Below are 57671 nucleotides of genomic sequence, written 5' to 3'. Positions count from 1 at the left end.
TATCAAGAGCTTTAGAAGCCGCTACTACTAATTCTTGTGCGTTTTCAGCATTATTTGCAAGAGCTTGTTCAGCTTTTTTCACTGTAGTACGCATAGCAGATTTTGCTTGAGAGTTAGCAGCGTTTGCTTTTTCAGCAACTTTAACACGTTTAATTGCAGATTTAATGTTTGGCATATCTTTCACCTCCTAAGTAAGGTACGAGATGAGTTATCTTCTCACTATTTTCTTGTCAATACAACAAAAATCATTCTACCAAACGACAACAATAATTGCAATAGTTAAATGCAAAGAATATTTACTTGACAGTTTGTCTAACATATTTATGAGGTGATAATTGATGATAGAAGTGAATTGGAGTAGAACCGATTTAATCGATGAATCCCAAGAGGTAGTCGAACATCAAACCAGACAACAGAAGGAAAAATTAGAAGAATCCAATGGTGTCTCCATTGAAGAGTTTAAAGATGGTAGAGTAAAGGTAACAAAAGTTGAAGTAGATAAATTAGGACAAGAACAAATCGGAAAAAAAGAAGGGAAGTATATTACCCTCTCTGTTCCAACTTTAACGATTGAAGATAACAATGGTTTTGAACAACTAGAAAGAGCGTTTACAAAATATCTCGATGAAATTCATAAAGATATCGAAATTAAAAAAGATAGTAAAGTACTCGTTGTAGGTTTAGGAAATAAAACAATTACTCCCGATGCTATTGGTCCTTTTGCGATTGATGCCATGCAAACGGAACAATCCGAAAATCCAAGTGACCATTTTATTCTTTATGCTCCTGGCGTAACAGGTCAAACAGGTTTCGAAACAAGTGATTTTATCCATGCACTTACTGAAAAAATACAACCTTCTCTCGTTCTAGTAATCGATGCACTTGCTACAAGAGGAAGTTCAAGGTTATGTAAAACCATTCAAATTACCGATACTGGAATTCATCCAGGGTCCGGTGTGGGCAATACTCGTACTGAAGTTTCAAAAGAAGTGATGGGGGTTCCGGTTACGGCAATTGGGGTTCCAACCGTTGTAGATGCTACAGTGATTATCGCGGACGCGATCGATAACGTATTTCGTTCGATTGCGGCGAAAATTGAAGAACGAGGCAAGCCGTCTAGTAAACTGTCTGTTACGTCGTGGACACCAGATTCTGATGCGAGAGTCGATTTAAATTTAATTAAGCCGATTTTTGGTGAATGGTCAACGTGGTCAACAAATGATCGACTTCAATTATTTGAAGAAGCCTTTGCCCACCATCCTGAACGTTTAATTGTCACACCTAAGGAAGTCGATGTTTGGATAACAAAATATTCACTTCTGATTAGTAGAGCTTTATTTAATTGGCTCGATCAAAAGGTAAAAAAAGAAAAGCAATAGGTTGTTTTTGGAGTTTGAACAATATCTAGCTTCTCGAGCGTTTCGACTCCTCCTGTAAAAGCAAAAAGCGCCTTCGCAGGAGGAGTCTCCAACGCTTGTCGGAGCTTGCGCGAACCTCTTCCGCTTTTCTTAAAAATAGTTCTAAAAATCCTCTTCTCTCCATAATGTAGTGGAAGGAGAGGATGTCATGTTAAAAAAAGTTCAAGTTATAGCAGTTTTTTTATTCTTCTTTTTTATGTTACCGATCATTGCAGGACTATTGCCTTTTCCGAACAACGAGAAATATAAGCCTCCTATTGTGGAAGAAGAAAAGCAAGTAGTCTTTGCATCCACAGAAGTTACAACACAAGAAACACCTACACCAGATGCTCCGCCAATAGAAGAAATCGTTACAGATGTAACACCGCCAGTTGACTCTTTTGATGTATTATTTGTTTTTACTCATTCCCACGAAACATACAAACCTTTTGTTGAAAGTGAAAAGGGAACAGTTGCAGTTTACGATGACCAATCCAACCTTCTTACAATGTCACAAGTGATGGAAGACTACTTCAAATTGAATGGTTTAAACGCGAAAACTTTGGATGTAGATGTTATGTCTGTGATGAAGCAAAAGGGCCTTACTATGTCTTCTGCTTATAAAACAGTCCGTCCTTATATTAGTAAGGAATTGCAACAAAACAGTTATGATTTAGTTTTAGATATTCACCGTGATGCGACAAAAGCAGATAAGTCAACAGTTTCACATAATAATGTCAAGTATGCGAAAGTGGCCTTTGTTATTGGCGCTGAAAATCCAAATTACAAACAAAATTTATCCTATGCGAATCCATTAAGTCAGACAATGAACCAAATTATTCCAAACATCTCTAGAGGAATTATTGAGAAAAAAGGTGCAGGGGTAGATGGAGTTTATAACCAAGATTTATCAAAAGGATTATTGTTAATCGAAATTGGTGGTATCGATAATACGGAAGATGAAGTTTATCGAACGGTTGCTGTGTTAGCACAAGCAATTTCAAAAACATTTATGAACCAACAACTTGTAAAAAATGCTGAAGCAACTAAACCTAATACAAATGATAGCAATGAGTTGTAAGAAATAGATTTTTCTCACTCTAACATTGCGTAAGGTATTGTCTCACTGCTATAATTCAAATAAGTTTAGCCTGAGAACTTTCACCTGTTATGAAAGTTAATATAATTTATTAGTATTTCCATACTAATAAAGGTTAAAGCCTCCAGCGTATGCCTATGATAAATTCAAAGGGCATAATTTCTACAACGACGTAGAATAAGCGCGGGAGGCGTATTTGATTAGGAGTGGACAAGAACATGAATCGAGAAGAACGTTTAAAACGACAAGAAAATATTCGAAATTTTTCTATCATTGCACATATCGATCACGGTAAATCAACATTAGCAGACCGTATTTTAGAAAAAACAAAATCCATTACAACACGCGAAATGAAAGCGCAATTGTTAGATTCTATGGATCTTGAGCGTGAACGAGGCATTACGATCAAATTAAATGCGGTTCAGCTAAAATATGTAGCAAAAAATGGTGAAACTTATACATTCCATTTGATCGACACACCAGGTCACGTCGATTTTACATATGAAGTTTCACGAAGCTTAGCGGCATGTGAAGGGGCAATTTTAGTTGTAGATGCCGCGCAAGGAATTGAGGCGCAAACACTTGCCAATGTTTATTTAGCCCTTGATAACGATTTAGAAATTTTACCAGTTATTAACAAAATTGATTTGCCAGCAGCAGATCCAGAACGTGTACGTCAAGAAGTAGAGGATGTAATCGGGCTAGATGCATCTGAAGCGGTACTAGCATCTGCAAAAGCGGGCATTGGTATTGAAGAAATTTTAGAACAAATTGTTGAAAAAGTACCAGCACCAACAGGGGATCCTGAGGCACCTCTGCAAGCATTAATTTTTGATTCAGTTTACGATGCCTATAAAGGGGTTATTATTTCCATTCGTATTGTAAATGGAACTGTTAAACCTGGCGATAAAATCCGTATGATGGCAACAGGTGCTGAGTTTGAGGTAATTGAAGTTGGAGTACATACGCCAAAATCAGTACCGCAAGCAGAACTTACTGTAGGTGATGTAGGCTATTTAACAGCATCGATTAAAAATGTAGGAGATACTCGAGTTGGGGATACAGTTACCTTTGCCAATCGTCCAGCAGAAGCACCACTTGAAGGATATCGAAAATTAAACCCAATGGTATATTGCGGTCTTTATCCAATTGATACAGCAAGATATAACGACTTACGAGAAGCATTAGAGAAGTTAGAACTAAATGATTCTGCTCTTCAATACGAACCAGAAACTTCTCAAGCGTTAGGTTTTGGTTTCCGTTGTGGGTTCTTAGGACTGCTTCATATGGAGATTATTCAAGAACGTATTGAACGTGAATTTAATATTGACTTAATTACAACTGCACCATCTGTAATTTATGATGTACATTTAACAGATGGGGAAGTAATCAAAGTCGACAACCCTTCAATGATGCCAGATCCACAAAAAATTGATCGCATTGAAGAACCTTATGTAAAAGCAACAATTATGGTGCCAAATGACTATGTTGGAGCTGTAATGGAGCTTTGCCAAATGAAACGTGGAAACTTTATGACGATGGATTACATTGATACAAGCCGTGTGAGTATTATTTATGAAATGCCATTATCTGAAATTGTTTATGATTTCTTTGATTACTTAAAATCAAATACAAAAGGTTATGCATCATTTGACTATGAGTTAATCGGTTACAAACCATCAAAGCTTGTGAAAATGGACATTTTATTAAATAGTGAGCAAGTGGACGCACTAAGCTTTATCGTTCACCGTGACTTTGCATACGAACGTGGTAAAGTAATCGTGGAGAAATTAAAGGAATTAATCCCACGTCAACAATTCGAAGTACCAATTCAAGCAGCGATTGGTCAAAAAATTGTTGCCCGTTCGACAATTAAAGCAATGCGTAAAAACGTTCTTGCAAAATGTTACGGTGGTGACATTTCGCGTAAACGAAAACTTCTTGATAAGCAAAAAGAAGGTAAAAAACGTATGAAGCAAGTCGGATCTGTAGAAGTTCCGCAAGAAGCGTTTATGGCTGTATTAAAAATGGATGATAGTAATAAAAAATCATAATTTGAAAATTGTCTCATCAACTTGGTGAGGCAATTTTTTATTACCCATTTTTTAGGTGACATGTAAAACAGTAATTTCCTATGAATGAAGGATGCAGGCTCTGTATAATAAGAATCTAAATTTCTGACAGGAGATTAATAGTTACCGACAAGAGATTGACGGTGACCGACAGAAATTTGACGGTTGAAATGTCGGTGATGAGAAGGCTAGTATAAAAGTAATAGGAGTGTAAGTGTACTATAGCTCAACACAAAAACCTGTTTCTAAGAATGTACTGTGTGCTAAAGACTATATGAAATAAACTATCTCATCATTTTAGTGAGACCATTTTATCCCGCATTAACGGGCAGTAAAGACTCCCACCTCAAGACTTAAGTAAAACAAAAAGGATAGGTGGGAGATCAACTGCTGGCATGCGCCCGATTGGTTCAACTAACAATCCGTGGGGGATGAAGAAACCCCCCACGGATTGAAGTTTCACTTTATAAATGTCTAAACAAATATATTAAGTACATCTTCTACTTAATACAGGAATATAGTAAAATAGTAATTGTAAAACCAAGTGAATAACTTAGCTTTACATAAAATGGTTTAAACAGTACTTCTTAAGAAAAAACAATAAAGGAGATGATAAAATGAGCAAAGGAAGAGTAAATATTCCCGAATGGTTTGAACTTGATGAACTGAGTGTAATAAATACAATAGTTTCTAAAGAAAATGAGACATATGGGACATTAATAGCTAGTGATAATTTTGAGCAAAATAAACCGTACAAACCTACTGTTAGACTGTATCTTATTCGACTCAATAATAATTTATTTGAAATTGAAAAAGAAATCGGTTCTTTTTCTTTTGAAACAAAAATTGAAGCAACTGAATTTTCAACAAACTTTCCACACTATTCAGCAGTGGATTTAGTTCATAATATACATAATAAGCAAGTTAAAATGGCATTATAATTTTATTTCAGAGGCATCCTTTTAAGATGTCTCTTTTTCTTTTATGGGGCAAAAATTGAAATTTTAAAATGAAGGAGTACAATAGAATAATGAAAAACTAAGGAGAAAGAAGGGAAAGTCGTGGCGCGAGGTGTCTATATACATATTCCTTTCTGTCATCAAATTTGTAATTACTGTGATTTTAACAAGGTGTTTTTTAAAAATCAGCCAGTTGATGAATATATTGAAGCAGTAGGAAAAGAAATCGAAATGGTTGTTCATGCGATGCCAGAACAATTTCAAAATATCGAAACAGTATTTTTAGGTGGAGGTACACCAACAGCTCTTTCTGCTAAGCAAATTTCAAGATTATTGTCTTTAATTCATCAATACCTCCCGACAACAAACTTAGTCGAATTTAGCTCAGAAGCAAATCCGGATGAGTTAACAACTAGCAAACTAGAGGCATTATATAATGGTGGAGTAAATCGATTAAGTATGGGAGTGCAATCCTTTGACCAAGACCTATTAAAAAAAATAGGCAGAACCCATACAAATGAACATGTGTATGAAACGATTGAAAAAGCAAAACAAGTAGGATTCAACAATATAAGTATCGATTTAATGTATGGTTTACCCGGTCAAACGATGGAACAATGGGAACAGACATTAGACAAAGCGATTCAGTTAAACCTGCCACATTATTCCGCATACTCATTAATAGTTGAACCGAAAACTATTTTTTATATTCAATATGCAAAAGGGAAGCTTAATTTACCGACGGAAGACCACGAGGCAGATATGTATGATCTCCTCATGAAGAGAATGGGAAAAAGCGGTTTACAACAGTATGAAATTAGTAATTTTGCGTTAGAAGGGTATCAATCAACACATAATAAAATTTATTGGGACAATGATGAATATGCTGGATTTGGAGCAGGGGCCCATGGTTATTTAAAAGGAGAAAGATATTCAAATTATGCACCAATCAAGAAATACATTGAGTCTTTAACCAACGCACAACGACCAATCCTTCAAACCCATAAAGTAACGTCTGAAGAGAAGCAGGAAGAACAAATGTTTTTAGGATTACGGAAAAACGAGGGTGTTTCTTTTGAAGAATTCAATAAAAAATTCGGGATTTCAATGCTGGATTTATACAGTGACACCATTGAACAGTTAGTTAACAATGGTTTGCTTAGTAAGGATGAACATGGCATTCGCTTAAGCAGAAAGGGAAGGTTTGTTGGCAATGACGTGTTTCAACAATTTTTAATGGGAGATTAGGGCGTTAGCGTTGACATAATATGAGAGATTTGATAATTTAAATTATAGTATTAGCACTCCTTAATGATGAGTGCTAACAGAGGTGATGACAATGCTTACAAATCGACAATTACAAATTTTGCAAGTAATCGTTGATGATTTTGTTATTTCAGCTCAACCAGTAGGGTCACGTCAAATTTCAAAAAAGGACAGCATTACATTTAGTCCTGCAACAATCCGAAACGAGATGGCCGATTTAGAGGAGTTGGGCTATTTAGAAAAAACCCATACTTCATCTGGTCGAATTCCATCTGAAAAAGGATATCGTTTTTATGTTGACCACTTGTTACAACCGAAAACAATGTCTTTAAAAGATGTTGGGTTAATTCAATCCATTTTTCAAAATCAGATTGTAGAAATGGAACAAGTAATTCGTGAATCTGCTAGCATTTTGTCTGATTTAACTTCTTATACAACGATATTACTTGGACCGAATGTAGGGAAACACCGCATAAAAAGATTTCAAATTGTCCCATTAACCGCACAAACTGCCGTTGCAATTATTGTCACGGATAATGGTCATGTTGAAAATCGTACATTTACATTACCAGATGGCTTTGATCCATCAGATATTGAAAAAACGGTTAATATATTGAATGAACGCTTAATAGGTGTTCCATTACTCGAGCTTCAAAGTAAATTAGAATTAGAAGCATTTAATGTATTAAGACAACACGTGCATACTGCTGATTCCATTTTACAATCATTGAAAAATGTAACATCAGTTCAAAATGAAGGTAAAATTTACTTCGGCGGTAAAACAAACATGTTGAATCAACCAGAGTTTCACGATTTAAATAAAGTCCGTGCCCTTTTAGAACTAATGGAAAAGGAAAGCCAAGTGATCTCACTGTTCCAACCAAGTGATACCGGTATCCATATTAGAATTGGATCGGAAAATAATCATTTAGCGATGGAAGACTTAAGTGTAATTACAGCAACCTATGCGATTGGCAAAGAACAAGAAGGATCGATTGCCATTATTGGACCAACCCGTATGGACTATCAAAGGGTCATTTCATTACTTGATATTATGAGTAGCGGGCTAACTCGTGTACTTTCAAATAAACAAAATGGTGGGCTATAAGGAGGATTCAAAGTGTCTGAAACGACAGAGAATAAAGAACAACTAGATAAAGTAACAGAGTCAACAAATGAAGAAGTAGTTGAAAATACATCCAACGAAGGTAATGTAGAATTATCAATGGAAGAGCAATTACAAGCTGAAATCACCGAATTAAAATCAAAATTAGAAGAAGAAGAAAATCGCTTCTTACGTCTAAGAGCAGATTACGATAATTTACGACGCAGAACACAACTAGATCGTGAAGCGGCGGAAAAGTACCGTGCACAAAAACTGCTTACAGATTTACTACCGGTACTGGATAATTTTGAACGTGCTCTACAAGTAGAAGTCACTTCAGAAGATGCTATTTCCTTACATAAAGGTATCGAAATGGTTTATAAAACATTAATTGATGCAACAAATGTTGAAGGATTAGAAGTCATTCCTGCAGAGGGTCAAAGCTTTGATCCAACTGTGCATCAAGCTGTAATGCAAGAATCAGACTCTGAAAAAGAATCTGGGATTGTTTTACGTGAACTTCAAAAAGGTTATAAATTAAAAGATCGTGTACTAAGACCTTCAATGGTTTCAGTAAACGAATAATATTTCATGTAAATAACACAATTTAAAGTGTTTTCAATAATAGGAGGCAAAATTTAACTATGAGTAAAATTATTGGTATTGACTTAGGAACAACAAACTCTTGTGTAGCTGTATTAGAAGGTGGGGAACCAAAAGTAATCCCAAATCCAGAAGGCAACCGCACAACTCCATCTGCAGTATCCTTTAAAAATGGTGAACGTCAAGTTGGGGAAGTAGCAAAACGCCAATCAATCACAAACCCTAATACGATTTTGTCTATTAAATCTAAAATTGGTACATCAGAAAAAGTACAAATTGAAGATAAAGAATATACTCCTCAAGAAGTATCAGCGATGATTTTACAATATTTAAAAGGCTATGCTGAAGATTATTTAGGTGAAAAAGTAACGAAAGCAGTTATTACTGTACCTGCATACTTCAACGATGCACAACGCCAAGCAACAAAAGACGCTGGTAAAATTGCAGGTCTTGAAGTTGAACGTATTATTAACGAACCAACTGCAGCAGCACTTGCTTATGGTTTAGATAAACAAGACGTTGATCAAAAAATCTTAGTATTCGACCTTGGTGGAGGTACATTCGACGTTTCCATCTTAGAACTTGGTGATGGTGTATTTGAAGTACTTGCAACTGCTGGGGATAACAAACTAGGTGGAGATGACTTTGACCAAAAAGTAATCGACTACTTAGTAGAAGAATTCAAAAAAGAAAATGCCATTGATTTATCAAAAGATAAAATGGCAATGCAACGTTTAAAAGATGCAGCTGAAAAAGCGAAGAAAGATTTATCAGGTGTAACATCTACTCAAATTTCATTACCATTCATTACTGCGGGTGCAGATGGCCCACTTCACTTAGAAGTAAACTTATCACGTGCGAAATTTGATGAGATTACACGTGATTTAGTAGAACGTACAATTATCCCAACTCGTCAAGCTCTATCAGATGCAGGACTTTCTGCTTCAGATCTTGATAAAGTGATTTTAGTAGGTGGTTCTACTCGTATTCCTGCAGTACAAGAAGCAGTGAAAAAAGAAACAAACCAAGAACCACACAGAGGCGTAAACCCTGACGAAGTAGTTGCAATGGGTGCAGCTGTTCAAGGTGGCGTATTAACTGGTGACGTTAAAGATATCGTATTACTTGACGTAACTCCACTTTCCCTTGGTATTGAAACAATGGGTGGCGTATTCACAAAATTAATCGAACGTAATACAACAATCCCAACGTCAAAATCGCAAGTATTCTCAACTGCAGCTGATAACCAACCAGCAGTAGATATTCACGTGCTTCAAGGTGAACGTCCAATGGCAGCAGATAACAAAACTTTAGGTCGCTTCCAACTTGCGGACATTCCACCAGCACCACGTGGAATCCCACAAATCGAAGTAACATTTGATATCGATAAAAACGGTATTGTGTCTGTAAAAGCAAAAGATTTAGGTACGCAAAAAGAACAAACAATCGTTATTCAATCGGATTCAGGTTTATCAGACGAAGAAATCGAACGTATGGTAAAAGATGCAGAAGCAAACGCTGAAGCAGATGCAAAACGCAAAGAAGAAGCAGAACTTCGTAACGAAGCAGACCAATTAGTGTTCCAAGTAGACAAAACAATTGCGGACCTAGGCGAGCAAATTACAGAAGATGAGAAAAAATCAGTAGAAGATGCAAAAGAAGAATTGAAAAAAGCATTAGAAGCTGGTGAAATTGAAGGAATTAAGTCTTCTAAAGAAAAACTAGAAGGTGTACTACAACCGTTAGTGATGAAAGTATACGAGCAAGCTGCAGCTGCTGCACAAGCAGCCCAAGGCGGAGCTGACGCAGGTCAAACAGCAGATAAAAAAGATGACGGCGTTGTAGATGCAGACTTTGAAGAAGTAAAAGACGATAAGTAATAAGAAAAGCGAAAGCGGTTCGTCCAGCTCTTAAGAAACTGGTCGACAAAAACGCCACATCGTGCTCCTGCGATTACTCGTCGCAAAGTTCCTTTGTGGCATTGTCGACACTCGTACATCCATGTGCATCGGAAACTTTCGACAAGCATGCTTGCATGCGCAGGAGGAAGTTGAAGTTTCGCAAAGAGCTAGCCGCTGTAGCTAGACAATAAGAAAAAGTCAAAGACCGTTTTTCGTCTTTGACTTTTTCATTGCACAGACTTAAGAAAAACTATGTTACAATATACGTTATGTATACAAGAGCGGAGTGTGAGTTATGAGTAAACGCGATTATTATGAGGTGCTTGGAGTTAGTAAATCTGCAGGCAAAGATGAAATAAAAAAGGCTTATCGTAAACTTTCCAAACAATACCATCCAGATTTAAATAAAGAACCTGGAGCCGATGAAAAATTTAAAGAAATAGCTGAAGCCTATGAAGTGTTGAGTGATGATAGTAAGCGTGCAAGTTACGATCAATTCGGTCATGAAGGGCCGAGTCAAGGTGGCTTTGGTGGAGCAGGTGGTTTCGGTGGCTTCGAAGACATTTTCAGCTCCTTCTTTGGTGGCGGTGGTCGTCGCTCCGATCCAAATGCACCACGAAAAGGTGATGACCTTCAATATCGTATGAACATTTCCTTTGAAGATGCCGTATTTGGAAAACAAACCGAAATTGAAATTCCAAAAGATGAAACATGTGATACTTGTCATGGCTCTGGTGCAAAACCAGGAACAAGTCCAAAAACATGTTCAACATGTAGTGGATCTGGTCAAATAAATCAAGCGGTTGACACACCATTTGGCCGCATGGTAAATCGTCGTACATGTAATACTTGTCGTGGTACTGGAAAGATCATTCCAGAGAAATGTTCAACTTGTCACGGTTCAGGTACTGTTCAAAAACGTAAGAAAATTAAAGTGACGATTCCAGCTGGGGTTGATGATGGCCAACAACTAAGAGTGTCTGGTCAAGGCGAACCAGGTATAAATGGTGGGCCAGCAGGGGACTTGTATATTGTCTTTAACGTTCGAGACCATGAATATTTTGAACGAGATGGCGACGATATCTACTACGAATTAAAATTAACATTCCCACAAGCAGCTTTAGGTGATGAAATCGAAGTACCTACAATTCATGGAAAAGTAAAATTGAAAATTCCAGCAGGTACTCAATCCGGTGCACAATTCCGCATTAAAGATAAAGGTGTAAAAAACGTACACGGCTATGGCACAGGACATCAATATGTCATTGTAAAAGTCGTAACACCATCAAAACTGACAGAGAAGCAAAAACAATTATTACGTGATTTTGCTGAAATAAGTGGCGATATTCCAGAAGAACAAAGTAGTTCATTATTCGATAAAATCAAAAAAACATTAAAAGGTGAATAGTTTTTCTTCATTCATTAAACTTCCGTATAAACGTGGGGAAAAAATGGGGTAAAATTAATCTCAAAATTAAGAGGAGCTGATTGCAAGTGAAATGGACGGAATTGTCAATTTTAACAACAAATGAAGCAGTTGAAGCAATTTCAAATATTTTACATGAAGCTGGAGCAAGTGGCGTTGTAATTGAAGATTCAACTGAAATAAATAAAGAAAGAATAGATCAATTTGGTGAAATCTATGCTTTAGATCCAAATGATTTTCCAACTAGTGGTGTTGTTGTAAAAGCTTATTTACCTGCTTCTAGCTTTTTAGCTGAAACTGTTGAAGAAATAAAGCTTGCAATTGCAAATCTAAGTAATTTTGATATTAATCTAGGTGAAAATCTCTTCACTACTTCTGAAGTCAATGAGGAAGATTGGGCGACTGCTTGGAAGCAATATTATCATCCAGTAAAAATATCTGAGCGTTTTACAATTGTACCAACATGGGAAGAATATACACCAGTAAGTACAGATGAATTAATTATTGAACTCGATCCAGGAATGGCCTTTGGTACAGGAACCCATCCAACAACTGTTATGTGTTTACAAGCATTAGAGAAGGTTGTAGGTGCAGGTGATACTGTTGTAGACGTTGGAACGGGTTCAGGTGTTTTATCCATTGCTGCAGCGATGTTAGGTGCTAAAAGTGTTCATGCATTAGATTTAGATATAGTGGCAGTAAACGCAGCAAAAGAAAATATCGAACATAATAAAGTACAGCATATTGCGGAAGTGTTTCATGGCAATTTATTAGATACAGTGAAGGAACCTGCTGATATTGTCGTAGCGAACATTCTTGCTGAAATTATTATGACGTTCACTGATGATGCTTTCTCTATTGTGAAACCAGGTGGATTATATGTTACGTCAGGTATTATTAGCGCAAAAAAAGAGGACGTAAAAGCGGCTCTAGAAAAATCCGGATTTATCATTAATGAAGTATTAATGATGGAAGATTGGGTTGCAATTATAGCCAAAAAACCAGAATGATACTGAATCAGTGATGGATGTTCATCTTCACTATTTCTTATAAGGGAGTTGTCCGTAGTAAGCTACCGTCAACTCCCTCTTTTTTTATTATTATTCTATCGAAAAGGTGTGCGTTACATGCAACGTTATTTTGTAGATGAACCATTTACGAATCAAAATGAACTAACAATCTCCGGTGAAAATGCAAAACATATTTTAAGAGTTATGCGAATGGAGGTGGGCGAGCCCATTGTCGTCGTACAACAAGGGACTGCTTACATCTGTGAGATTATTCAAACAGGACAAGATGTGATCGTCAAACAAACAGGAGAAACACTGTCTTCACCCGAAATGCCGATCCAGGTGACGATTGCCTGTGGATTACCAAAGGGCGATAAATTAGACCTAATTACACAAAAAGGCACAGAGTTAGGAATGTATGCATTGATTCCTTTTGCTGCGGAACGTTCTGTTGTGAAATGGGATGATAAAAAGGGTGAAAAAAAGACCGAGCGACTTCAAAAAATAGCAAAAGAAGCAGCTGAGCAATCCCATCGTACCTTAATTCCAGAAATTCATAATCCAATTACCTTTAAGCAATTACTTACAACTGTTTCCAATTACGATGCTATTTTTATAGCAGATGAAGAAGATGCTAAAAGTGACGTGCGCACAAGATTTGCGGACAAACTAAAAAAAGTGTATGATAATGAACTGAAGTCTATTTTATTAATTTTCGGTCCTGAAGGCGGTATTTCTCGTAAAGAGGCATCAAGCTTAATAGAAGCTGGTGGTCAAACAATGTCCCTTGGTCCTAGAATATTACGAGCAGAAACAGCGCCGTTATATGCGCTTGCTGCGATATCATACGAATTTGAATAAGAAGAGGTGTTCGCCAGTGTCAACGGTGGCTTTTCATACATTAGGCTGTAAAGTAAACCATTATGAAACAGAAGCAATTTGGCAGCTTTTTAAAGAACAAGGATATGAACGTACTGAATTTGATCATCAAGCGGACGTTTATGTCATCAATACATGTACTGTAACAAACACGGGCGATAAAAAATCCCGTCAAGTCATTCGTCGTGCAGTGCGTCAAAATCCCGATGCAGTTATTTGTGTAACCGGTTGTTATGCACAAACATCCCCTGCAGAAATTATGGCGATTCCTGGTGTTGATATCGTTGTTGGTACGCAAGATCGTCAAAAAATGCTAGGGTACATAGATCAATATCGCCAAGAACGTCAGCCAATTAATGCTGTTCGTAACATTATGAAAAATCGTGTTTACGAAGAATTAGATGTACCATATTTCACTGACCGTACTCGCGCGTCATTAAAAATCCAAGAAGGCTGTAACAACTTCTGTACATTTTGTATTATTCCATGGGCGCGCGGTTTAATGCGTTCACGTGACCCACAAGAAGTAATTAAACAAGCGCAAGCCCTAGTGGATGCTGGGTACCTTGAAATCGTCCTAACGGGTATTCATACAGGTGGATATGGACAAGATTTCAAAGATTATAATTTAGCGCAATTACTTCGTGACTTAGAAGCGAATGTAAAAGGTTTAAAACGTTTACGTATTTCATCAATTGAAGCGTCTCAAATAACAGATGAAGTCATTGAAGTATTAAAAAATTCAAATATTGTTGTACGTCATTTGCACATTCCAATTCAATCAGGTTCTGATACCGTGTTAAAGCGTATGCGTCGTAAATATACAATGGACTTCTTTGCGGAACGTCTTGAGCGCTTAAATGAGGCTTTACCGGATTTAGCCATTACTTCAGACGTCATTGTTGGCTTCCCAGGTGAAACAGAAGAAGAGTTTATGGAAACATATAACTTTATTGCAAAACATAAATTTGCAGAGCTTCATGTATTCCCATTCTCAAAACGTACAGGCACACCTGCAGCACGTATGGAAGACCAAGTAGACGAGGACGTGAAAAATGAGCGTGTTCATCGTTTATTAACGTTAAATGATCAGCTAGCAAAAGAATATGCTTCACGTTTTGATGGTGAAGTGTTAGAAGTTATTCCGGAAGAGCATTATAAAGAGGCTGACCAAGAAAATCTAATTGTTGGCTACACAGACAATTATTTACGTGTTGTTTTTGAAGGTACTGAAGAGATGATTGGAAAGTTAATTAAAGTTAAAATTACGAAAGCTGGATATCCGTATAATGAAGGGCAATTTGTTCGTGTATTGGATGCAGTAGAATTGTAAGATTGACGAAATAAATGCACCTAAGCATTAGTCGAAAGGCTAATGTTTGAGGTGCATTTTTCTATTGTTTAGATTTTGAAAATACGATGAATCTTTGTCCGGTATAGTTTAAAAGTACAAATAATATCATTCCGACAACCATCGATATATTGTCAATGATAGCTGTAGAATAATCGGATAATAGATAACTTACTATTTTTGCTGCCAAGTAATAAGCAACAAAATAACAGATTAAAATGTTTACGATAAATAAAATAACCTCCTGGAAACTTCGCTCTTTTTGTTTGAAGGTATAATATTTATTTAAAAAGTAGCTTACAATACTGCCGATAAAGTAATTCAAAAAGGAAGAAACCCAGTAGGATAAATGAAATAAGTTGTAAGCTAAAAACATGATTGATGTTCCGACTAATGTATTAATGATCCCGACTAATAGAAAACGAAAAAATGAAGAATTAATTGTCCATTTCATTATGATGTGTAGTCCGTTCTTTAATAATAAAATTTGGGCGATCTTTTATTTCTACATAAATTTTACCTATATAGATTCCGATGATTCCTAGTGAAATCATTAATGTACTACCAATGATTAACGTTAATAAAATGACCGTTGTAAATCCCTCTAATGAATACCCTAGAAAATATTGAATTAATACATAACTCCCTAATAAAAATGCAAATAATAAATAGATGCATCCAAAAAAGGTAACGATTTGTAAAGGAGCTGTAGAAAAGGAAGTGATATTATTTAGGGCGTAGAGTATAAGTGATTTTGTTGACCATTTACTATGACCAGTTACTCTAGTTTGAACGTCATATTTAACAAACGCTTGTTTAAACCCTAGCCAAAATGACAATGCGCGGAAAAATCGATTTTTTTCTTTTAGATTATTTAAAGCATTGACCACTTTACGATCTAATAATTTATAATCTGAAGAGTTTTCCAAATCGATATGTGTAAGCCTTGAAATTAGTTTATAAAAGGATTTCACAAAAAATTTATGCAGTGAAGATTCATTACCTCTAGAATTTTTTATCCCTTCCACGATATCGTAGCCTGCAAGCCAGAGCCTATACATTTCGATTAACGTAGAAGGAGAGTGTTGTAAATCTGAGTCCATGACAACGACACAATCACCAGAAGCATTTTTTAATCCGGCATTAATCGCAGCTTCTTTTCCGAAATTTCGAGTAAAATTTATTCCAATACAGCGTGCATCATTAATTTTTTTAATTTCGTTCCAAGTATGATCCGTTGACCCATCATTTATAAAGAGTAGCTCAAATGGAATGTTATTTGTATCGAGTAACTCTTTAAGTGTTTCGTAAACTAGATTTATGTTTTCTTCTTCGTTATAGGCTGGTAATATAATACTCATTTTTCCCATATCATTTTCCTCATTCGAAATTTATGACAATCGTATCTTCAATGATTTTCATCGATGATTGATTAGGCCATGTATTTAATGAATCAATTTCTTCTTTATGTTTCTCAATGAACTCTCGTATATTTCTTTTCACTTCATTTTTCAATCCAATTTCGTTGTTCATATAATAAACAAAGGTATTTGTATCGTATGCAATCGTTGAAGAGATCCCAACATTATGGGGTACTTTTTTATAGCGATCACGAACGGATAAATGATTTCTAAGGGTACCTTGTGTAATAATTTTGAGGTCTCCGTTGTAACCATCAAGGTGCCGTATATCATAAGCAATTTGTGTCATTAAAGCTTCGTTATGTTTATTGACATCTTCAAACTGTTCGTAATAAATATTCGTGATAATTACATTGTTGAAAGCGACGAGAAAAATACTAAAGGTAAATACAATGTTCAAACTCGTGATGGTAATGGACGTATGCTTAATGAATCGATCTAGTATAACAACACCGACTATAAATAAAAGTGCTAAATTTTGTTTCATTAAAATATGGTATTCAACACCTGGTGATATAAAGAAAATAATATGAGTGATATACGGTGTGAGAACGATAACAACGATTAAACCAATTACATTAATCAGATTTACCTTTTGAACGATGATATAGATAACGAACATGATGAAAAGCAGTATAAAATAAACTAAATTAAATTTTTCGAAAGTATTAACAAAATCTCCTGAATTAAAGAGAAACGATTTCATTTCATTCGAACTCGTTTCAAGCGAGCGCGTAATATGTTCAACGTTAATGTTTCCTGATTCATTAATCCCTTTATAGCTAGTTAATCCTTTTTCTGAATATTTTTCATACCATTTAAAATGAATGACATAGATGCCAAGTCCTATAAAGACCGAAGCAAAACTTTTTACATAAAAAGATAGTGGAAATTTGTTTTTGTCTAGCATATCGACAACGAATAATATTAATAATAGAGTTAATACAAGTGTTAAATTTGCTTGATAAGATCCAATTGAAACATAAATAGCTAAACTCGCGATGAGAATGGATATATAAGAATTGTTTATTTTTTTTATGAAAAAAATTGAAAGCACCGCTAGCAACGATGCAAGATGATAACCATCTGCTGTAAACATATAAGTTAAGATTCCAGCAACTGTTGGAAATGCCGTATATAAAATGGCTGTAAAACTAATTGCTAACTTTGAATGAATATCAAGTAACTCAACTAACAAAGTGACACTAAGGGCTAGATAGATGATAGACAGCAAGCCATTTACTAAATGGATATCAAAATAACTACTAATCCCTGCTAAGTAAGTCAATGTAAAACGGCCAGATCCACTCATATTTTGAGTAGAATAATAATTGTACATCGTGTCCCGGTTAACAAATCCATTTGTAATAATATATAAATGAACGAATAGCCCGGAAAAGAAAGTTATAAGAAATGTGAGTCTCATTCTTCTTGTTATTTTACGATCAAAATAACTTAATAACCGCTCCACTAAATTCGCCCCCAATTTACTATCTTTTTACACATTATAGCCAACCTTACACAATTGTATAAAATTCTCTTAATATAATATTTGCCTAGAAATGGATCATCTAAAAGGCTATATTTGAAATCCTTTTTAGAGTATAAATAAACTGTTTTTCAACAACTTAATGATGAAAGAGCAAAATAGTGTGAATTTTGTGGTTTTTGTCACGTGAATTGTTATCATGTATACTTAAAACTGTATTTTTAACTTAGAGAAAAAGGAGTAATATTATGACTCAAAATTATGCTGCATTAATTGACCATACATTATTAAAAGCAGAAACAACTCAAACGCAAATTGAAGCATTATGTGAAGAAGCAAAAAAATACGAATTTGCATCAGTTTGTGTCAATCCTACATGGGTAAATTTAAGTGCCCAATTATTAAAAGGTACAAATGTTAAGGTTTGTACGGTAATTGGCTTCCCACTTGGTGCTACAACTTCAAAAGTGAAAGCATTTGAAACAACGAATGCTATTGAAGAAGGTGCCGGGGAAATTGATATGGTCATCAATATTGGTGCTTTAAAAAATGGCGAATATGACTTCGTACGTGATGATATAAAGGCTGTAGTTGATGCGGCGAATGGAACATTAGTAAAAGTAATTATTGAAACATGTTTATTAACGGATGAAGAAAAAGTGAAGGCATGTGAACTTTCTGTCGAGGCTGGTGCAGATTTCGTAAAAACTTCTACTGGTTTTTCTACAGGTGGCGCTACCATTGAAGATGTAAAATTAATGCGTAATACGGTTGGTCCTAACGTAGGTGTTAAAGCTTCTGGTGGGGTACGAAGTCTTGAAGATATGAAAAATATGGTTGAAGCAGGAGCTACTCGTATCGGTGCAAGTTCGGGTGTAGCGATTATGAACGGATTAATTTCAGATTCAAACTATTAAATATAAATGTAATTTTTTCTATTGACTGTTTAAAAACAGTACGATATAATTCTTTAGTACACAAGTAACAATTAATTATTTGTGTATTGACGTGTGTTCGGAGGGAGGGAAAGAGAGATGTCAAAAACTGTCGTTAGAAAAAACGAATCGCTTGAAGATGCTCTTCGCCGCTTCAAACGTACTGTATCAAAAAGTGGTACAATTCAGGAAGTAAGAAAACGCGAATTTTACGAAAAGCCTAGCGTTAAACGTAAAAAGAAATCAGAAGCTGCACGTAAACGTAAGTGGTAATTTCCTAACAATCCCTACGTTCATAACACGCAATTTTATGATTCACTAAAAGCGAAAAAAACAATACCCTAGTATTTGTATTTATGCAAATACTAGGGTATTTTACATTTATAGGGTTCATCAACGAAAAGTGGGGATGACAAAAAATTATCTAACTAAGTTGTTGATTGGAGCTGCAGCCACGCCCCTAGGAAAGCGTCCAGCCAGAGCGGAAATTAACTCCAAGTTAGGGTGATGATTCATTTATAGCATATGTTTCATGAAATACATTTTACATATAAACAAATATTATTCTCAGAAATTTTGAAACCTTTTTCATCGTGATCCGTAAAAGTAGTATCAACAATTTTGAGGGGAGGCGAGGCAAAATGAAAAAAACATCGAGTATTAGCTGGATCTTAATTTGTTTGCTATCATTTACATTCATTTTTCCAAGTTTGACTGCCCATGCAAATAAAAATGTTTACCATATCCCACTTGAAGATGAAGTGGAAAAAGGTCTTTATGCTTTTTTACAACGGGCATTTGAGGAAGCGGTTACAGCAGATGCAAAAGCCATCATTTTGGAAATACATACACCCGGCGGATTTACGGATGCAGCTGAAGATATTGCGAAATTAATGGACAATACACCGGTTGAGATTATTGCGTTTATTAATTCGAAGGCTCATTCAGCGGGAGCATTTTTAGCGTTACATGCAGATAAAATTTATATGGTCCCCGATGGAACGATGGGTGCGGCTGCAATTATCGATAGTGCAGGAAATGCAGCAGATGAAAAAGCCAATAGTGCATGGATCACGACAATGAAAGTAGCTGCCGAATCCTCGAAACGTAAGCCAATTTACGCACAAGCGATGGCAGATAAAACCGTTAACCTTCCTGAATTACGAGCGCCAGAAGGAAAGCTTCTAACGTTATCTGCTTCAGAAGCGCTGGAAGTCGGTTATTCTGAGGGGACGGTTAAAACTTTAAGTGATGTGCTAGCGAGAATTGGGTTAGAAGATAGCGAAGTCATTTCAATTGAGCCGACATTTGCTGAAAAAATAGCCCGCTTCATAACGAATCCAATTGTTGTTACACTTTTATTGACAGTCGCAAGTCTAGGATTAATGATTGAGTTATTTTCCCCTGGTTTTGGTTGGCCTGGACTTACTGCTTTGACGGCATTTGCAGCATTTTTCTTTGGTCATATGGTAGCAGGATTAGCAGGATATGAATCTGTTTTAATTTTCGTTGTTGGATTAATTTTGCTTGTCTCAGAACTTTTTGTACCAGGTGGCATTGTCGGTATTATTGGTGGCGCATTCATGATCATTAGTTTATTATTTGCAGGAGAGAGTGTGGTTCACATGGCGTATTCAATTTTAATCGCACTGTTTATCGCTGTAATGGGAATGGTGGTACTAATGAAATTCTTTGGGAAAAATCTTCATGTCTTTAATAAATTGATTTTGAGAGACGCAACGACAACGGAAGAGGGCTATGTGTCGAATGTAAATCGAATTGAATTATTGGGAAAAATAGGTGAGACGATTACACCGCTACGCCCTGCAGGTACAGTTGTCGTAGGAAATGAACGAATCGATGTTGTTTCAGAAGGTAGTTATATTGATTCAAAGAAAAAAGTAGAAATAATCCAAGTTGAAGGTTCGCGCATCGTCGTGAGAGAAATGAAAGAAGGAGTGGAAAAAATATGATTTTTGATGCAGCAGCAATAAGTCTGATTATCGGGATTGTTCTCGTAATTATTGTCTTAGCAGTATTCTTTACATTCGTACCAGTAGCGCTATGGATTAGTGCCATTGCAGCAGGTGTAAAAGTAAGTATTTTCACATTAATCGGAATGAGATTACGTCGCGTAATTCCCGCACGAGTAGTTAATCCTTTGATTAAAGCGCACAAAGCAGGATTAGACGTAACAATTAACCAATTAGAATCGCATTATTTAGCAGGTGGTAATGTTGACCGTGTGATCAATGCATTAATTGCCGCACACCGCGCAAATATTGAATTACCATTTGAACGCTGCGCTGCGATTGACTTAGCAGGTCGTGATGTATTAGAAGCGGTGCAAATGTCTGTAAATCCAAAAGTAATTGAAACACCATTTATTGCTGGTATGGCAATGAACGGGATTGAAGTAAAAGCAAAAGCAAGAATTACTGTACGTGCAAACATTGAACGACTAGTTGGGGGTGCCGGGGAAGAAACAATTATTGCCCGTGTTGGGGAAGGGATTGTTTCGACAATCGGTAGTGCAGAAAGACATACAGATGTACTAGAAAACCCGGATAGGATTTCACAAACGGTTTTGTCAAAAGGTCTAGACTCAGGTACGGCATTTGAAATCTTATCCATTGACATTGCCGATGTAGATATCGGTAAAAATATCGGTGCAGAACTACAAATCGAGCAGGCACAAGCAGATAAAAATATTGCCCAGGCAAAAGCGGAAGAACGTCGCGCAATGGCTGTAGCACAAGAGCAAGAAATGGTTGCCCGCGTTCAAGAGATGAAGGCGAAAGTAGTCGAAGCAGAAGCAGAAGTGCCAATGGCCATTTCAGAAGCATTACGTTCTGGAAACTTTGGCATTATGGATTATATGAACTATAAAAATATCCAAGCAGACACTTCAATGCGTGACTCAATTGCAAAAGTAACAAATGACAAACCAGATGCACCACAAAAATAATGAAAAATAAACGGGGCTATCCAAAAAATAGTAAATTACGTAACGCTTAGGAAGTCAACTAAAGTTAGAAAACGCGGCCTACCACTGTAAGCCGCGCACTAAATCATGAAAGATAAGTTGGAGATACATTATGTGAGCGGACCTTTCACAAAGCACGAAGACAAGTCGTAAAGACACGGACAACGTGGCTTTGCGGCTTGTGTGCTAAGTCCGCTCACTACGTAACCCTTTTTTAAATTACTAATAAAAATAATAAAAGTAAAAATTTTATTATCTTATTTGTCTATTTAATTGGAGGCAGTTTACTGATTAGACAGCCTCTTTCACAAATATATTCACACACCTGACGAAGGGAGTGTATGAAGTTGGAAGGTATTATCATAATGGTCATCGCTCTGATTTTTAGTGCATTGTTCAAAGGAAACAAAAATGCCAAAAATCAAAAACCGATGCCCCCATTTAACAGTAAACCTCAGCAAACGTTCGAGACGCAGCGAGAGTTACCGAAAAGACGAACGTTGGAGGATTTTGCTAGTGAAATATTTGAACAATTAAATGAAAAAGCCAATCCTACAACAAGTCAGCCAGAAGTGAAAAAAGAAGTACCAAAGATCGCTGTTGAAAGAGTAGAAAAACCAATGGCAGCTCCTACTGCAAGAAAATCTTTAGATACCAATCGTACATCGAATCGGAATGTAATGAATACAACTCGTTCTGCTAAGAGAGACCCGATTGCAAGTAATGAAATCGGTAGCTATGTTCCTACAACACGAGATGCCTTAGTGCAAGCAATTATTACTTCTGAGATTTTAGGACCTCCAAAGGCAAAGCAACGGTAATTCAACCGATTATTAAACCTTTGTAACAATTAACTTTCTAATTGAAAATGATATCATGTCCCTTTTCGTATAAGCATATACTTTGCGAAAGGGGGCATTTTCTTTTGAAAAAATTATTTCAAAGCGATCCATTAATTGAATTAATAAACTGTCGCCAATTGAGATTAATTGGTACATATAAATTTTTAGAAGCTTCGGAAAAACATTGTGCATTTCTATATGAAAATTTTTCAATATTAATAAAAGCGGAGAAGGTACATATAGATGTGTTAAAAGAGGAAGAATTTATAATACATGTGGAAGATCTTCAAAGTCTAGAGATGAAAAGACAGGTGACGGATTATGAAAAAATTCGATAATCGCCCTGTTGAAATAAGGATGACAAAAAACAATGCGGCCAATGCATTTATTCAACATTTACATGCAAAAAAGGTCAAAATCAAAAATTTGACCCATTTAGAAAATGAAATCACGTTTGAAATTACTCGGAAAGACATTAAAGTGGTTCGTGAATCAAGAAAAAGATATCGGTTGAAAATAAAAATTCGCTATTTGCAAGTATCACGGATATTCCAAAAAAATAGTTGGACAGCTTTAGGCTTGCTCTTTTTAATTTTAATTCCAATTGTTGGTTCGCAATTTATTTGGAAAGTAAATGTGGAGGCCGAGACACCTGAATTACGAGTCGCTGTAGAAAAGGTAATCAATGAAAAATTAGCATTTGACCATCCAACATTAAAAGGACAAGTAAAATCGGACTTTGAAATACGACAAACGATTATGGAGCAGTTAAGAGACTTGTCATGGGTGCATATAATAAAAACAGGTAGTAGCATGACCATTGTGCCCCAACTTGCGCCGCTTACAGATACGAAAGAAAATAAACCAAAAGGGAAAAACCATTTAGTCGCTTCAAAAAGTGGAGTTGTTTCACATTTTGAAATCGCAAGTGGGGAACGTCGTGTATTACCTAACACCACTGTTTATACAGGGGATACACTCGTATCTGGTGTCATAACGGTTGGTGATAAATCAATCGTGATTGGTGCTGCTGGAGCAGTTTATGCAGACTACTGGCTGGAAACAGATTTTGAGATTCCAAGAAAAGTAAAATATATTTCAGCTAGTAATCGAGAGTGGATATTTGATTTCAAAATAAATAATGAAAAGGAGCAAGGAAAATCGTTTCAAAAAGTCGATTTACCAAAGTGGCTTTCAAGATTTATCGAAATCAAAAAGACTCAAAAGTACATCACGGTAACACAAGAGATTTCCGAAGAACAACTAGAATCATTCATTTTGCCTCTATTGCACGAAAAAATATTAAAATCTTTACCACCAAAAACAATTATAAAAAAGGAAAACATTTTGCACGTTACATTCGATGATGATAAAGTTAAAGGGAAAGTCCTATTTTTGGTAAATGAAAATATTGCAAAAAACTACCCTATTGTCCAAGGAGATTGATTATGTCAGAACAATTATCAGAATTACAAGTTGAAAATCCAAACGAAGCAGTTATGTTGCTTGGAATGAGTGATGCAAATTTAAAACTGATTGAAGAGACATTCCAGGTACGTATAATAACGCGTGGCGAAGTGATTCAAATTACAGGGGAAGACAAACAAAAGGAACAAGTTACAAGCCTTTTACAGGCATTACTTAAAGTAATTCGAAAAGGGATTAATATTGATTCGCGTGATGTATCGACAGCAATAGAAATGGTGAATAAAGGGACAATTGAATACTTTGCGGAATTATATGAAGAGGAAATTGCACGAAATTATAAAGGAAAGCCAATTCGAGCGAAAACAATAGGTCAACGCGAATACATAAAAGCGATTCGTCATAATGACCTAGTGTTTGGGATCGGGCCAGCTGGTACAGGGAAAACGTATTTAGCTGTTGTATTGGCGACACAAGCATTAAAAAATGGTCATGTAAAACGTATTGTTTTAACACGACCAGCTGTTGAAGCAGGGGAATCACTTGGATTTTTACCAGGTGATTTAAAAGAAAAGGTTGATCCGTACTTAAGACCACTTTATGATGCATTACATGATATTTATGGTCCTGAGCAAACGCAACGTTTAATTGAACGTGGTACGATTGAAATTGCACCTTTAGCATACATGCGTGGACGTACCCTGGATGATGCATTTGTTATATTAGACGAAGCGCAAAATACAACTCATGCTCAGATGAAAATGTTCCTAACTCGCTTAGGCTTTGGTTCAAAAATGGTGATTACAGGTGATAAATCGCAAATTGACTTACCAAAAAATACGGAATCAGGATTAATTGTTGCAGAACGAACATTAAAATATGTAAAAGATATTAATTTCCAAATATTGGAGGCTGGTGATGTAGTACGTCACCCACTTGTAGCAAAAATTATTCAAGCATATACAGATCAAGAATTGTAAAATCGATATTAAATTTGGGAAAATGTGTGCGAAATTAACACTCGTACGCATTTTTCTATTTCTATGGGGAAAACATAAAGTGAACTTTTCATTTTTCCATAGATAATTAGTTGAAGTTGTTTTGTGTATGTCAGTAGATAAATGCTATTTAGGTTAATTGGTAATATTTTTTTATATTCCTATGATTCGACAAATATTCACTTGATTTCTTATAATTTAAATAACATTCCATGAAATTATACTAATAAATTGGTAAACTAATATATATAGAAATTTTTGGGGGTGCGTAATGGGTAAGCACTATAAAAAAATTATGGAAATGATTAGTTTTCGAACTTTATTAATAATCGTATTAATTTTTACTGGATTGCTCCAATTTCTATTAATGCTTGGGAATGTTCGGGGTACAACATATGATATCCAAGCTTTTCAATTAGCACCTGAAACGATTCGTGCTGTAAAGACGGTAGAAGACACTGTGAAAACAGAACAAGAGCGAGATCATGCTGAAGAAAGCATTGAACCCGTTTATGTGTATAACGAAGAAACGGCAAAACATAGAGTAGCATTGGTAAATTCATTATTTGATATCGTGTCGGATGTACGGACGGAAGTAAAAGGAAAAGATGCCGAGGCTTCCATTGACAATCAAATTACACAACTACGAAATAAGCTAAAGGAAATTACAGATAGTCAGTCACAGCTTATCTTTACAAATAGCCAACTGCAATCTCTAATGACAGTATCTGATGCTTCCATACATAATGCGATGAAAATAGTTTCGGATTTAGTGGAAACGACTTTAAGCGATGCGATTCGAATCGAAGAAATAAATTTGAAAAGAAATGAAATTGAAACAAAAATTCGACAAGCGCCTAACTTGGATGTAGAGATATTAAATGCAGTAATTGTCATTGGACGTGCTGCGATTATCGAAACGGAAACATTAGATGAAACGAAAACAAAAGAATTAATTCATAAAGCACGTGAAGAAGTAGAGCCTACTCGTATATTACAAGGACAGATCATTGTACAAGAAGGAGAATTAATTAATCGGGAAGTCTATAGACAACTTGAATTATTGGGATTATTAAATAACCAAGCAACGATAAAACCAGTTGTCGGGTTAGCGATTTTTGTTCTATTACAAATGTCCTTCCTTTATATTTTATTTATTCGTTCTAAAATGGAATTAACGAAAAAACGGAATGCTGTACTTGTGACTGTCATCGTTTATGCTATGTCCATTATTTTAATGAAATTGTTAGGGCAATTAACGGATCAGTTTGATGTAACGATCGCATTTTTATATCCAACAGCATTAGCAACAATGCTTGTCCGATTATTAGCAAATGAAAGAGCAGCCACTTTAGTTACCGTCTTAACTGCTGCTTCTGCAGGTGTGATGTTCCATGAAGGATACGCGGCCGTTTTACAAATGGATATTGCACTATATATAATTTTTGGTGGTTTAGCAAGTATTTTCTTTATGCGAAGTATTGAAAAACGATCCCATTTATTGAAGGCTTGTGGTGTTGTATCAATCGTAAACATAGCTTTTATAGGATTTTATTTATTAATGTCACAGTCGGATTACGGATTGTCTGAGCAACTATTTTATGGTGTTGCGGGTATTACTTCCGGTATAGTTTCTGGGGCATTAACAATGGGATTATTACCATTCTTTGAATCAGCTTTTGGAATCTTGTCGACAATGAAATTAATTGAACTGTCTAACCCAAATCATCCTTTATTGAAAAAACTATTAACTGAAACACCAGGAACTTATCACCATAGTGTCATGGTTGCTAACTTAGCTGAAGCGGCATGTGAAGCAATTGGGGCAGATGGATTGCTAGCGCGGGTAGGATGTTATTATCATGATTTAGGGAAGACAAAGCGCCCGGCATTTTTCATTGAAAATCAAATGTCTGGTATTAACCCACATGATTCCTTGCCCCCTGAGAGAAGTGCCGAAATCATCATTGCCCATACGACAGATGGAGCGAAATTGTTAGAAAGTTATAAAATGCCTAAGGAAATTATTGATATTGCATTACAACATCATGGAACAAGTACGTTAAAGTTCTTTTTACATAAGGCAAAAGAAGAAGGTAAAGACATTGAAGAAAAGGCATTTATGTATCCTGGACCAAAACCACAAACAAAAGAAGCTGCAGTGATTAGTATCGCTGACAGTGTAGAAGCGGCAGTACGTTCTATGAAACAACCGAATGCAGAAAAAATTCAAAAACTTGTGTATTCGATTATACAAGGTCGTGTTCAAGAAAATCAATTTGATGAATGTGATGTTTCCATTAAAGAATTAAAGAAAATTGAAGTGGTTCTTTGTGAAACATTAAATGGTATTTTCCATTCACGGATTGAATACCCGAAAGATGAATAAGGAGGAAATCATGCTGAATATTGACTTTCTAGATGAAACAAATGAAGTAAAACAAGAACATACGGAACTTGTTGAAAAATTACTTCAGCATGCAGCAAATAAGTTAAATATTGAAGACGGAAGTGAGGTCTCAATTACTTTCGTCACAAATGAGGCAATTCATGAAATTAATCGTGAATATCGCGATAAAGACCAACCTACAGACGTTATTTCCTTTGCACTAGAGGAAATGGGGGAAGGGGAAGTAGAGATTATTGGAGAAGGTATTCCGAGAATTTTAGGCGATATTATTATCTCAACAGACCGTACAAAAGAGCAAGCTGCCGAATATGGGCATTCTTTTGAAAGAGAGCTAGGATTTTTAGCTGTTCATGGTTTTTTACATCTTTTAGGCTACGACCATATGACAGAAGAAGACGAAAAAGTTATGTTTGGCAAACAGGATGAAATTTTATCTTCGTTTGGCTTAGGTCGTGATCCAAGTGGACTTTCCTAAGCTCATCAAATCTTTTGGATATGCATTTTATGGCATCTTTACAGCATTAAAAGAACAGAATATGCGCATTCATATTATAAGTGCAATCATTGTCGTATTTGTTGGTTTTTTAACGGGCTTAAGTACGATCGAATGGCTATTTATAATTGTTGCCATTTCTTTAGTGATCGGCACTGAAATGGTGAATACTGCTATTGAAAGTGTCGTCAATTTAGCATCACCAACTTTTCATCCATTTGCAAAACAAGCAAAAGACGTAGCAGCAGGTGCGGTACTTGTTTTTGCCATATCAAGTGTTATAATCGGATTACTCATTTTTATACCAAAATGGTTATAAATAAGAAAAGCGGAGAACGCCCGTTTAGCTCCGACAACAACTGGAGGAAACCACAAGAGGACGCTTTTTGTCCTCGAAGGGGTTTTCGCAAGTTTAGAGGAGCTGGCGTTCGCAGCTAGCCCCTGTTTGCAGTTTAGAAAATTCAAATTTCTAATAAAGGATTAAAAGGAGTCGGATAGATATGACAATCGATATGAACAATTTAATTGAACAATCAAAAATTGCTCGAGAAAATGCATACGTACCTTATTCGAAATTTAAAGTAGGTGCAGCGCTTTTAGCAGAAGATGGAACAATTTATCAAGGTTGTAACATTGAAAACTCTAGCTATGGATTAGCGAATTGTGCAGAACGTACAGCCATTTTTAAAGCTGTATCAGAAGGAGTTAAAAAGTTTAAAGCATTAGCGGTCGTTGGGGATACACAAGGACCTTGTTCGCCGTGTGGTGCTTGTAGACAAGTAATTTCTGAGTTTTGCGCAAAAGATATGCCAGTATATTTAACAAATTTAAAAGGCGATACAAAACTAACGACAGTGGGCGAGCTTTTACCAGGTGCCTTTTCACCGGAGGATTTAAATTAATGCAAGAAAACACAAGCTTTAAATCAGGATTTATTTCAATTATCGGACGACCTAATGTAGGAAAGTCAACGTTTCTGAATCGAGTGATTGGTCAAAAAATTGCCATCATGTCCGACAAACCACAAACAACGCGAAACAAAATTCAAGGTGTTTTAACGCGTGATCAATCGCAACTCATTTTTATCGATACACCAGGAATTCATAAGCCGAAGCATAAACTTGGCGAATTTATGATCAAGGTTTCGAAAAATACGTTAAAAGAAGTGGACATTATTATGTTCATGGTGAATGCGGAACAGGCGATCGGTAAGGGTGATGAGTTTATTCTTGAATTACTAGAAGGAACGAAAACACCAGTATTTCTCGTAATTAATAAAATCGACCAAATTCATCCAGATGAACTAATTGGAATTATCGAATCGTATAAATCAAAATTTCCTTTTGCTGAAATAGTTCCAATTTCTGCGCTTCAAGGGAACAATGTAGACAGTTTATTACAGACAATTGAAAACTACTTACCAGCAGGTCCACAATATTACCCTGCAGATCAAGTAACAGATCACCCAGAACGTTTTATTATTTCAGAAATGATTCGTGAAAAAGTGCTTCATTTAACGCGCGAAGAAATTCCGCATTCCATCGCGGTAGTCATTGATAAAATTAAACGTGATGAAGAAAATGAAAATAAGATCCGTGTTCAAGCGACGATTATGGTGGAACGTGATTCACAAAAGGGGATTGTCATCGGAAAACGCGGTGCCTTGTTAAAAGAAGTTGGGATTCAAGCAAGAAAAGATATTGAAATGCTTCTCGGCTCAAAAATTTACCTTGAATTATGGGTGAAAGTACAAAAAGATTGGCGTAATAAATCCGCTCATTTACGCGACTTTGGGTATCGAGAAGACGAATACTAATAGAAAAGAAAGAATGCTTACGATGAGGTAAGTGTTCTTTTTTATGTATAATAGAAGATAGAACAATAGAAGGAAGTGCCTACGAATGTTAAATAAATGGGAAGGCATTGTATTAAAATCTCGTGCATACGGGGAATCCAATAAGATTGTTACATTACTAACAAGAGAAGCGGGCAAAGTGGCTGTTATGGCGCGTGGGGCAAAGAAACCAACTAGTCGTTTAGCAGGTGTGACACAAACATTTATGCATGGCATGTTTATTGTGCAAAGATCTTCTGGTATGGGAACCCTTCAGCAAGGGGAACATATTAGCTCGATGCGCCATATTCAAACAGATATTCTAACGACTGCTTATGCTAGTTATATGGTAGAACTTGTAGATCGATTAGTTGAAGAAGGTGGACCACAACCCTTTGCATTTGAAGTACTATTGCAGGCGATGAACGCATTAGAGGAAGAGTACGATCCAGAAGCAATTGTTCTATTTGTTGATTGGAAAATGCTCCCGTTTGCTGGGGTGCAACCGATATTGCATAAATGTGCTGCATGTGGGCAGGTAGAAGGTGAGTTTGCCTTTTCGTTTACTCAAGGTGGGTTTATATGTCATCGTTGTTTTCATGTAGATCCATATATTATTCGACTTTCCCCAAAGCAATTAAAGTTAATTCGGATGTTTTATTCTGTTCCAATTGACCAAGTGGGAAAATTAGAGCTAAAGCGTGAGACGAAACAATTTATTAAAAAAATTGTAACGACGATTTATGAGGAACAAACAGGCATTCGTCTTAAATCTCGCACTTTTATCGAACAGTTAGAACGAACGCCATTACTTATCCGTAAACAAAATGAAGAATAAGGTTAAAGTACTTTTCTTATTATTTCTAATACATCCTCTTTAAGAGCTTTCCAGAACAAGATTTCCGATTGTTCATCGAAAGCTTTTTCTTTTGTTAAGAAATAATTGTTGTATAAATAATCAATCGCGTTGTGGTGGAAATGAAGACGGTGGTTCATTTGTTGTAAATCGATGTTCAACTCCATATAGCCATCAATTAATGTTTGTAAGTCGCTAATGCGTTTTCGTAATTCATCGTAGATTTGTTGATGATATTGTCCGAGTTTATATTCAGGTTGAATTTGCTTTCGATGAGTGGTTAATTGTTCATTCATATGTTCAATGTTTCTATTAGCTGTTAATAAGATATGATGTTGCGTTTGATGGTCGGGTAATTCCTTATAAAGTAGAGTACGTGTAATTTCTAAAAACTTTTCAGCGTATGTAATTTCTACAGATTGTGACTGCTTATCTTGTTTAAAAAAAGCCTGTATGAACATCCGTATCACCCCTTTTTATTTTCATTATAATTGAAATATTCTAACAAATCACGAACAAAATGACCAAAATGAACAATATTGGGAAAAGGGTAATTTTTATGTGTGACTTTGGCTGAATTACGTGCGGGTTTGAAGACTTTACGTGCGATTTTAGCGAAAATACGTGCGACTTTTCAAAATCTAAAAAAGCTTATCTCGCTTGTGTGAAATAAGCTCATATTCATACTAAAATTGTAAATGCTTTTCGATATAGGCCTTAACTTCTGTAATCGGCATGCATCCAATTAAATGTGCTCCTGCGGTTATATTGCAAAGTAACATAATCCTCGTCGCAAATCCGAATGCATCTAAAAAAGAGCTTATCTCGCTTTAGCGAAATAAGCTCATAATCACACTAGAATTGTAAGTGTTTTTCGATATAGGCTTTAACTTCTGTAATAGGCATGCGAGTTTGCTCCATCGAATCGCGGTGGCGTACTGTTACTTGACCGTCTTCTTTTGAGTCAAAGTCGTATGTGATACAGAATGGTGTACCGATTTCGTCTTGGCGACGGTAGCGTTTTCCGATTGATTGTGATTCGTCATAATCTACTGGGAATGATTTGCGTAATTCAGCCCATACATTTGCTGCTTCATCACCCAATTTTTTAGATAATGGTAGAACTGCTGCTTTAAATGGTGCAAGGGCAGGGTGGAAGCGAAGTACTGTACGTGAATCGCCGCCTTCTAATTCTTCCTCATCGTAAGCGTCACATAAAAATGCTAACGTTACGCGGTCTGCTCCTAATGATGGTTCGATACAATATGGTACGTAACGCTCGTTTGTAATTGGATCGATGTAAGTGAAATCTTCTCCAGAGTGTTCCATATGTTGTTTTAAATCATAATCTGTGCGGTCAGCAATACCCCATAATTCGCCCCAGCCAAATGGGAAGCGGAATTCAATATCCGTTGTTGCATTTGAATAGTGGGATAGCTCATCTTCCTCATGATCACGTAAACGCATGCTATCTTCTTTCATGCCTAAGTTTAATAACCAGTTTTTACAGAAGTTTTTCCAGTATTCTTGCCACTGTAGATCTTCACCGGGCTTACAGAAGAATTCAAGTTCCATTTGTTCGAATTCACGCGTACGGAAAGTAAAGTTCCCAGGTGTAATTTCGTTACGGAACGATTTACCAACTTGTGCAATACCAAATGGCGTACGTTTGCGCATAGAACGTTGAACGTTTTTGAAGTTAACGAAAATCCCTTGTGCCGTTTCAGGACGTAGGAAGATTTCATTTGATGAACTCTCTGTCACACCTTGGAATGTTTTAAACATTAAGTTGAATTGGCGAATATCTGTAAAATCGTTTTTGCCACATTCAGGACAAGTTACTTCTAATTCTTCCATTTTTGCTTTCATTTGATCAAAGCTCATGCCATCGACAATAATTTCTTTGCCTGTTTTCTCTAATGACGCTTCTTCAATTAGTTTATCTGCGCGGTGACGAGCTTTACAAGATTTACAATCAATCATTGGGTCGTTGAAGTTGCCAACGTGACCAGAAGCAACCCAAGTACGAGGGTTCATTAAAATGGCTGCGTCAAGACCTACATTGTATTCTGATTCTTGAACGAATTTTTGCCACCATGCTTTTTTGACGTTGTTTTTTAATTCCACACCTAATGGGCCATAATCCCACGTATTTGCAAGACCACCGTAGATTTCAGAGCCTGGGAAGACGAAACCACGATGTTTTGCTAAGCTAACAATTGTTTCCATAGATTTTTGAGTCATTTTTATTACCTCCATTATTTTGAAAATATAAAAGCACCCGTCTCCGGGCTTTATAATGCCCGGGGACGAGTGCGTAGTTAACACCCGCGGTTCCACCCCGCTTGTCAAAACTGTTGGCAAGCGCTCGCACTCTGCGTCACTCGAATCATCCCAATCCTCACGAACACATAATGTTCGCTCCGGTTGTGCTGCTTCTCGTTCCTTGATTGACAAACGCTTTCAATCAGTTTTGAATACTGAAAAGCGTTTATCTGAATGCAAATTAAATACAAACAGTTTTAAACCTCTTTTATGAAAAATGGCTCCAGGGTGCCGTTTCGCTTTTCTGTGTAGGCTTTCACCATTCCTACTCGCTTTTGTTGAAAAGGTACTTATTTATCCTGTCATTGCCTATTATTAATTTCTATATGCTATTTTATGTGAAGGTTGTATCTGTGTCAATATTGTAGCATAGGGTAAATTTTTTCGCATTCATGAGCAAAATAGTATATAATAATTAAGTAATCAGTATAACATTATTTGAAGCGGGTGAGTCCAATAGAACTCAATAAACGTCAGGACACGATTCTGCAAATCGTCAAAGAGAATGGACCTATAACTGGAGAGCAAATTGCAGAACGTCTTAATTTGACTCGGGCTACTCTACGACCAGATTTAGCAATATTAACGATGGCAGGCTTTTTAGATGCAAGGCCTCGTGTTGGCTATTTTTACTCTGGCAAAAAGACGATGACATCAGTTACAGAGTCTATGATGAACTTAAAAGTGAAAGATTTTCAGTCTCTACCTGTTGTAGTTTCTGAAAATATGACTGTGTATGATGCAATTGTACATATGTTTTTAGAAGATGTAGGTACACTGTTTGTAGTAGATGAAAATTCAAATTTACAAGGGGTTTTATCTAGAAAAGATTTATTACGAACAAGTATTGGATCTCAAGATTTGAATACAATACCTGTACACATCATCATGACTAGAATGCCTAATATTGTATATTGTAAAAAAACTGATTCTTTAATCGTAGCTGCAAAAAAATTAATTGAAAGACAGGTTGACTCATTGCCAGTCATCCATGAGACAGATAAAGGTATTGAAATTGTTGGACGTCTTACGAAAACAAATATTACAAGAGCATTTATTTCTTTAGCAGAAACGCATGATTTATAAGGAGTGCTAATTTGAAAAGTTTAAAAGTATTTGTTGTCTCAGATTCAGTAGGTGAGACGGGAGAACAGGTGGTAAAAGCTGTTGTTGCCCAGTTTAGACCTAATTTCGAAAACACGATTATTCGAAGGTTTCCACATATTGATAGTGATGATCATATAAGCAATATTGTTGAAATAGCTAAAGCTCAAGACGCATTGATTGTATTTACTTTAGCAGAAGAAAAAATGAGGAAAAAGCTTGAAGAATGTTGTCTAAAGGAAAACATTCCTTCCATCGATTTATTAGGGCCAATGATTCAAGTCTTCCAAAAAAAGATTAACGAGAAGCCACTTGAAGAAGCAGGGCTTGTTCATAAATTGGATGAAGATTATTTTAAAAAAATCGAAGCAGTGGAATTTGCAGTGAAATACGATGATGGACGCGATCCAAGAGGCTTATTATTAGCTGATGTTATTTTAGTAGGTGTGTCTAGAACATCTAAAACACCACTTTCGCAATATTTAGCCCACAAAAGATATAAAGTTGCAAATGTACCACTTGTACCGGAGATTAACCCACCAGAAGAACTGTTTCTTGTCGATCCTAAAAAATGTTTTGGCTTAGTCATATCCCCTGAGAAACTGAATATGATTCGAAAAGAAAGATTAATCGCTCTAGGCTTAAATGATGACGCAATTTATGCAAAGCATGAGCGTATCGAGCAAGAAATCGCGCATTTTTATAAAGTCGTTCATCGAATTGGGTGTACTGTAATAGATGTGACAAATCGAGCAGTTGAAGAAACGGCGAATGATATAATAGAACGTATTGAACAAAATAAGTAAAGAATAGATTGCTCAAATTTTGGTAGCAAAATGATCCTTTTTTTGACAATCTAAGCTGATATGTAGTTAGAGCAGTAACTGCGTTTAGGCAAAGTTTTAAAAATGCCATCTCTATAAAGAAGTAGAGACGGTTTTTTTATGCTGAAAAATAGTAAGATATTCTCATTATGGTATATTTTTTTATTTTTTTATAAAAAAAGTGGAAAATTTGCTTATATTGTTTTATAATGAAAAAATTGTGGTAAAAATATAACTATGAGATGACGAGGATAAAAGAACTTTTTTTGTCGTAAAATAGAGGAATTATAAAATTTATCTCGAATTATGTAATAAGCAATAAAGCAACTGAAGTTGGTGATAAAGTGAACGGGAAAATACCTGAAGAAATGATTGAGCAAATACGTTCTCAAGTAGATATAGTAGATGTGATTAGTGATTACATGCAACTTACTAAAAAAGGACGTAACTGGTTTGGATTATGCCCATTTCACGGTGAAAATACACCATCCTTTTCAGTTTCACAAGATAAGCAGATCTTTCATTGCTTTGGTTGTAGCGCTGGTGGTAATGCCATTACTTTTGTCATGGATATGGAAAATATTCCATTTCCCAATGCAGTTGCCAAATTAGGAGAACGCATTGGCATTCATCTTGATATACAAAATGATAGTATAAACAACAGTTCGCAAAGCTATTCAAAAAAAGAAGAAAAAATGATTGAAGCCCATGAATTTGCTGCGGAATTTTATCATCATTTGTTGATGAATACGGAAGATGGTGAACAAGCGTTAAATTATCTTCTAAAAAGAGGATTTACAAAGGACCATATCGAAACGAATGGTATAGGTTGGTCTTTACCAGCTTGGGACACATTGTCAGTTTTGTTAAAAAGAAAAGGCTTTACATTAGAAGAAATGGCTGAATGCGGACTCATCATCCATAAGGAAAGTGACCATACTTACTTTGATCGCTTTAGAGGACGAGTGATGTTTCCAATTCGAGATGAAAATGGTAAAGTAATTGCCTTTTCAGGTCGAATAATTGATTCTCGTGATGAAGCGAAGTATTTAAATAGTCCAGAGTCACCGATTTTTCACAAAAGTCAAATTCTTTTTAATTTGGATAAAGCAAGAACTTCCATCCGAAAACAACGTCAAGTTATATTGATGGAAGGATTTATGGATGTTCTCGCAGCAAACCAAGCAGGTGTATACAATGCTGTAGCTACTATGGGTACATCTTTAACTCAGCAACATATCACAAAGTTAAAGCGCTTAAGTGAGCAAATTATTATTTGTTATGACGGTGATAATGCGGGTTGGGATGCAGCAAAGCGAGCTGCAGAAATGTTATATGCTGAATCATTAAAAGTCGACATTGCAGTTTTACCAGAAAAATTAGACCCTGATGAATATATTCGAAAATATAACGCAGAGTCCTTTATAAAGCAAATTTTAGAGAAGCCTCACGCATACATTGCTTTTATGATGATGTATGCAAGAAGAAATAAAAACTTCCAATTTGAAAATGATGTTTTGCAATACATTCAGGAAGTACTTGAACAACTCGTTGGCCGTTCGTCTCCAATAGAACGTGATTTATATATAAAACAACTTTCGAATGAAACCAATATTTCTGAAGAAGCAATTTATGCACAGTTTAGAAAATTAGATGGAAATAATGCAAAGAATTTTAAACGTACTGAACAAAGAAATCAACCTTTAACTATTGAATTACACCAACCAAAAACTCTAACTGCAACTGATAGAGCAGAACGATTACTGTTATCACATATGCTATTTGACCTTGAAATTGTCACAACAATTTTAAAAAGTGAAGATACTCAACCGTTCGCACGGGATGAATATAGGGCTGTATTTGTACGATTAATTGGTTTTTATGAAGAACATCAAACGGCCGATTATCAAAGGTTTTTAGAAATGATCGATGACCCTGCTTTAAGAAAACTTGTAATGGAAGCAGCCCTAGTTGATCGCGACCCAGACCATGCTCAAGCTGAAATTGCCGATTGTCTAAGGCATTTAAAAAAGCATCGGATAGAAGAACAAATTAAAAAATTGCAGCATGATTCACAAGAAGCTGAAAAAATGCATGAGCATAAACGCGCTCTTGAGATGGTACAACAGATTATTCAATTAAGGAAATCATTATCGGCGATTTAACCGATTCGTTTGTTTAAGGAGGAAGGTTTATGGCGGACAAGTCAGAACAATCAAAAGAAGTAGTAAATGGCCTTACAGTTGATGAAGTAAAAACAATTCTTCAAGAAAAGGCAAAAAAAGATAATGAAATTTCAATGACGGAAATTTCAAATAAACTCACACCATATGAATTGGAAAATGAGGAAATCTTTCATTTTGCAGAAGATATTGAAAAAAGTTTTGGTATTCAAGTAGAGGGTAAAGAAGAGTTTGAAGATGAAGTGCTTGCAAAACAAGAAGAAAATGAAGAAGCATTTGATTTAAATGACTTAAGTGTTCCTCCTGGTGTAAAAATCAATGACCCAGTACGTATGTATTTAAAGGAAATTGGTCGTGTAGATTTATTAACTGCAGAAGAAGAAATTAATCTGGCAGAACGAATCGAACAAGGTGATGAAGAAGCGCGTAAACGTCTTGCTGAGGCAAACCTGCGTTTAGTTGTTTCCATTGCAAAACGCTATGTTGGTCGTGGGATGTTATTTTTAGATTTAATCCAAGAAGGTAATATGGGTCTAATTAAAGCCGTTGAAAAATTTGATTACCGCAAAGGATTTAAATTTTCGACTTATGCAACTTGGTGGATTCGTCAAGCAATTACACGTGCTATTGCAGACCAAGCGCGTACAATTCGTATCCCAGTGCATATGGTTGAAACAATCAATAAATTAATTCGTGTTCAACGTCAATTATTACAAGATCTTGGGCGTGAACCATCTCCTGAGGAAATTGGAGAAGAAATGGATTTAACGCCTGAAAAAGTCCGTGAAATCTTAAAGATTGCGCAAGAGCCTGTGTCACTAGAAACGCCAATTGGTGAAGAGGATGATTCGCATTTAGGCGATTTTATAGAGGACCATGAAGCACAATCACCATCTGATCATGCTGCATATGAATTATTAAAAGAGCAACTTGAAGATGTTTTAGATACGTTAACGGACAGAGAAGAAAATGTACTTCGTCTACGCTTCGGTTTAGATGATGGTCGTACACGTACTTTAGAAGAGGTTGGAAAAGTATTTGGTGTAACACGTGAGCGTATACGTCAAATTGAAGCAAAAGCATTACGTAAACTTCGCCATCCATCTAGAAGTAAACGACTAAAAGATTTCTTAGAATAAATAACTAGAGGCGTCTCTTCGTATGAAGGGATGTCTTTTTATTATGTAATTTGTCATAATTCTTTTCATTGAAAATCATTTGGTCTATTACTTTCTATGCATGTGTTGAAGTATAGTTTAAGATAAAATAAATACATACATAATTAAACATTTTTGGAGAAAAGCGAATGCAAAATCCTCGGAAAAAAATTATTTTGAATGAAATCCTTTTTTGGAAACAAAATAAATTGTTACCAGAACAATACTGTGACTTTTTAATGACACTCTATTCGGAAGGCAATGAAATCGAAAGTGAAGAAGAAATTAGTCATAAAAAAGCAGTTAAAGCAAAAGAAAAACGGAATAACATCCTTTTAATTACTTCGTTATCACTTGTTGCGGTTGTTTTAATTGTATTATTATTTCTTATGACGGAAGCCGTTTGGATCATGGCTCTTATTACAGGCGTGGTTGCTTGTGCATTAACGGTAGGAGCATTTATCATCGCCAAAAAGAATGCACTATTAGCACCAATCCTACAAGTTCTATCTGCATTGCTTATCTTTGGGCTATCGGTAAAAGTAAGCCTAACTTATTTTGCAGATAATTTGCTCGTTTTATATTCATTATTAATTGCCAATTGTCTAATGTGGTTAATTACAGGGCTGAAAATAAAACTCATGTACTTTACAATATCTGGTGTCATTGGTCTCGTCATTTTAATTGGTTATCAAATTATTATTTGGACATAATTCTAATCTTTCCAATCTGTAAATGAGGTCACTATATTTCATGTTAACTAATTTTTCAACATTCGAAGGAATATATCTATTATGACGTTGAAAAATTTCCGACATAGGGGTGACCTAATGAACTTTGATTTAACGGAAGAACAAACCATGCTTTATAAAATGATTCGCGAATTTGCTGATGAAATTGTTGCTCCAGGCGCAATTGAAAGAGATCGGACCAAAACATTTCCTGTAGAAGTGTTTAAACAACTTTCTGAAATGGGTATTATGGGATTACCGTTCCCCGAAGAGTACGGTGGAGCCGGTGCCGATACCATAAGTTTTGCTATTGTGACGGAACAATTAAGTCGAGCATGTGCATCGACGGGCATTACTTATTCAGCCCATATTTCTTTAGGTGGAGCACCATTAGCGTTATTTGGAACGAAAGAGCAAAAGCAAAAGTATTTAGTCCCAATATGTACAGGGGATTCTTTTGGTGCATTCGGATTAACAGAGCCAAATGCAGGATCGGATGCTGGTGGGACAGAAACGAAGGCGGAACTGACAAAGGACTATTTTCTGATAAACGGCTCAAAAGTATTTATTACAAATGCTAGCTTTGCAAAACATGTCGCCTTAACTGCAATCACTGGAAAAAGCGATGGAAAGAAAGAAATAAGCGCTATTATTGTCCCAACGGATGCAGAAGGATTCACAATAAAAAGTGAATACGAAAAAATGGGTCTTAGTGCATCTAATACGACAGAATTAATTTTAGAAAATGTAAAAGTACCAAAAGATAATCTTTTAGGGAAGCGCGGACATGGTTTAAAGCAATTTCTAATTACTCTTGATGGGGGTAGAATTGGGATTGCTGCAATGGCTGTTGGAATTGCCCAAGCTGCCTACGAAAAAGCAATTGCTTATTCAAAACAAAGAAAACAATTCGGTAAAACATTATCTGAGTTCCAATCAACACAGTTCAAACTAGCTGAAATGGCTCTTAAAATTGAACTAGCTCGAAATATGGTTTATAAAGCGTCCTGGTTAAAAGATCAAGGAAGACCATTTAGTAAAGAAGCATCGATGGCAAAATTGTACGCATCTGAAATTGCTATGGAAGTTGCGGATGAGGCAATTCAAATTCATGGCGGTTATGGGTATATGAAAGAGTATGAAGTGGAAAGATATTTAAGGGACGCAAAGTTGTTGGAAATCGGAGAAGGTACTTCTGAAGTGCAAAAGCTGGTAATCGCGAGGCAAATATTACAAGATTGACTTATAATTGTCGATTTTGTGTCAAACCATGTAAAAGTTATGCTTTAGGTCTTTTCGTTTTTCAAATAATGCAGTACAATAATGATTGTTGACTAGATTCTATATTAATAGATGTAGAAAAATGAAACTAAAAGGGAGGGTAACCTATGAAAAACAATCCAATCATTCCTTATATTCTAATTATGGCATTCGGTATCGGACTTATCTTCTTCATGTCATTAGAAGGTGTAGGAAACCAAGAAGAAATCGCTGCAGAACACGGTGAAGGAGCTACTGAAGAAGGTGGCGAAACAGCTGGTGCAGCAGATGGTGAAGCTTTAGTAAGCTCTTGTATCGGTTGTCACGGTGGTGATTTAACTGGAGGTATGGGACCAAAAATTGCTGGTTTAGATGCTGAACATATCGTTGACGTATTAACAAACGGTATTGAAGGTACTCCAATGACACCAGGATTAAAAACTGGAGCAGAAGCAGAAGCGATTGCTGAGTATATTTCTTCATTAAAATAATAATTTCCCACAAATCCTTAGTTGTTTATCGCGACTAAGGATTTGTTTTTTTATATAATAGAAAATGAAAGAATATAGAAAAAGGCGGTACATGATGAACGCACAAAAATTATCGAAGCGATTAGAAACAGTTGCATCCTTTGTTCCTACAGGGGCAGTAGTTGCAGATATAGGAAGTGACCATGCTTATTTACCTTGTTATTTAATCCATCATAATATTGCAACAAAAGCAATAGCTGGAGAAGTGGTAAAGGGTCCTTATGAATCAGCAGTACGACAAGTAAAACTAGAGGGCTTAGAAGAAAAAATTACAGTACGATTAGCGGATGGTTTAAAGGCGATCGATCCAAGTGATCATGTAAATACCATCACAATCGCTGGGATGGGCGGGCCATTAATTGTTTCCATTTTAGAGAACGATTTAAATCGCTTAAAAAATGTAACGCGATTAATTTTACAACCAAATATTCACGCAAAAGTCATTCGGGAATGGGCGATGCAAAATGGCTGGGCTATCCTAGATGAAGTCATATTAGAAGAAGATGAAAAAATTTATGAAGTGCTCGTATTACAGCGTGGTGACATGACATTATCTGAAGAACAAATATTGTTAGGGCAACATTTACTAAACGAACGTTCTGAAGTGTTCGTAAAAAAATGGATAAGAGAAATTGAAAATTGGAGGCGTGTATTGACTTCGATCGAACAGGCAGAAGTAACTCAAGAAATTGCAGCTAAACGAGAGGAGCTACAACATCTAATTGCATTAGTAGAGGGGGCAATTCAGAATGAAAACAGCTAACGGACATGAAATTATTCAGCTCTTTGAAAGTTGGTCACCTAAAAAGATTGCGTGTATGGAAAATGATCCGATTGGGCTTGCAATTGGTACTTTAAATAAAGAAGTAACCAAAGTACTCGTCACTCTAGATGTAAACGAGGAAGTGGCTGACGAAGCGATTGAGAAAGGGTGCCAATTAATTATTGCCCACCACCCACCAATATTCCGTAAATTATCGAATCTTCGGACAGATACACCTGCTGGAAAATTATATGAAAAACTAATTAAAAATGATATTGCAGTCTATGCAGCCCATACAAACTTAGATGTTGCTGAAGGTGGCGTGAACGATTTATTAGCGGACGCTTTGGAACTTGTAGACCGTGAAATATTAGAAAAGACATATCATGAATATTTAATGAAGTTAGCGGTCTTTGTACCAGATGACTATGCAAAAAACGTCCGTTTAGCCCTTGCTAAAGCAGGTGCAGGGCATATTGGTAATTATGATTCATGTAGCTTTTCAACAAATGGACAAGGTCGTTTTAGAGCTTTAGAAGGTGCAGATCCATTCATCGGTGATATTGGGGAAATGGAAACAACTGATGAAGAAAAAATTGAAGTGGTGTTTCCACAATCCATTAAAAATAAAGTATTAAAAGCAATGTTAAATGCTCATCCATATGAAGAGCCAGCTTATGATATCTACACGTTAGCCGTAGAAACGAATGAAATGGGCTTAGGTCGTGTTGGTAAGTTGAAACAACCAATGACATTAGTGGAGTTCGCGGAGCACGTAAAAGCTGCTTTAAATGTGCCGTGCGTGCGTGTTGTTGGGGATATGAATAAAAAGGTCTCAAAAGTAGCAGTAGTTGGCGGGGATGGCAATAAATATATCCATGCAGCGAAGCGTTCCGGTGCAGATGTTTTTGTTACTGGAGATATGTACTTCCATGTGGCTCAAGATGCACAAAGTATTGGACTAAACATCGTTGACCCGGGGCATCACGTCGAAAAGGTGATGATTAAAGGGGTTGCAGAAAAAATGGATCAGCTTTGTCGAAATGAGAAATTGTCTGTTCAATTTATGCAATCTGAAATTGATACAGAGCCATTTCGATTTATTTAAAAGGAAGTGTTAATTTGGGTAATAATGGTAAGGTTTGGATAGTAATTGGGCTAGTTATCATGGTCATTGGGATTGGTCTATCAGTGCTCTTTTCAGTTATTTCGGATAAGAAAATCGATCAGCTTGTAGAACGTTGTGAAAATGATGGTGGAAAAGCCATTGTTGAAAAAAGTGGATTTATCATCACAACCTCCTTTAAATTCGAGTGTCAAAAATAATAAAAAGCAACTTGTCCAATTTTGACAAGTTGCTTTTTATGGATATTAATGTGATCGTTCTGCTTTTAATGATTCGTATTGCGCCACATCAAATTCTTTTTCTGATTTAGATACAACCACTGTTGCAAGACCGTTACCGATTAAGTTCGTTACAGCACGCGCTTCTGACATAAAGCGGTCAACACCGATTAATAGTGCAATCCCTTCAACAGGAATCATTGGGAATGCGGCTAATGTAGCGGCTAACGTAATGAAACCAGAACCTGTTACACCTGCTGCACCTTTAGAAGTAATCATTAAAATTCCTAAAAGAGTAAGAATTTGAATCCAAGTTAAATCAACACCGTAAGCTTGTGCAATGAATAATGCAGCCATTGATAAATAAATCGCAGTACCATCAAGGTTGAAGGAATAACCAGTTGGTACGACTAGACCTACTGTTTGTTTTGAACATCCGAATCTTTCTAATTTACGCATTAAAGATGGTAAAGCTGACTCAGATGAAGAAGTACCAATTACGATAAAAATTTCATCTTTAATATAAGCAATAAATTTGAAGATATTCACACCATAATATTTCGCAATTGACCCTAAAATAAATACGATAAATAAGAACATTGTAAGGTATACTGCAGCCATTAATAAACCTAAGTTACCTAATGATTTTAATCCAAAATTACCAATTGTATATGCCATCGCACCGAATGCACCAATTGGCGAGAAAATCATGACCATTCCAACAATTTTGAAGAAAATTTCTGATACTTGTTCAAAGAATGTAATGACTGGTCTAGATTTTTCACCTAGAGCAGCTGCAGCCATACCGAATAAAATAGCAGCGAATAATGTAGGTAATAGTTGTCCATTTGCTAAAGCACCTACAAAGTTGTCAGGAATAATACTTGCAATGAAAGCACCAATACTATGATCTGTTTCAGTAGCAGCTGATGTATATTTTGAAATATCCGTATCTCCTGCATGGGAAGTATCTAATCCATCACCAGCATTGATTAAAAGTGCTACCCCGATACCGATTGCTAGGGCGATTGTAGAAACAATTTCGAAGTAAAGTAATGCTTTACCTCCGATTTTCCCAACCTTTTTCATATCGCCCATGCCACCAATACCAATAACAACTGTTAAGAAGATAATTGGAGCAATTAACATTTTAATTAATTTAATAAATAAATCCGCTAATATTTTCAAGCTTGCCCCAAATTCTGGCCAAATAGCTCCTACAATAATACCTAAAATGATTGCAACTATCACTTGAAATGTTAAGTTTTTTAGTAGTTTCATATTCTCTCATCCTCCTTATTTGTAATGTAAGCAATCTATGTTATCGCTTTCACTTGAAAACTATAATAACTGATAATATTCTGAATATGCCGTTTAGTTTTTAAAGGTTTTATCGTTCATTTTGTTCAATGAAATGTGAAAACCATCACAAATGCTATTAAATCAATATTCTTGCTGTTATACTACTGTTAGAAAAAAGTTAGATTTTGTTATAGAACAAAATAAAGGGAAATGAAAAAGACCACCTTATTTTTTTAGGTAGCCTCTTTTTGTTCATTTTGTTCATAAAATATTAATAGGTTTGTTTATTAAGTTCGTGTAAAAGTTCTTTTAAATAATCGTTATTAATTTGATTTTCGTAGATGTCATAAATTGGTCGAAGTTGATCTTGCCATTGTTTTTTACTAAAATCGTCTAATTCATATAGATGAACGTTTGGATCAAGCTTTAAATGATTTAAGTTATCCTCGTTCATCTGTTCTGCTTGCTCAAATTGCCAATCCTGCATCTCTTCTAATGATTCCATAATAATGTTTTGCTTGTTTTCATCTAAACTATCCCAAAAGTCGTCATTAATCATGACGGCATAGCAAAGAATGCCGTGATTTGATAAAGTGATATGGTTTTCCATTGTGTGAAATTGTTTGGAATAGATGTTAGAAATTGTATTTTCTTGAGCATCTACATGATTATTTTGAAGATCATAATAAACATCACCAAAGGACGTTGCAACGGGCACTGCCTGTAGTAGGTTAAATTGTTGTTTGAGAATATTACTGACCATCATACGAACACGTTTCTTGTTAAAATCTTCTACGTTTATAATTGGAGAAGTGGATGCAATCTGTTTAAAGCCATTACTCCAAAACGTTAATCCTTTAATATTCATAGATTCAAGCTCACTTAGTAACGATTTACTAAGTGGTCCGTTTAGTACTTTTTTTAATTGGTCATTATTTTCAATTAAAAAAGGTAAATCCATGACTTGCCAATTTGGTAAGGAGCGCGTCACTTTAGAGAGAGTCGGTGCAATCATTTGGATTTCGTTTTCTAGAAGAGCTTCTAGTTCGGTTTCATCATTGTACAGCATTCCATTTGGGTAAATTTTAACGATAACCTGGCCATTACTTTTTTCCTCCACAAGCTCTGCGAATTTTTCAGCTGCCATTCCTTTTGGGGTATTTTCTGCAACTACGTGACTAAAATGAATTGTAATTTGATCATTAAGTCCTTTTTGTTCATCATCATAGGACATATCATTTAATGAAAAAATATTTTGACGGTATCCAATCAATCCGATTAATATTATGATGGTGATAAAAGAACCAGTTAAAAAAGATTTCATGTAATTTCACCGCAATTATATAATTTTTATATACATTATAAAACTTTATTCGAACAGGTTAAATCATTTTATTTGGAGGAGAAAAGTGAACAAACGAAAGCTTTCAATGAATGGCAAAATAATGTTTTTAACGTTTTTCATTATTGCCTTTTCTTTTCTAGTTGCAGGTACCTTTGTAATAGGTAGTGTATTAAAAGAACAAGAAGAAAATATTGGACAAGAAGCGATGCTAGTTGCTCGAACGGTGGCCAATCTTCCTGAAATCTTGCACATATTACAAACCGAAGAGATCGAATCAGCCTCCAAAAGAATCAATAGTATTGTAGAAGATATTCGATATATTAATAAAGCGGATTATATCGTTATTATGAATATGGATCGTGTCAAGCTATCTCATCCGTCTCAAAATGAAATGGGAAAAAAAAGCAATTCTACAGATATGGATGCTGCATTTGCTGAACATTATTATATATCTAAAGGTAAAGGTGAAAGGGGTATAACAATTCGGGCATTTGTACCAATTATGAATGAAACAAATGAGCAAATTGGCGTTACGTTAGTTGGATATACGTTACCTTCCTTTACACAAAGCTTTTTAGATTACCAAAAGGAAATTCTGATTACGATTTTACTATCAATATTATTTAGTGTTTGGGGTGCTCACACATTAGGTCGTCATATTAAAAAACAAATGTTTGGACTAGAGCCTCATGAAATCTCTAAAATGTACGTAGAACGAACAGAAACTTTTAACGCGATGCATGATGGAATTATTGCGGTGGATAAAGATTTAAACATAACAGTTTTCAACAAAATGGCTAGTGAAATTTTAGGGGTGGGGGATGATCCTTCCTTATATATAGGAAAAAACATTTATGACGTCATTCCGGATACAAGATTGCCAGAAATCTTTTTTTCTGGTCAACGAGTATTGGATCAGGAGCTATTTGTAAACAATCATAGTATTTTAAGTAATCGTGTTCCAATATTAGTAAATGGAAAAAAAGTAGGAGCAGTAGCTGTTTTTAAAGATTTAACGGCTTTTAAACAACTAGCAGAGGAACTTACCGGTGTCAAAGCCTTTGTACAAGCATTGCGAGTTCAAACGCATGAATACAAAAATAAACTGCATACAATTGCTGGTCTCCTACATTTAGGACACACAAAACAAGCGTTAGAATATCTTTCACAAGTGAAGGAAGAACATGATAGTGTCACAAAATTTTTAAATGAACGAATTTATAATGAAAATATTTCTGGCTTATTATTAAGTAAAATTAGCCGAGGAAAAGAACTAGGGATCACGGTTAATATTGATAAAGAAAGTCGGTTTACGAAATTTCCTGAAAAGCTTGACCATCATGATTTTGTTATCTTATTTGGTAATTTAATTGAAAATGCTTTTGATTCATTAATCGTTATAGATAAGGAAGAAAAAGAATTAACGATTTCCATTGATGATAATGATGGCGTTTTAGCGATTATGATAAGCGATAGTGGAATAGGCATGTCAGATGAAGTGAAGGCAAAGATATTCGAAAATGGCTTTTCGACAAAAGCAAAGGAAAATAGAGGAATCGGACTATATTTAGTAAATGAAATTGTTAATAAAGGAAATGGAACGATTGAAGTAATTAGCGAACAAAATAAAGGAACCACATTTTTAATCACATTCGAATTATAGAGAGGAGGGGACATGATGATTAAAGTCTTGCTTGTCGAAGATGATCCAATGGTAAGGGAAGTAAATCGTCAATTTATTGAGCGGGTTGAAGCATTTAAAGTGATAGATATGTGTAGCAATGGGGTACTAGGGTATAAAAAAATTGTTGAATTAAAACCGGATCTAGTCATTATGGATATTTTTATGCCCGAACAAGACGGTCTTCAAACCCTTCGACAAATACGAACAGATAATTTACCAGTAGACGTTATCACAGTAACGGCCGCGAATGATATGCAAACGATTCAACAAATATTACATCTAGGTGTTTACGATTATATTATGAAGCCCTTCACATTTGAAAGAATACAACAAACGCTTCTAAATTATTATCACTTTAAACAATTGTCTATAGGTGTTCAAGATGTGACCCAAGAAGAGTTAGATGAAATGATTCACCCTTATCGTGAAGTTGAAGAATCAACTAATAATGAAGTGCGTATGTCGATGGAATTACCAAAAGGATTTAACCGATCCACCTTGAATAAAGTGTTGAAGTTTTTGAAGGATTCCAAAGAAGGTGCTTCTGCCGATGACGTTGCAGCAGCCATTGGAGTTGCAAGAGTAACCGCAAGAAGATACTTAGACTTTTTAGAAAAGCAAAATTTCATAAAAGTAGATGTTCATTATGGTGGTGTCGGTAGGCCGATTAACCATTATTTTGTATAGGGTGAAAAAGGGGCTATCTAGTTAATGATAGCCCCTTAAACGTGTCTATCTTCAGCGCTTTTCTTAGTACACTTAAACACCTATTTGCATATGATAGCTTTTAGAACACTCTTCGTCTAAGTTGCGAGAAAGGAGATTAATATGCGCCCATCTAGTTTTAATCATATGCCGCATGGTCAACAATTCAACCAATTTCGTGGGCCAGGACCAGGTTTCGGTCGTCAAATGCCACCACCACCAGGCCGATTTCCACCTGGAATGATGCCTCATCAAATGCCACCACAAGGCTTCCATCAAGGTTTTCAACAGGGGCAGGGGCAACCGGGGCCACCAGGTTCTCAAGTCCCACCTAATGCACAATCACCTAAACTCGATTCATTTATGAACACTGCAAATAAATGGTTGGCAACAGCCCAAAGCTTCCAACCATTGATTCAACAAGCAACACCAATGCTTCAAAATTTACCGGCTTTATGGAAATTATATAAAGGATTTCAATCTGCACCAAAAACGAACGAAGCAGAACAAGGGTACGATGATTTTGAAGAAGATTATGAAGAAGACTATGAACCTGAGTATGAACCACCTAGACCACAAAGAAGAAAAAGAGAAAGACAACCAGATGTAAGACAAACTGAAAGTAGACAGAACAGATCAAATCGATCCACAAGTCCGCCACCTAACCGAAAACCAATAGCCCAAAGACCTTCCGTACCAAGAATTTTCCAGCCTCCTTATGATTTTGACTAATCTATTAAATCGATAAAAATTAATAAGGATGCTTTGTATAAACCGTGTCACTCCGTTATAATATTTCTATGGACACTAAAGGAGTTGACATGATGCAAGTCATTAAAATAAATCCACGAGGCTATTGCTACGGTGTTGTTGACGCGATGGTTATTGCGCGTAATGCCTCATTAGATAAATCACTACCAAAACCAATTTATATATTAGGAATGATCGTTCACAATAAACATGTAACGGATGCGTTTGAAAAAGAAGGGATTATTACATTAGACGGCGATAACCGTAAACATATTATTGAGCAAGTAGAAGAAGGTACTGTTATTTTTACAGCACACGGGGTTTCTCCAGAAATTCGTGAAATTGCTAAAAAGAAAGGCCTAGTTGCCATTGATGCAACATGTCCAGACGTAACAGTAACCCATGATTTAATCCGCGAAAAATCTGCGGAAGGCTACGATATTATTTATATTGGTAAAAAAGGACACCCAGAACCAGAAGGAGCGATTGGTGTTGCTCCAGACCATGTTCATTTAGTTCAAAATATTGAAGACGTTAATGAGCTAGAGTTAGAGAATGACAAACTATTAGTTACAAACCAAACGACGATGAGTCAATGGGATGTAAAGCATTTAATGGATCGTTTACAAGAAAAGTTCCCACATATTGAAGTGCATAGCGAGATTTGCCTTGCAACACAAGTGCGCCAGGAAGCCGTTGCTACTCAAGCAGGGGATGCTGAATTGTTAATCGTTGTAGGCGATCCTCGTTCAAATAACTCAAATCGCTTAACGCAAGTATCGGAAGAAATTGCAGGAACACCATCCTATCGAATTGCTGATTTATCAGAATTAAAACTTGAATGGTTAGAAGGGATTGAAAAAGTAGCGGTTACGGCAGGGGCTTCAACACCAACACCAATTGTGAAGGAAGTCATTACGTTTTTAGAGAAATTCGACCCAGCCGATCCATCTACCCACGAAATTACTAGAACGGTAACACTAGATAAAATTCTTCCAAAAATTAAAGAACCAAAACCAGTGGAGAAAATCTTACCAAACTAAATAGAATAAAATAGTAAAGCCAGGATGAATTGTCCTGGTTTTTCCTTTTATAAGGACACTATTACTGGGAAAGCTTTTTAGTTAGATGGTATTTAGAGAAGATTCGAATTAATTGGACAACTTCTAATGTAGGACATTACGAAAAAATCCCTTCTCTTTTAAGTTTCACTTTATTTTTCCATAATGGTACAATAGTAAAACATATTAGGAGGTACGAAAAATGTCGAAGTACACAGATTACGATTTTAAACCATTTTTAAGAGAGGCAATAGCAGAGCTTGGATTTATTGAACCGACACCGATTCAAAAAGAAATGATTCCTCTCATCTTAAAAGGGAAAAGTGCAATTGGACAAGCACATACTGGGACGGGAAAAACACACAGTTTCTTATTACCAATTGTTCAACGAATTAACGAAGGAAAACAAGAGGTGCAAGCGATTATTACATCGCCAACACGTGAACTGGCACAACAAATCTTTGATGCGTTAAACCAATTAATTGAAAACACTTCGATTCAAGCGAAATTATTTATTGGTGGGACAGATAAACAACGCTCAATTGATAAATTAAAAACTCAGCCACAAATTGTTGTAGGTACACCTGGACGAATTCGCGATTTAGTGAAAGAAAATGCTTTACTTGTTCATACTGCACCGATTCTTGTTGTCGATGAGGCAGATTTAGCGTTTGATATGGGATTCATCGAGGAAATTGATGGCTTTGCTTCTGTTATGCCAGAAAATCTTGAGATGTATGTATTCTCAGCAACGATTCCTGAAAAATTGAAACCGTTCTTGAAAAAATATATGGAATCTCCAGTCCATATTCATATGAATGATAAACGACCTGTTGCAGAAGGCATTGATTTTATTTTAGTGCCAGTCCGTTCAAAATCCCGCAATCGTCGCTTAAAGGAAGTCATTGAAGCGATCAATCCGTTTTTAGCGGTTATTTTTTGTAACACGAGAAAGAATGCAGAGGCAGTTGCTGCATACTTGGCGGAAGAAGGAATTCGTACAGGCCAAATTCATGGTGACCTAACTCCAAGAGATCGTAAAAAAATGATGAAACAAATTCGCGATTTAGAATTCCAATATATTGTGGCGACGGATTTAGCTGCGCGCGGAATTGATATTCAAGGGATTTCCCATGTGATTAACTATGAAATTCCAGAAGATCTTGAGTTCTTCATTCACCGTGTTGGACGTACTGCACGCGCGGGGAATAAAGGGACAGCCATTACATTATTCGAACCAGAAGATGAAGATGCAGTTGTTCGTGTAGAGAAAATGGGGATTCCATTCGTACAAAAAGATGTGAAAAATGGCGAGTGGATTGAACTGAAAGAACGTCATGCCCGTCAAAATCGCGTGAAGCAGGAAAATGAAATTGATCAAATTGCAAAATCACGTGTTCGTAAACCGAAAAAAGTAAAACCAGGTTATAAACGTGCGATGAAGTGGGAAATGGATGCAATTAAAAAGAAAGAGCGCAGAAAACGTAATCGTTCGAAGTAATAGGGAGGATTTTTGAGAATGTTAATCGGTTCACACGTTTCAATGAGTGGAAAGGACATGCTTTTAGCGTCAAGTAAAGAAGCCGCTTCCTATGGTGCATCTACTTTTATGATTTATACGGGTGCACCTCAAAACACTCGTCGTAAACCCATTGAGGAATTAAATATCATAGCTGGACTTGAGCATATGAAAGAGAATGGGCTTTCAAATATTATTGTCCATGCACCCTATATTATTAATATTGCCAATACAACAAAGCCAGAAACATTTGCCCTCGGTGTCGAGTTCTTACAAAAAGAAATCGAACGCACTGCTGCAATCGGTGCAACACAAATCGTATTACATCCAGGTGCACATGTAGGAGCCGGTGTTGATGCGGGAATCGCCAAAATCATTGAAGGGTTAAATGAAGTCCTTACGATAGAACACCCTGTTCAAATTGCATTAGAAACGATGGCTGGAAAAGGTTCGGAAGTTGGTAGGTCTTTTGAAGAACTTGCGCAAATTTTCGATGGCGTAACAAATAATGAACGTCTTTCTGTTTGTCTTGATACTTGCCATATCCATGATGCTGGTTATGATATTATTAACGATTTTGAGGGCGTACTCGAGCAATTTGATCAGTTGATTGGTATAGATCGAATTAAAGTAGTTCATGTAAATGATAGTAAAAATGTATGTGGTGCCGGAAAAGACCGTCATGAAAATATCGGTTTTGGTCATATCGGTTTTGAAGCGTTATACAACATCGTTCATCATGAAGCATTGATCGACGTACCAAAGATTTTAGAAACGCCTTGGGTTGGTACAGATGCGAAAAATAAACTCGCACCATACAAATATGAAATTGAAATGCTTCGTACAGGTCAATACAAACCGGAAGAAATCGATGCATTACGTGGTGAATAGGTAAGTTACAAAATAGTGTTAGGATGTTAATCTTGCATTCTAGTACTATTTTTTTCTATTTTCTAAGGGCTTCCATTTATACTATAATGAGTATAAAAAGGAGGAATTTATTTCGTGCAAAGGCAACTAAAACTATACATATTATCTATTTTATTTGTACTGATGAGTGGACTATTTACAATAGATGCACAGGCTAATAGCGCCATCGATAATACAGTGAAAAGTAATTTAGGAAATACGAATTACAGTGTATCCATTCGTGAATTAAGCTCAGGCAATTTACTCTATGAAAATAAAGGGAATAATCCAATCAAACCAGCATCTACTTTAAAACTATTAACGAGTGCTGCTGCGTTAGATATATTAGGAGAAAACTATACGTTCACAACGGAAGTGCTAACGGATGGAAAGGTAAAAGACGGTATACTTTATGGCAATCTTTATTTACGAGGTGAAGGAGATCCTACACTTCAAGTAAAGGATTTCGTTACATTTAGTTATACGTTAAAAAGTGGTGGCATCAAACAAGTGAATGGTAATATTTATGCCGATGATAGTTGGTTTACTGGGGCAAAATTAACACCTGGTATTGTCCCAGAGGATGAAACATACTATTATGCAGCGCCCATTACGGCCTTAACGCTATCCCCGAATGATGACTATGATGCGAGTACAGTTATCGTAACGGCAAATGGGTCTAAAGTGGGGGCTGCACCATCTATTTCAGCTGTACCAAATACAAGTGGATTACAACTCATTAACAATGCCAAAACGGTAGGAAAAGGTTCTAAAAACACTTTAAAAATTGTGAGAAAACACAATACAAATCAAGTTGTGATATCAGGGAATATTCCACTTGGTAGTAGTACAAAAGAATGGGCAACGATGCAGCATCCAACTTTAAGTACGTTATATTCATTTAAAAGTGCGTTAGTTACACAAGGAATTAAATTTAGTAAAGATTCAACAATCGGATATTTAAAAACACCACCAACTGCAGAATCGATTGCCGTCAAAAAATCACAAACGCTAAAACAATTAATGCCTAAGTTTTTGAAATTAAGTAATAATAGTATTGCAGATATATTAGTGAAAACATTAGGGAAGACTCAATATGATATCGGTGATTGGGAACATGGCCTAATCGTTTTAAATGAATATGGCGAATCGATTGGCTTAAATATGGAAAATTGGCAACTAGAAGACGGTTCAGGTATGTCACACAAAAATAAAGTATCAGCCAATGAGCAAACATTGCTTTTAGTGAATTTAAAACAAGCACCATTTTATCCAGTAATGTTATCGAGCTTGCCGGTAGCAGGGAATAGTGATCGACTCATTGGTGGAACGTTAAAAAATCGTTTTACACAAGCACCTTTTAGAGATAATATCGTGGCAAAAACAGGTAGTCTGGATGAAGTATCAACGCTAGCAGGCTATGCCAAGGGTAAGAGTGGCAAATGGGTTACGTTTAGTATTTTAGTAGAACATAAAAATAACCATTACCGCAATCAAATTGATACGATTGTAAAAAAAATCATTACAACCTATTAATCGAAAGCTCAAAATTCTTTTTAGTAGAATTTTGAGTTTTTTTGTTTTCATTAGATAAAATTTCAGTAAGAAGTGAACAATAAACATATCTCTATCCTTATAGGAGGTATGGATGAAAAGAATTAATTTATTAATTGTCATTATGCTGATATTATTCCCGGTACAAAAATTTCATGCAATATCAAATATAGAACAAGTTATCCAACATCAATTGGGCAATAACAGTATTAGTGTTTCACTTCGCACCATTGATACGGGTGAAATACTTTACGAAAAGAACGGCAATGTACCGATGAAACCTGCATCTACATTGAAGTTGTTGACGGCAGCTGCGGCGCTTGATATTCTCGGTTCCAATTATCGCTTTCATACAAAACTCTACATTGATGGGGAAGTGGTAGTGGATGAGCTGAAAGGGGATGTATACATTAAAGGAGAAGGAGACCCAACACTTCAAAAGCAAAATTTTGAAACCTTTGCGGCAGCATTAAAATTTTATGGTATTCGGAAAATTTCTGGTAATATTTATGGTGATGACTTTGCTTTTTCAGGGGATCAACTAACGCCAGGAATCGTAAGTTCAGATGAAAGCTATTACTACGCGGCAAGAACGTCAGCCATCACCATGTCTCCGGATAATGATTATGATGCGGGTACATTAATTATCGAGGCCATTCCAACAAAGATAGGTCAGGCACCGGATATTCGTGCAATCCCAAATCTAAGTGGGATGATGATCCAAAATAATGCGAGGACCGTTTCACCGAATGATAAAACAACCATTGAAATTAAACGGCAATATCAAACAAATACCATTATTGTCTCAGGGAACCTACCAGTAGGGGATCCATTTAAAGATTGGGTCACGTTACAGGATCCAACCATTAATACGTTACATGCCATCAAACAAACCTTTGAAGAAGAAGGGATTACGTTTTCTCCAAATGCAAACATTGAGCGAAAAAAGATCCCCAAAAATGCAATATTGCTCTATGCAAAACATTCAACAGCATTAAAAAACTTAATTAAGCCATTTTTAAAATTAAGTAACAATAGTATTGCAGATATTCTCGTAAAAACAATGGGAAAAGAAGTTTATGGAAAAGGTCAAACCGACTACGGGGTAAAGGCGCTCAAAATATATGGCCAATCGATGGGGTTAACAATGGATCAATGGTTTTTGGAAGATGGGTCGGGCATATCCCATAATAATCGATTGACCGCAAATGAACTTTCGCAATTATTAATTAAAGTACAGGATGAACCGAATTTCGAGACATTCTATACAAGCTTGCCGATTGGCGGGCAAGAGGATCGAATTGAAGGTGGTTCTCTAAGGAAAAGGTTTTTACTAGCGCCTTATAAAGATCGAATCATCGCCAAAACTGGCCATATTTCCGGTGTGTATACATTGGCTGGTTATGTAAATACAAAAAGTGGTCGAACACTAGCTTTTGCGATTTTAACGAACAATCAACCATCAAATAAAATTGATGAAATTGATGAAGTGTTAAAGAAAATCGTTACTCAATATTAGGAGAGGTTTACCGTATTAGTGGTAAACCTCATTTTTGTTTATACAAATCGTAATATTGAAGTAGTTTTTTTAATTTCTTTCTACCGATAATTTGCTCGACATCTCGTAAAAATGAATTTGGTATGCCCGTAATAATCCAAGTGATGTTTGCGCGGTGTACAAGAGGGCGTAAACTTCTAACTTCCTGTACAGACAAATGTACATCGTATTGTTTCGCATAGTTGACAATTTCCTTATCAGACATGGATAAAAAAGCTTCAATTAACTCAAATTGTTTCAAAGTTTCATCCTTTCACAATATAGTGAACTTATAATCAGTCAAAATTCCTTTACAAATAAATTTGAATCAACTATACTATCAAAATGTAAATCGTAATGATTATGAATTAGAAAGAAGCGATCGAATGAGTGAAACAATTATTGAAATGAAAAATGTTTCTTTCCAATATGAATACACACAAGTATTAAACAATATTTCATTTAAAGTGGAAAAAGGGGATTTTCTAGCCATACTTGGTCCGAATGGTTCAGGAAAATCAACTTTATTAAAAATTTTATTAGGACTTTTAAAGCCACTCGCTGGAGAAATTTCACTTTTTGGCCAACCAAGTGATACGTTTCGCCAAAGAGAATGGATTGGTTATGTTTCACAAAAGTCAAATGCCTTTAATTCGGGATTTCCGGCAACTGTGGAAGAAGTTGTCAAGAGCGGTTTGACGAAAAAAAGTGGTTTATTTAAACGACTACCAAACGATGCAAAACAACAAGTACAACAGGCATTAATGGCAGTTGGTATGGAACAGTTTAGCACGGCAAATATCGGGCAACTTTCTGGTGGTCAGCAACAACGTGTATTTATTGCCCGGGCATTAATTGCTAAGCCTAAAGTATTAGTTCTAGATGAACCGACAGTCGGGATTGATCATGAAAATGTTCAATCGTTTTATGATATGTTGGCATCACTAAACAAGGAACAAAATATAACAATTATTTTAGTAACCCATGACGTCGATACCGTATCCAATCGAGTAAGTCATGTTGCCTGTTTAAATCAAACGATTCATTTCCATGGATACAAACAAGAATTTGATTCCATTTCCCAAGAACAATTAGATAAGTGGCAAGGCCATGCAGTAAGAAAGATTCATTAAAGAGGAGAAGGCAAAATGATTGAAGCACTATTAAAATTTGAATTTTTACAAAATGCCTTTTTCTCAGGGCTTGTTATTGGGGTCATTGCACCGATGCTAGGGGTTTTTATCGTTGTTCGTCGAATGTCACTCATAGCGGATGCACTTTCCCATGTCACGTTAGCTGGGATAGCGGGAAGTTTATACTTAAGTCAAACGTTTACTGCATTCGCTTTATTGAATCCTATTTATCTAGGAATTGTCGCTTCTGTAAGTGGCTCCATTTTAATTGAAAGATTACGTAGTTTATATAAACATTATGAAGAGCTAGCGATCCCAATTATTATGTCGGGTGGAATTGGTCTTAGTGCGATTTTTATTTCATTAGCAAGTGGTTTTAACACGGATATTATGAGTTATTTATTCGGCTCTATTTCCGCTGTTTCTAGGCATGATTTATGGGTAGTCCTTACAATCGCCATTGTTGTGATTTTGTTTCTTTATGCATTCTTTAAAGAAATGTTTGTATTATCTTTTGATGAGGAATATGCAAAAGCAAGTGGGTTGCCTGCGAAATGGATTCATCTGTTATTCATGATTGTGGTTGCATTAGTGATTGCTGCAAGTATGCGGATTGTGGGGATTTTGCTTGTTTCATCGTTAATAACACTACCGGTTGCCGCAAGTATGCGAATTGCAAAAGGGTTTAAACAGACGATCATCTACTCGATTCTGTTTGGGGAAACTGCGGTCATTATTGGCTTAGTCAGTGCTTTTTATTTAGATTTACAACCAGGTGGGACAATTGTCATCACATCTATCTTCATTTTATTACTCGTCATTTTCGGGAAAAAAATCGCACTAAAAATGAAACAGAAAGGGTCTAATTTGAAGTGAATATAACACGAGCATGGGAAGTATTAAAAGATCACGGATATAAAAAAACGGATAAACGAGAATTAATATTAAATCTCTTTGAAGAAACGGATAAATATTTAACAGCTCGTGACCTATTATCTGTGTTAAAGAAGGATTTCCCTGGCATGAGCTTTGATACAATTTATCGAAATTTATCTACTTTTGTCGAGGTTGGAATTTTAGAAGAAACAGAATTAAATGGTGAGCGTAATTTCCGAATGCAATGTGAATCAGAACACCACCATCACCACTTTATTTGCATGGATTGTGGAAATGTAAAGGAAATACCGGTCTGCC

The 57671-nt window shown here is 36.0% G+C and carries 56 protein-coding genes (2 of these 56 only partly in view); 47 read left to right on the top strand and 9 right to left on the bottom strand.

Features of this window, described 5'->3' with window-relative positions; translation table 11 throughout:
- A protein-coding gene (gene rpsT, locus EK386_RS01205) for a 30S ribosomal protein S20 (RefSeq protein ID WP_126657180.1) crosses the window boundary here: on the bottom strand, positions 1-175 show its 5' portion. 77 nt of this gene lie to the left of the window's left edge; 175 of the gene's 252 nt are visible here — the first part of the coding sequence; it begins with the start codon at positions 173-175; its stop codon lies beyond the left edge, outside the window.
- A gap of 163 nt (positions 176-338) precedes the next feature.
- On the opposite strand from rpsT, the gene gpr reads away from it, so the two are divergent.
- The 12 genes from gpr (at position 339) to mtaB (ending at position 15050) form a co-directional block, all read left to right on the top strand.
- Positions 339-1379: a GPR endopeptidase gene (gene gpr, locus EK386_RS01200; protein ID WP_126657179.1), complete on the top strand. Its 1041-nt coding sequence runs from the start codon at positions 339-341 to the stop codon at positions 1377-1379.
- 187 nt (positions 1380-1566) lie between these two features.
- Positions 1567-2478, top strand: coding sequence for a stage II sporulation protein P (spoIIP, locus tag EK386_RS01195; protein WP_126657178.1), 912 nt, complete (start codon positions 1567-1569; stop codon positions 2476-2478).
- A gap of 236 nt (positions 2479-2714) precedes the next feature.
- Positions 2715-4550, top strand: a complete 1836-nt coding sequence (gene lepA, locus EK386_RS01190; protein ID WP_126657177.1) for a translation elongation factor 4 — start codon at positions 2715-2717, stop codon at positions 4548-4550.
- Positions 4551-5185: 635 nt separating this feature from the next.
- On the top strand, positions 5186-5509 hold the full coding sequence (locus tag EK386_RS01185; RefSeq protein WP_126657176.1) for a geranylgeranyl pyrophosphate synthase: 324 nt from the start codon (positions 5186-5188) through the stop codon (positions 5507-5509).
- Between the two features lie 120 nt (positions 5510-5629).
- On the top strand, positions 5630-6775 hold the full coding sequence (gene hemW / locus EK386_RS01180) for a radical SAM family heme chaperone HemW (protein WP_126657175.1): 1146 nt from the start codon (positions 5630-5632) through the stop codon (positions 6773-6775).
- Positions 6776-6866: 91 nt separating this feature from the next.
- Positions 6867-7901 carry a heat-inducible transcriptional repressor HrcA gene (hrcA, locus tag EK386_RS01175; RefSeq protein WP_126657174.1) on the top strand — a complete coding sequence of 345 codons (1035 nt, stop codon included), beginning with the start codon at positions 6867-6869 and terminating at the stop codon, positions 7899-7901.
- Positions 7902-7913: 12 nt separating this feature from the next.
- Entirely contained in the window at positions 7914-8483 is a 570-nt protein-coding gene (gene grpE, locus EK386_RS01170; protein WP_126657173.1) for a nucleotide exchange factor GrpE, read from the top strand.
- Between the two features lie 59 nt (positions 8484-8542).
- Positions 8543-10381 (top strand): molecular chaperone DnaK, encoded by a 1839-nt coding sequence (dnaK, locus tag EK386_RS01165; protein ID WP_126657172.1) that lies wholly within the window; start codon positions 8543-8545, stop codon positions 10379-10381.
- 316 nt (positions 10382-10697) lie between these two features.
- The gene (gene dnaJ, locus EK386_RS01160) at positions 10698-11810 is read left to right on the top strand and encodes a molecular chaperone DnaJ (RefSeq protein WP_126657171.1); all 1113 of its coding nucleotides are present in this window, start codon (positions 10698-10700) and stop codon (positions 11808-11810) included.
- 86 nt (positions 11811-11896) lie between these two features.
- On the top strand, positions 11897-12838 hold the full coding sequence (gene prmA / locus EK386_RS01155; RefSeq protein WP_126657274.1) for a 50S ribosomal protein L11 methyltransferase: 942 nt from the start codon (positions 11897-11899) through the stop codon (positions 12836-12838).
- A 117-nt stretch (positions 12839-12955) separates the two neighbouring features.
- Complete coding sequence (locus EK386_RS01150) at positions 12956-13699, top strand: 16S rRNA (uracil(1498)-N(3))-methyltransferase (RefSeq protein WP_126657170.1); 744 nt, start codon at positions 12956-12958, stop codon at positions 13697-13699.
- 16 nt (positions 13700-13715) lie between these two features.
- Positions 13716-15050 carry a tRNA (N(6)-L-threonylcarbamoyladenosine(37)-C(2))-methylthiotransferase MtaB gene (mtaB, locus tag EK386_RS01145; RefSeq protein WP_126657169.1) on the top strand — a complete coding sequence of 445 codons (1335 nt, stop codon included), beginning with the start codon at positions 13716-13718 and terminating at the stop codon, positions 15048-15050.
- A gap of 61 nt (positions 15051-15111) precedes the next feature.
- Here mtaB and EK386_RS01140 read toward each other — a convergent pair whose 3' ends face one another.
- From EK386_RS01140 to EK386_RS01130, 3 genes are read right to left on the bottom strand one after another with little or no spacing between them, the layout of a single operon-like run.
- Positions 15112-15522: a GtrA family protein gene (locus tag EK386_RS01140; RefSeq protein ID WP_126657168.1), complete on the bottom strand. Its 411-nt coding sequence runs from the start codon at positions 15520-15522 to the stop codon at positions 15112-15114.
- The gene (locus tag EK386_RS01135; protein WP_126657167.1) at positions 15506-16438 is read right to left on the bottom strand and encodes a glycosyltransferase family 2 protein; all 933 of its coding nucleotides are present in this window, start codon (positions 16436-16438) and stop codon (positions 15506-15508) included. Before EK386_RS01135 ends, EK386_RS01140 begins: the two co-directional genes overlap by 17 nt.
- Before the next feature lie 10 nt (positions 16439-16448).
- Positions 16449-17960 (bottom strand): glucosyltransferase domain-containing protein, encoded by a 1512-nt coding sequence (locus EK386_RS01130; RefSeq protein WP_126657166.1) that lies wholly within the window; start codon positions 17958-17960, stop codon positions 16449-16451.
- 266 nt (positions 17961-18226) lie between these two features.
- Here EK386_RS01130 and deoC point away from each other — a divergent pair, with 266 nt between their 5' ends.
- The 14 genes from deoC to recO all read left to right on the top strand — a co-directional run bounded on the left by deoC (position 18227) and on the right by recO (position 30739).
- The gene (deoC, locus tag EK386_RS01125; protein ID WP_126657165.1) at positions 18227-18895 is read left to right on the top strand and encodes a deoxyribose-phosphate aldolase; all 669 of its coding nucleotides are present in this window, start codon (positions 18227-18229) and stop codon (positions 18893-18895) included.
- A gap of 117 nt (positions 18896-19012) precedes the next feature.
- Positions 19013-19186: a 30S ribosomal protein S21 gene (rpsU, locus tag EK386_RS01120; protein WP_004227078.1), complete on the top strand. Its 174-nt coding sequence runs from the start codon at positions 19013-19015 to the stop codon at positions 19184-19186.
- A 368-nt stretch (positions 19187-19554) separates the two neighbouring features.
- Entirely contained in the window at positions 19555-20886 is a 1332-nt protein-coding gene (locus tag EK386_RS01115; RefSeq protein WP_126657164.1) for an NfeD family protein, read from the top strand.
- Positions 20883-21881 carry a flotillin-like protein FloA gene (gene floA, locus EK386_RS01110; protein WP_126657163.1) on the top strand — a complete coding sequence of 333 codons (999 nt, stop codon included), beginning with the start codon at positions 20883-20885 and terminating at the stop codon, positions 21879-21881. Before EK386_RS01115 ends, floA begins: the two co-directional genes overlap by 4 nt.
- 365 nt (positions 21882-22246) lie before the next feature.
- Positions 22247-22720, top strand: coding sequence for a YqfB family membrane protein (locus tag EK386_RS01105; RefSeq protein ID WP_126657162.1), 474 nt, complete (start codon positions 22247-22249; stop codon positions 22718-22720).
- 104 nt (positions 22721-22824) lie between these two features.
- Positions 22825-23079, top strand: coding sequence for a hypothetical protein (locus EK386_RS01100; protein ID WP_126657161.1), 255 nt, complete (start codon positions 22825-22827; stop codon positions 23077-23079).
- On the top strand, positions 23063-24187 hold the full coding sequence (locus EK386_RS01095; protein ID WP_126657160.1) for a sporulation protein YqfD: 1125 nt from the start codon (positions 23063-23065) through the stop codon (positions 24185-24187). Before EK386_RS01100 ends, EK386_RS01095 begins: the two co-directional genes overlap by 17 nt.
- 2 nt (positions 24188-24189) lie before the next feature.
- Positions 24190-25146: a PhoH family protein gene (locus tag EK386_RS01090; RefSeq protein WP_126657159.1), complete on the top strand. Its 957-nt coding sequence runs from the start codon at positions 24190-24192 to the stop codon at positions 25144-25146.
- 289 nt (positions 25147-25435) lie between these two features.
- The gene (locus tag EK386_RS01085; RefSeq protein ID WP_126657158.1) at positions 25436-27553 is read left to right on the top strand and encodes an HD family phosphohydrolase; all 2118 of its coding nucleotides are present in this window, start codon (positions 25436-25438) and stop codon (positions 27551-27553) included.
- A gap of 7 nt (positions 27554-27560) precedes the next feature.
- Complete coding sequence (ybeY, locus tag EK386_RS01080) at positions 27561-28049, top strand: rRNA maturation RNase YbeY (RefSeq protein WP_179965982.1); 489 nt, start codon at positions 27561-27563, stop codon at positions 28047-28049.
- Positions 28036-28386: a diacylglycerol kinase family protein gene (locus EK386_RS01075; RefSeq protein ID WP_126657156.1), complete on the top strand. Its 351-nt coding sequence runs from the start codon at positions 28036-28038 to the stop codon at positions 28384-28386. The genes ybeY and EK386_RS01075 overlap by 14 nt, the downstream gene beginning before the upstream one ends.
- Before the next feature lie 181 nt (positions 28387-28567).
- On the top strand, positions 28568-28969 hold the full coding sequence (locus tag EK386_RS01070; RefSeq protein WP_179965981.1) for a cytidine deaminase: 402 nt from the start codon (positions 28568-28570) through the stop codon (positions 28967-28969).
- Positions 28969-29883, top strand: coding sequence for a GTPase Era (era, locus tag EK386_RS01065; protein ID WP_126657155.1), 915 nt, complete (start codon positions 28969-28971; stop codon positions 29881-29883). Before EK386_RS01070 ends, era begins: the two co-directional genes overlap by 1 nt.
- Positions 29884-29968: 85 nt before the next feature.
- Complete coding sequence (recO, locus tag EK386_RS01060) at positions 29969-30739, top strand: DNA repair protein RecO (RefSeq protein WP_126657154.1); 771 nt, start codon at positions 29969-29971, stop codon at positions 30737-30739.
- 2 nt (positions 30740-30741) lie between these two features.
- On the opposite strand, the gene EK386_RS01055 is transcribed toward recO, so the two are convergent.
- Both EK386_RS01055 and EK386_RS01050 read right to left on the bottom strand, forming a co-directional pair.
- Positions 30742-31218: a hypothetical protein gene (locus tag EK386_RS01055; RefSeq protein ID WP_126657153.1), complete on the bottom strand. Its 477-nt coding sequence runs from the start codon at positions 31216-31218 to the stop codon at positions 30742-30744.
- 394 nt (positions 31219-31612) lie between these two features.
- Positions 31613-33001 carry a glycine--tRNA ligase gene (locus tag EK386_RS01050; protein ID WP_126657152.1) on the bottom strand — a complete coding sequence of 463 codons (1389 nt, stop codon included), beginning with the start codon at positions 32999-33001 and terminating at the stop codon, positions 31613-31615.
- Between the two features lie 528 nt (positions 33002-33529).
- On the opposite strand from EK386_RS01050, the gene ccpN reads away from it, so the two are divergent.
- The 10 genes from ccpN to EK386_RS01000 all read left to right on the top strand — a co-directional run bounded on the left by ccpN (position 33530) and on the right by EK386_RS01000 (position 42960).
- Positions 33530-34168 carry a transcriptional regulator CcpN gene (ccpN, locus tag EK386_RS01045; RefSeq protein ID WP_126657151.1) on the top strand — a complete coding sequence of 213 codons (639 nt, stop codon included), beginning with the start codon at positions 33530-33532 and terminating at the stop codon, positions 34166-34168.
- 11 nt (positions 34169-34179) lie between these two features.
- On the top strand, positions 34180-34992 hold the full coding sequence (locus tag EK386_RS01040; RefSeq protein ID WP_126657150.1) for a pyruvate, water dikinase regulatory protein: 813 nt from the start codon (positions 34180-34182) through the stop codon (positions 34990-34992).
- A 362-nt stretch (positions 34993-35354) separates the two neighbouring features.
- Complete coding sequence (dnaG, locus tag EK386_RS01035; RefSeq protein ID WP_126657149.1) at positions 35355-37175, top strand: DNA primase; 1821 nt, start codon at positions 35355-35357, stop codon at positions 37173-37175.
- A gap of 29 nt (positions 37176-37204) precedes the next feature.
- A complete protein-coding gene (gene rpoD / locus EK386_RS01030) occupies positions 37205-38332 on the top strand; it encodes an RNA polymerase sigma factor RpoD (protein WP_126657148.1) in 1128 nt (375 codons plus the stop codon).
- Positions 38333-38499: 167 nt separating this feature from the next.
- A complete protein-coding gene (locus EK386_RS01025; protein ID WP_126657147.1) occupies positions 38500-39063 on the top strand; it encodes a hypothetical protein in 564 nt (187 codons plus the stop codon).
- A 117-nt stretch (positions 39064-39180) separates the two neighbouring features.
- Complete coding sequence (locus EK386_RS01020) at positions 39181-40323, top strand: acyl-CoA dehydrogenase family protein (protein ID WP_126657146.1); 1143 nt, start codon at positions 39181-39183, stop codon at positions 40321-40323.
- A 146-nt stretch (positions 40324-40469) separates the two neighbouring features.
- On the top strand, positions 40470-40832 hold the full coding sequence (locus EK386_RS01015; protein WP_126657145.1) for a c-type cytochrome: 363 nt from the start codon (positions 40470-40472) through the stop codon (positions 40830-40832).
- A 94-nt stretch (positions 40833-40926) separates the two neighbouring features.
- Positions 40927-41634 (top strand): tRNA (adenine(22)-N(1))-methyltransferase, encoded by a 708-nt coding sequence (locus EK386_RS01010; RefSeq protein ID WP_126657144.1) that lies wholly within the window; start codon positions 40927-40929, stop codon positions 41632-41634.
- Positions 41621-42742 (top strand): Nif3-like dinuclear metal center hexameric protein, encoded by a 1122-nt coding sequence (locus EK386_RS01005; RefSeq protein ID WP_126657143.1) that lies wholly within the window; start codon positions 41621-41623, stop codon positions 42740-42742. The genes EK386_RS01010 and EK386_RS01005 overlap by 14 nt, the downstream gene beginning before the upstream one ends.
- A gap of 14 nt (positions 42743-42756) precedes the next feature.
- The gene (locus tag EK386_RS01000; RefSeq protein WP_126657142.1) at positions 42757-42960 is read left to right on the top strand and encodes a hypothetical protein; all 204 of its coding nucleotides are present in this window, start codon (positions 42757-42759) and stop codon (positions 42958-42960) included.
- Between the two features lie 45 nt (positions 42961-43005).
- Here EK386_RS01000 and EK386_RS00995 read toward each other — a convergent pair whose 3' ends face one another.
- Both EK386_RS00995 and EK386_RS00990 read right to left on the bottom strand, forming a co-directional pair.
- On the bottom strand, positions 43006-44259 hold the full coding sequence (locus EK386_RS00995; protein ID WP_126657141.1) for a dicarboxylate/amino acid:cation symporter: 1254 nt from the start codon (positions 44257-44259) through the stop codon (positions 43006-43008).
- 292 nt (positions 44260-44551) lie between these two features.
- Positions 44552-45604 carry a DctP family TRAP transporter solute-binding subunit gene (locus EK386_RS00990; protein WP_126657140.1) on the bottom strand — a complete coding sequence of 351 codons (1053 nt, stop codon included), beginning with the start codon at positions 45602-45604 and terminating at the stop codon, positions 44552-44554.
- Positions 45605-45710: 106 nt separating this feature from the next.
- Here EK386_RS00990 and EK386_RS00985 point away from each other — a divergent pair, with 106 nt between their 5' ends.
- From EK386_RS00985 to dacB (EK386_RS00950), 8 genes are all read left to right on the top strand, one after another.
- A complete protein-coding gene (locus tag EK386_RS00985; RefSeq protein ID WP_126657272.1) occupies positions 45711-47288 on the top strand; it encodes an ATP-binding protein in 1578 nt (525 codons plus the stop codon).
- A 15-nt stretch (positions 47289-47303) separates the two neighbouring features.
- On the top strand, positions 47304-47996 hold the full coding sequence (locus tag EK386_RS00980; RefSeq protein WP_126657139.1) for a response regulator: 693 nt from the start codon (positions 47304-47306) through the stop codon (positions 47994-47996).
- 141 nt (positions 47997-48137) lie between these two features.
- Entirely contained in the window at positions 48138-48746 is a 609-nt protein-coding gene (vrrA, locus tag EK386_RS00975; RefSeq protein WP_126657138.1) for a VrrA/YqfQ family protein, read from the top strand.
- A gap of 92 nt (positions 48747-48838) precedes the next feature.
- Positions 48839-49807: a 4-hydroxy-3-methylbut-2-enyl diphosphate reductase gene (locus EK386_RS00970; RefSeq protein ID WP_126657137.1), complete on the top strand. Its 969-nt coding sequence runs from the start codon at positions 48839-48841 to the stop codon at positions 49805-49807.
- A 220-nt stretch (positions 49808-50027) separates the two neighbouring features.
- Positions 50028-51326 carry a DEAD/DEAH box helicase gene (locus EK386_RS00965; RefSeq protein ID WP_126657136.1) on the top strand — a complete coding sequence of 433 codons (1299 nt, stop codon included), beginning with the start codon at positions 50028-50030 and terminating at the stop codon, positions 51324-51326.
- Positions 51327-51344: 18 nt separating this feature from the next.
- A complete protein-coding gene (locus EK386_RS00960; protein ID WP_126657135.1) occupies positions 51345-52235 on the top strand; it encodes a deoxyribonuclease IV in 891 nt (296 codons plus the stop codon).
- Between the two features lie 114 nt (positions 52236-52349).
- Positions 52350-53789 (top strand): D-alanyl-D-alanine carboxypeptidase/D-alanyl-D-alanine endopeptidase, encoded by a 1440-nt coding sequence (dacB, locus tag EK386_RS00955; RefSeq protein WP_126657134.1) that lies wholly within the window; start codon positions 52350-52352, stop codon positions 53787-53789.
- A 112-nt stretch (positions 53790-53901) separates the two neighbouring features.
- On the top strand, positions 53902-55326 hold the full coding sequence (dacB, locus tag EK386_RS00950) for a D-alanyl-D-alanine carboxypeptidase/D-alanyl-D-alanine endopeptidase (protein ID WP_126657133.1): 1425 nt from the start codon (positions 53902-53904) through the stop codon (positions 55324-55326).
- A 28-nt stretch (positions 55327-55354) separates the two neighbouring features.
- Here dacB (EK386_RS00950) and EK386_RS00945 read toward each other — a convergent pair whose 3' ends face one another.
- Positions 55355-55606: a DUF2624 family protein gene (locus tag EK386_RS00945; RefSeq protein WP_126657132.1), complete on the bottom strand. Its 252-nt coding sequence runs from the start codon at positions 55604-55606 to the stop codon at positions 55355-55357.
- A 124-nt stretch (positions 55607-55730) separates the two neighbouring features.
- Here EK386_RS00945 and EK386_RS00940 point away from each other — a divergent pair, with 124 nt between their 5' ends.
- The 3 genes in view from EK386_RS00940 to EK386_RS00930 are tightly spaced (at most 15 nt apart) and all read left to right on the top strand, a layout consistent with a single transcriptional unit that may run on beyond the window.
- Positions 55731-56477, top strand: a complete 747-nt coding sequence (locus EK386_RS00940; protein WP_126657131.1) for a metal ABC transporter ATP-binding protein — start codon at positions 55731-55733, stop codon at positions 56475-56477.
- A 15-nt stretch (positions 56478-56492) separates the two neighbouring features.
- The gene (locus EK386_RS00935) at positions 56493-57353 is read left to right on the top strand and encodes a metal ABC transporter permease (protein WP_126657130.1); all 861 of its coding nucleotides are present in this window, start codon (positions 56493-56495) and stop codon (positions 57351-57353) included.
- Positions 57350-57671: the 5' portion of a Fur family transcriptional regulator gene (locus tag EK386_RS00930; RefSeq protein WP_126657129.1), read on the top strand. Its footprint extends 89 nt past the window's final position; the window shows 322 of its 411 coding nt (coding positions 1-322); it begins with the start codon at positions 57350-57352; its stop codon lies off the right edge, out of view. Before EK386_RS00935 ends, EK386_RS00930 begins: the two co-directional genes overlap by 4 nt.

This window comes from Lysinibacillus antri (assembly GCF_003977595.1).
Taxonomy (GTDB): domain Bacteria; phylum Bacillota; class Bacilli; order Bacillales_A; family Planococcaceae; genus Ureibacillus; species Ureibacillus antri.
The sequence above is the reverse complement of the archived record's forward strand: the minus strand, read 5'-3'. Positions and strand labels throughout refer to the sequence as shown.

Coding starts and splice junctions, on each gene's coding strand:
- EK386_RS01085 (WP_126657158.1), top strand. CDS start 25,436: ATGGGTAAGCACTATAAAAAAATTATGGAAATGATTAGTTTTCGAACT.
- EK386_RS01115 (WP_126657164.1), top strand. CDS start 19,555: ATGAAAAAAACATCGAGTATTAGCTGGATCTTAATTTGTTTGCTATCA.
- EK386_RS01015 (WP_126657145.1), top strand. CDS start 40,470: ATGAAAAACAATCCAATCATTCCTTATATTCTAATTATGGCATTCGGT.
- floA (WP_126657163.1), top strand. CDS start 20,883: ATGATTTTTGATGCAGCAGCAATAAGTCTGATTATCGGGATTGTTCTC.
- era (WP_126657155.1), top strand. CDS start 28,969: ATGCAAGAAAACACAAGCTTTAAATCAGGATTTATTTCAATTATCGGA.
- hrcA (WP_126657174.1), top strand. CDS start 6,867: ATGCTTACAAATCGACAATTACAAATTTTGCAAGTAATCGTTGATGAT.
- deoC (WP_126657165.1), top strand. CDS start 18,227: ATGACTCAAAATTATGCTGCATTAATTGACCATACATTATTAAAAGCA.
- rpoD (WP_126657148.1), top strand. CDS start 37,205: ATGGCGGACAAGTCAGAACAATCAAAAGAAGTAGTAAATGGCCTTACA.
- EK386_RS01135 (WP_126657167.1), bottom strand. CDS start 16,438: ATGGGAAAAATGAGTATTATATTACCAGCCTATAACGAAGAAGAAAAC.
- EK386_RS01005 (WP_126657143.1), top strand. CDS start 41,621: ATGAAAACAGCTAACGGACATGAAATTATTCAGCTCTTTGAAAGTTGG.
- EK386_RS01150 (WP_126657170.1), top strand. CDS start 12,956: ATGCAACGTTATTTTGTAGATGAACCATTTACGAATCAAAATGAACTA.
- EK386_RS00995 (WP_126657141.1), bottom strand. CDS start 44,259: ATGAAACTACTAAAAAACTTAACATTTCAAGTGATAGTTGCAATCATT.
- EK386_RS00970 (WP_126657137.1), top strand. CDS start 48,839: ATGCAAGTCATTAAAATAAATCCACGAGGCTATTGCTACGGTGTTGTT.
- EK386_RS01070 (WP_179965981.1), top strand. CDS start 28,568: ATGACAATCGATATGAACAATTTAATTGAACAATCAAAAATTGCTCGA.
- EK386_RS00935 (WP_126657130.1), top strand. CDS start 56,493: ATGATTGAAGCACTATTAAAATTTGAATTTTTACAAAATGCCTTTTTC.
- EK386_RS00990 (WP_126657140.1), bottom strand. CDS start 45,604: ATGAAATCTTTTTTAACTGGTTCTTTTATCACCATCATAATATTAATC.
- EK386_RS01055 (WP_126657153.1), bottom strand. CDS start 31,218: ATGTTCATACAGGCTTTTTTTAAACAAGATAAGCAGTCACAATCTGTA.
- EK386_RS00985 (WP_126657272.1), top strand. CDS start 45,711: ATGAATGGCAAAATAATGTTTTTAACGTTTTTCATTATTGCCTTTTCT.
- EK386_RS01020 (WP_126657146.1), top strand. CDS start 39,181: ATGAACTTTGATTTAACGGAAGAACAAACCATGCTTTATAAAATGATT.
- recO (WP_126657154.1), top strand. CDS start 29,969: ATGTTAAATAAATGGGAAGGCATTGTATTAAAATCTCGTGCATACGGG.
- EK386_RS00940 (WP_126657131.1), top strand. CDS start 55,731: ATGAGTGAAACAATTATTGAAATGAAAAATGTTTCTTTCCAATATGAA.
- dacB (WP_126657133.1), top strand. CDS start 53,902: ATGAAAAGAATTAATTTATTAATTGTCATTATGCTGATATTATTCCCG.
- spoIIP (WP_126657178.1), top strand. CDS start 1,567: ATGTTAAAAAAAGTTCAAGTTATAGCAGTTTTTTTATTCTTCTTTTTT.
- vrrA (WP_126657138.1), top strand. CDS start 48,138: ATGCGCCCATCTAGTTTTAATCATATGCCGCATGGTCAACAATTCAAC.
- EK386_RS01095 (WP_126657160.1), top strand. CDS start 23,063: ATGAAAAAATTCGATAATCGCCCTGTTGAAATAAGGATGACAAAAAAC.
- EK386_RS01025 (WP_126657147.1), top strand. CDS start 38,500: ATGCAAAATCCTCGGAAAAAAATTATTTTGAATGAAATCCTTTTTTGG.
- lepA (WP_126657177.1), top strand. CDS start 2,715: ATGAATCGAGAAGAACGTTTAAAACGACAAGAAAATATTCGAAATTTT.
- dnaK (WP_126657172.1), top strand. CDS start 8,543: ATGAGTAAAATTATTGGTATTGACTTAGGAACAACAAACTCTTGTGTA.
- gpr (WP_126657179.1), top strand. CDS start 339: ATGATAGAAGTGAATTGGAGTAGAACCGATTTAATCGATGAATCCCAA.
- rpsU (WP_004227078.1), top strand. CDS start 19,013: ATGTCAAAAACTGTCGTTAGAAAAAACGAATCGCTTGAAGATGCTCTT.
- EK386_RS00965 (WP_126657136.1), top strand. CDS start 50,028: ATGTCGAAGTACACAGATTACGATTTTAAACCATTTTTAAGAGAGGCA.
- EK386_RS01050 (WP_126657152.1), bottom strand. CDS start 33,001: ATGACTCAAAAATCTATGGAAACAATTGTTAGCTTAGCAAAACATCGT.
- dnaJ (WP_126657171.1), top strand. CDS start 10,698: ATGAGTAAACGCGATTATTATGAGGTGCTTGGAGTTAGTAAATCTGCA.
- EK386_RS00980 (WP_126657139.1), top strand. CDS start 47,304: ATGATTAAAGTCTTGCTTGTCGAAGATGATCCAATGGTAAGGGAAGTA.
- EK386_RS00960 (WP_126657135.1), top strand. CDS start 51,345: ATGTTAATCGGTTCACACGTTTCAATGAGTGGAAAGGACATGCTTTTA.
- EK386_RS01185 (WP_126657176.1), top strand. CDS start 5,186: ATGAGCAAAGGAAGAGTAAATATTCCCGAATGGTTTGAACTTGATGAA.
- EK386_RS01010 (WP_126657144.1), top strand. CDS start 40,927: ATGAACGCACAAAAATTATCGAAGCGATTAGAAACAGTTGCATCCTTT.
- EK386_RS01140 (WP_126657168.1), bottom strand. CDS start 15,522: ATGAAATGGACAATTAATTCTTCATTTTTTCGTTTTCTATTAGTCGGG.
- EK386_RS01090 (WP_126657159.1), top strand. CDS start 24,190: ATGTCAGAACAATTATCAGAATTACAAGTTGAAAATCCAAACGAAGCA.